Raw genomic sequence first — 57,671 nt, forward strand, 5'->3', positions numbered from 1 at the left:
CCCAGGCCGGTCGACTGGGGCGAGTACGCCGCCGCCGTGCACCGATGGGAACTCATCACCGGCCGCGCAGCGCCGTACCCAACCCAGCCTGGCCGGCACGGACGACCCGTGCTCGCGCCACCGTTCGTCGAGTGGCTCATGGGCCTTCCCCCAGGCTGGGTCACCGCCAGGCGCCTCGAGCTGCCCCGCACCGCGCAACTTCGCGCCCTGGGCAACGGGGTCATGCCCCAGCAAGCCGCGCGTGCACTACGTCACCTGCTGGACGACCTCACTCACCTGCACCTTCACCCTGTCAGCCGCCGGCCAGCCCGCCGCCGTGGGGCAGGCGGCTCCCGAGCGAGTCGACCGCCCCGGGCGGACAGTGGTGTGACGCATCCGGCGGGCACCGCCCAGGCGACACCCGCCGCGCACACCTGCCGCAGCAATCCCCGCAAACGGCGCTGAACCCGTGGCGCTCCGGGGCGAGGACACCACCGAGCCCGCCCCGGAGCGCCACGCTCCACCCGCTTCCACACCCCGACTTCTCGAAGGGTTTCTTCCTCATGCCCGTACACAGCTGGACACGCCACCCAGCGGCCCATCTGCGCCGCTGGGCCCGAACCGCCCGCCACTGCCTCCGGCGGCCACCAAACCGCTCACTCACCAGCCACACGCCTTCCGGCGTCCAGCCCGCGCGGCAGCCGGTGACACGACGTTCGGCCGAGGCGATCGCGGTCCTGATCCGCGCGGGCTGGAACGTTCACCACCCGCCCTACGGCTACGCCACGATGACCGTGATCGGAGCACGAAGTCGCCGCGGAACACCTCGCACTCGCCTGACACCGGACCCACGCCGCGCTCTCGTGGTGCAAGACGTCTTCTACTGGCGCGCGATCACCGGCTTGTCCGTGGAGGACATCACCGCGCGGCTCGACACTGACCACGACCGCTACCCGCCGCCTGGAACTCACTTCTCCTGGCCGCCCGACGCAGTCGCCGCGATCCTGACCGACATCAAGTACACCGGCTACCAAGCCGCCGGTACCCGCGACGAACACGGCGCCTTCTGCTCCGTCGAGCACTGGGTGCTCTCCGAGCAGCCCGCGCACCGCGCCCTGATCACCCCCGCATTGTTCTGGGCCGCTCAAGACCCGGCCACCAGCGTTCGGTGTCTCCCGCATCGCCTAGCGCCAACGAATCCCGGTTCCACATCGCGCGTAGAGCGGAGCACGCCATGACGACATTGCGCCCGAATACCACGGCATCGGCGACTCGCACGACGCCGGCAGCGCACCGGCCGCCCGGCCTGTCGGCAACCTCAGGACAAGTCGTCGTTGGCCACGTGACTTCCGAGGGCCACGCAGGAACTGAGGAGTCCGCCGTGCGTGGCTGTGGCCGCCACGCTGGTGACGCACCCGAAACTCACACCGCGACCGCCGCCGTTTCCTCCCAATTATGGAGCCTCGGCGTCACCACCGACTTGATGACAGCCGCCCGGGTACTCGGTGTCGGCCGCACAACCGCGTATCGGCTTGCCCGTGAGGGAACGTTTCCCGTTCCGCTGAAACGAGTCGGCCGTAACTACCGGGTCGTGGTCGCCCGGCTGGCGGAATTCCTCGGACTGGACGAAGAGCCTCATGGCTGACGCTTCCTCTCTGTCCTCACAGGAGCGTCGATAGGCGCTGTCCGAAACGCGCGCCAACTGACTGCGGCAGGAACGAATCCGATGGCACAGAACTTCTCAGGCAGCACCTACAAACGCTGCACCTGCAAACACCCAGACAACGGTAAACCACTCGGGTCGGCGTGCCGGAAACTCAAACGCCGCAACGGAGCCTGGAGCTCCGACCACGGCTCCTGGTACTACCAAGCCGAACTACCCGCCCGCGCCGACGGTAGCCGCCGTACTCGCAGGCGTGGCGGGCACGAGTCACAGACTGACGCCCAAGCTGAACTGGACAATATGGCGGCCTTGGTTGACGTCGCCGAACCCTATGGTGCCGCCGCCATCGTCGCGATCGGCGACCTCATCGACAAGCACCTCAAAACCGGGGAGCCACTCCCGTCATCGGGAATTATCGGCGCGCAGCTCGACGCCGGGATCGTCGATGCCAGCCAGGCCCCCACCGTCGGTGAGTGGCTGACCACGTGGTTCGCCGGGCGGAAAAAGAAACTCCGCGGTACCACCCAGCTCTCCTACGGCAGCCACATCCGACTCTGGCTCATTCCGTACCTGGGCCACTACCGGCTCGACGAACTCACTGTCGTGCACATCTCACGCATGTTTGACGCGATGGCCGAACGCAACGACACCATTCTTGCCGCGAAAGCCAGCGACGATCCCGACATCCGCAAGAGCGTGCACGGCATGCGGACATTGAGCGACGCCACCATGCAGCGCTACCGCGCCACCTTGCGCACCGCGCTCAACGCCGCCATCCGCGACCCACGGCTGCCCATCACCTTCAACCCCGCCTCCTACGTCGAACTGCCCTCCGGGCGGCGACCGAAAGCGTTGCTGTGGACGCCCGAGCGTGTCGAACGGTGGCAGCGCACCGGACAGAAACCCTCCCGGGTCATGGTGTGGACCCCAGACCAGACAGGACGGTTCCTCGACCACGCCATCGACCACCCCTACTACGTACTGCTGCACCTCATCGCCTACCGAGGACTGCGGCGCGGCGAAGCCTGCGGCCTGCCCTGGTGGGACGTCGACCTCGCCCGCCACAGCATCACGATCACCGCGGCCCTGGTCCAGATCGGCTGGCGGGCCGAGTTCGGCGAACCCAAGAGCGAAGCCAGCGGCCGGGTCATCGCCCTCGACAACGACAGCACCGACGTCCTCACCAGCCACAAACAGCGTCAGGAAAACCTGCGTGTGGCAGCGGGCGACGCGTGGATCGAGAACGGCCTGGTCTGCACCGAACCTGATGGCCGCCCGCTGCAACCCTCCCACCTCAGCGACGCCTTTCACGCCATCGCCGACGCCGCAGAACTCCCACCCGTGCGCCTGCACGACCTTCGCCATGGAGCCGCGACCCTCATGATCGCCGCCGGAGCCGACCTCAAACAGGTCCAGGAACTCCTCGGCCACTCCAGCATCGCCATCACCGCCGACACCTACACCCACGTCCTGCCGGAACTCGCCCGCGAAACCGCTGAAGCAGCCGCCTCGATCATCCCGCGCCGCAAAAATCGAAACCTCTTACCCGCCGCCTGATGGGAGCACGGTGCCCAAAACCTGGCAATCGCTTCATCGAAAGGCTTACTCGCGACTTGAAATTAATATGCCTGCCCAGGCTGAATGTCTGGGCAGGCCGAGGATCGACAAAGCCCCACGGAAAGCATAGCGGTTGTCGTGAGTGCTGGCGGCGGAACGCAACCGGCAGGAAGGCACTACCTGCCCTGGACCGCCCCTTGCCAATCTCGAGGCGGCGCGGGCGGTGCTCCGAGGCCCGAAGATCCATGCTGAGCGTGGCCTTTGGCGAACAATACGTACGTCCCTCCGGCGCGTGAGCTGGGCCGGCGGGACCAGATCGCTGCTGCTGGTTGAACAACGTCTTTGCCCTGTTACGTCGGCGACCGGCTGACGCTGACGTTCGGGATCGCGCCGAACGTCGCGATGACCGTGATCGACGGGACCGGGCTGCTCTCCGCAGAGATCACTCCCACGGACGTTGTCCGCGACAGCGATGTGTGCTCACGGGACCGTCGTAGCTTGCGGGGGCAGATCTACATGACATGGTCAGTTGTTAATTGATCACTGAGGTGAACCTCGCTAAAGGATCTTCGTTGGTTCACGGTGCGCGGCCGCCTGTAGATCTTTCTTTGTCGCTGGTTCTTGCGTTGAGTGTGGAAGTTGACCAGGTGCGGTCACTCCTTGGTTGCAGTCATAGCTCCATTTAGGTGGGACACCGTGGCTTGCTCGTAGGTTTCCATACACTGCAAGGTAGTTCGAATAACACTTCCGAGTGACTATGGTTGCCGGCGCTTGCGAAGCTATCCTGTCCGGGATCTGACGCGCCTCCTTGTAACGGGTGTACTTTGCATTGTGGTTGAAGTCAGTTCTTCGAACGACAAGCGGTTTATGCGGGCGATCCTTGGAGGGGTGAAGGTTGTTGCCGTCGTCGGGTTAACCGCGCTGCTGTTCCTGAGCCAGAGAGTCGTCACTGTCCGCCAGGTCGACATCACTCAGTCTGATCTTTTGTCGCGGTCGGTGCATGGGTTCTGCGCCATTCTATGGGCGCCGCTGCTGCATGTGAGCTGGGCGCACACGTCTGTGGCTGCGGTCTTCGTGCTGAGCGTCGGGTTCGCGGTGACTAGCGGCGGACTGTGGCGATGGATCTGGCTGACGGCGACTGTCTGGCTGGTCAGTGGGTTCGGGGCTTGGCTGGTCGGTAGTGTTGTGGCTGTTGGAATGTCTGGTGTGGTCCTCGGCTGGCTAGGTTTCCTGCTGGCATGGCTGATCTCTATCCGAAATTTCTGGTACTTCACCGTGGCTGTGGTGTTGTGTGTCTCAAGCTTCTTGGCTTTGCTGTTGCTGGCCGTCTTGGGGGGTTCCTTGCCGGGACCTCTGTTCGGGTTCGTCACCGGTGTGCTAGCAGCGCGGTGGCTGGCGAAGAAGAGGCGACCCGGCCGCAGTGGTCAGGATCCATCGAAAGTTCGTAAGGCCGCTGCACGACTAAAGAAGTTCTATGTGGCCGCAATGCGACTATTGAATCGCCCTGCCACGGCGTGTGCCAAGGCGTCATTCATTGCCATCGCAGTCTGGCCGGCCAGCTGGATTTGCGCATTGCTAATCCGCCTGGTCAGTCAGATTTTTTCATGGCCAATACACCTGGCCATTAATGTTGGACCGAGAGAGGCGGGAATAGGCTTGGCTGGTCTCTTGCTGGTCCAGTTGATCCTTAGTCGCCGTTCCCGGAACGTCGTTCTGGCGGTAGTGCTGTGGCTCTCTTGCTCGGTGGTCCTGATTTGGTTCGCCTCCGCCGGAGGCTCGGGAATCTTCTCGCAGGCGACCCTGTTCGCCGCGATAGGCATGATCGTCCTTCGGTGGCTGACGAAGAAGAACCGGACCGACCATGACGATCGGACGGCGCGTCAAGAGGATGTCACTGCTGACACCATGCCCCTGATATCTGCGCGGTTCGCAGCAGGGGCCAGGCGTGTGATGACCAGAAGGCAGGATGATACGTCGATCTCGTCAACGGCGGTGGAGCGGCAGAGAGTGCTGAGGGTGGTCGAAGTGATCACACGGTCCGACTGGACCGAGATCGTGGCTGATCTTGGTGAGGACATCGAGACGGTCGAGGAGATCAGGCGTCAGCTGGCGCAGCGGCACGGCTGGTGTGCCCTGATCTTGGGCCTTGCTCAGATGCTGGAGGGTTACGGACTGGTTGTCGACTGGGTCCCGGAAGAGATCACGCGCCAGGTGAAAAAAGTGGTTTGCGATTCGTCCGGGCACGGCGTGCGGTCTCTCGTGATGGGTGCTGTGGTGGACATGGTGGTGCCGAGGGTGTGTGGTGTGTTTACGGGTGAGCTGCTCAGCGATGTACCCGTGCTGAACTCTTTCAACGGCACGGAGGCCGCGCGAGCCCTGCGTATCCTGGCGGTGGGCGTCTGCCCGGCACCCGAGGAACACATGGAAGTGCGCGAACACGCTCTGAAATTGGGCAGCTATGCTCGAGAGATTCTGACAGATCAGGTTGCCAGCCTGATCGACGAATGGATGGGCTCGTATGTGACGAACTGATAATTCCCTGCGCCAGGAGAGAGCGGCGACATACCGGTTGGTCGTCCGATCAGCCGGGCGTCCAGGTCGTCGCGCTCTTGGGGTCGCTGCATTGTCACCGGACGACAGCAACGACGACGTGTCGTTCGGGGGCGTCTGTGCTCGATGGCCCACCGCCGGCTTCCGATGGTACTAGATGATTGATTCCGTGAAGTTGGTGTTAGTGATCGAAGGCGATCAGTGATCGTTTGCTGGTCACGTCGGTGTGCCAGTTGTGCCAGATGCCTGCGGCCATGGCCAGTAGGCGCTGGGTGACGCGGGTGAACACGCCGTGCGGGGTGCGTCCGCGGTGTGCTTCGAGGTCGAGTTGGCCTTTGAGGGTCTGGTTGACCGACTCGATCCGCTGGCGGACGCCACCGAGGTTGCCATTGCGATAGGTCTCGTCTTTGCGGTCCGGGCGCAGCAGCTTCAGCCCCATCGACTCGGTCAGCTGTTTGAAGTCCTTACCGGCGAAACCTTTATCCGCCAACAGGACTTGGCCTTCACGGATGAGGTGATGGTTGTGGTTGAGCAGGGCCGCCAGCACCTGCCGTTCGCCGAGTTTCGGGTTGGCCAGGCACCACATGATCGGCATCCCGTCGCCGGCGCAGACGAGGTAGAGCTTCAGGCCCCAGTAATAACGGGTGTGTGACGCGCAGTAGCCGTAGCCGGCGTGCCCGGCCAGGTCCGAGCGCTTCACTGTTTCCCGCGACATGCCGCAGGGCACCGGGGTGGCGTCGGTGATCCACAGGTCGTCGAACCAGGACGGGCAGCACGCGGCCACCGTGAGTATTGCTTTACACAGCAACGGTTGTGCCGTCTTCAGCCGCTTGTGGTATCCGGACTGGCCCAGCATGGCGGGGAACATCGACCGCCACTCGGAGTCGGCGTGGATGCGCCGGATCCAGCGCCGCTCGCTGTCGTAGCGCTGCAGAACCTGCGCAACAGCCATCGTGATCAGCTCACTGTCGGTCAACTCCGGTCGCCTCCCACGACCGGCCCGGGGCGGCACCACATGATCGTCTAGTGAAGCCTGCGGTCGACACGGACGCTGCTGCCTGGCTAGGCATGATGTGCGGACCCCGTCAGGCCGAATGGCGGCTTCAAGAAACGGGACCGTAGAGGTCGAGTTGCTTCGTCGTCGGGTTCCAGAGGGACCGGGATAAGCCCTGGAGCGCCGCAGGGAAGTAGGTGCCGGGCGGTCGGCCGTCCCGCGTACCGGTCGGGAGGTACCGCTCTGCTCTCCAGCCGAGATCCCCGACGATCAAGCCCATAAGCCCAAGCTCGGCCAGCGGAATGCTCGGTGCCGCGCTGAAAGGACCCGTCGGCCTGGGCACCCGCCACTCGCGTTCCTCAAGCCAGTCGGAGCCGGGGTCGAGCCGGACTGCCGGTGAAGTGCTCGGTTGGCGAGCAGGGGTACAAACCAGGCCGCGGTCACGACTCCGAACCCGAGTCCGGGCTTGATGAGCGAACGACAGCCGCACCGCGAGCGCGGCGGTGCCGCCGATGACCGTCTCGGAGACCTGAGCGTCGTGGTCGGGATTCTCACCGCCGACCTGACAGCTGAACCGGTGGTAACAGGACGCGGCCTGAGCGCGACTGGGGGAGGGGATCGCGTTGATGAGGGGTGGCTGTGTATGGGGCTGGCTGTTGGGGGTGTCGGCGGCTGGTTGGTCCAAGCGTTGCCTGATATCTCTAGCAATCTGATCGCGGCGGCCATCGGGGGTGTGCTGGTCTGGGTGACGACGAATGCGAGACGGCGCCTCAGATTGGTCCGCGCGCGCAGGTTCTGGCGGGCTCTGGGTGGCCGTCACCCGTTGGTCGTCCTGGGGGCTCATGACTTTGGGCAGCACCGGCGGTGGGCCAGAGCCGGTGTGGTGGGCATGGGTGACATCGGGGCACTGGTGGAAATCGAGGCCCAGCTTCGGAAGCTGGGGTTCGCCGGCAGGATCGCGGAGTCGAAGCAGTTGTCGCCGCGTGAGCTGAGTTCGGACCTGGTCCTGATCGGCGGGCCGGTGGCGAATGCGGTGACGAGGACGATGCTGGCGAAGCTGAGCGGCGTGGTCTCCTACGGTTTCGCCGAGGATCTGGATCATGGAGCGGCTGTGGTGCGCGATGTGAGCACCGGCCGCGTGTTGGCGCCGCAGTACGAGGAGTCGGGCTATCCGGTCAGTGACTACGCCTTGATCATCCGGACGCCGAACCCCCTGGCTCCGGACACGTCAGAGATCGTCATCGTGGCGGGATGCTGGGAACACGGCACCGCGGCCGCGGCGGAGAAACTCGGAGACCGGAAGTTCCTCCGCATGATGAAGAAGAGGGAACACTTCGAGGTTCTCCTCGAGACAACGGTCGTGAACGGTGCCCACTACAACGCCAGGGTCGTCGAAACTCGACGGATCTCACCAAGCTGACGCCCGGGTCTCTTGAGAAGTCCACAGGCTCCGTCGAGCACCTCCAGTGAAGGAAACGGGATGCCGACGTGGTGCGGCGGCTGAGGCGCCCTGGTAATGCGAGCGCGACCACTCCGCGATCGAACGTCTACTCATCGGCGACGTCCCGCACGGCACCGCAGTCCACGACATCGCTGAGAAACTTGGCGTTGACCCCAACCGGGTGCAGGCGCCGAGCTGGAAGCGCCTGCGGCCTGGGTGATCATGTCGAGCTGAAGCGCAGACCGCTTTCTGGGCAGTGAAATCGCTCCGCGCCCTCGGTAGCGCATTGGAACATGGCTGGAATCGGGCTTGCCGTTCTCCTGAATGGAAGGCGACGGTTATTTCGTTTCGTAGATCTCCGGGTCCAGGATGGTGCGTTTCGTTGTCTTGCGGTGCTTGTGCATCTTCTCCAGGACGTCGACGACACTTTCGGCAAGGCGGTGGGAGTCCTGGACGATGGTGGCTCGCAGGGGGCTCGTGCCGGCGTCGATCAGGGTCCTCGCCTCGGTGGTTCCATCCACGCCGATGACCACGGTGTCCGTCGTGACAGGGGAAGTGATGGTTCGGAGGGCGTCGACAGCGCCCAGTGCCATCTCGTCGTTGGTGCAGAACACGGCGTCCAGATGACCGTGTCGCGAGGCGAGCAGGCGGGTGTGGGACAGCACGGCGTCGTAGGCGCGTGCGCGGTGAAAGGCGCAGGTGTCGTCGTCGAGGGAGATCGACACGCCGGGCAACTCGGTCTGCAGGACAGTCGCGCAGTGGCTTTGCCGGCTCTGATGTTGCCTGCTGGCCACGATCAACACGTGTGGTCGTGGCCTGTCGTTCTTGCTTAGGTGGGTTACCAGCCAGCGGCCGGCGAGGGTCCCGAGGTCCGAGCTGAGGTAGCCGACGAAGGCGGCGTTGCCCGGGTAGTGGTCTTCATCGTCGAAGGGTTCGATGTCGGTGAAAATCACCGGCAAGGTCAGTTCGGAGCAGAACTCGACCAGGTCCGGCCGGAGCCGGTGTACTTCGGTTGCGACGATGATCCCGCCGATGTAGCGGTGGCGCGCGGCCAGGATCCTGCGCAGGTGGTGCGCTTGCGCGGCCGAGTCGTAGTCCCGGTCAGGCACCTTCAGCACCAGGTCGATGTTGTCGCGGTCCAGCGTGCAGTGCAGGCGTTGCACGAAGCCCGCGATCCAGTACTTCTGCCTGAATGCCGACGTCACGAGGAATGCCTGACGTGTGCGTCCGGTCCACGGCACTCGCCGCAGCAGCGAGGCCGCGGCCAGCGCTCCTGCGACCAGAACGGTCCACGCGGGCACCTTCGCGATCAGCACATCGCTACGGATCATCGCGAGAACCCCGGCGAGAACGAGACCACCGGTGACCGAGGCGAGGACGGCGAACCGTAGCGGAGTGCGATTGCGGTCCGGCATTTTCATCAATGAGGTCCTCCCGGGCGGATGAAACCGCGAGGAGCCGACGTGCCCCCACCGGCGGCGATTATGGGCCCGATGACCGACCGAGTGCCAGAGGCAGAGGCGTGACGTGCTGGCGGTAGCGCCGTATAGGCCGGCGGCGACTAGGGGTAGCGATCGAGGAATGTCTTGCGTGCATGGTCTTCGTTGGTGTTTCGTCCTTGCTCATGGTACCGGTCGGTCTCCGTGCCGAATCGGGCTTCAGAATTTTCCTGCTGTGGATGTGGCCGACGTTCGCGTTTTGACCGTCGTTTCGACGGCGGTGGAATACGGACGGATACGGGGCAGAGCGCCCGTGACGCGGGCGACTCACGCAGGACCGGACCAACTGCAACGCCGCCCGCAACGGCGACCGCTCCTGCACCACCAACCCTGCACTGGATCGACAACCCCAACTAACCCCAACGCTTGACAACGCGATTCGGGCCTTTCGGCCCTGTCGCTCAACGTTGCGTGACGCCTTTGCTTTCCGATTGGTTCGACTGAATGGCCGACTTCTGAGTACTTTGTGACGCTCGTGGCGGACTCGACGACACCAGAGGAGCGAACACGACAGCAAGGAGTCAGCTGATGAACGATAAGCCCGCTCGCACTCGAGCGCTCAGACGTTGGATTGCGATGATATTCGACGTTACCGCGGTATTCGGTCTTCAAGGTGTCGCCGCAGCCGGATCGGATGACTATCCCGCTCAATGGCGGTCCGCCGTCCAGGACTCACTTCTGGATTCCTGGGGCTATTACAACCGCGAGTGCACGAGTTGCGTGGCCTGGCGCCTGCACGCGCGCAATAGCTTTGAGATGCCGCGCGCGATCGGCAACGCCGGAGCGTGGGGTTCATGGTCCGGGCAGCGCGGCTACGCCGTGAACGGCATCCCTGCGGTCGGCGCGATCGCCGAATCCGCGGGTCACGTCGCCTGGGTGGAGGCCGTCAACGGAGACGGCACAGTCACACTCGAGGAGTACAACCAGAACTTCCAAGGCACCTACGGCAGGCGCACGGTCGCCGCGTCGTCCTACCACTCGAAGGACATCACTCCTTCGCCGGGCGGGGTAGTGTCGGCATCAGTGAGTACCTCGGTCGTGACCATCTCGCTCCGGATCAGCGGCTGTATCCGAACCAGTACCTCACCTCGACCGACGGCCGCTTCGTCTTGATCCTGCAGCGAGCAACCCAGGCGTGCCGCCCGCCGCGCTCCAAGCCCGACCATGGCGGTCAGGTCGGCGCGACGATGGCCGCGAGTACGGCTCGCCGGGCCGGTGGGTCTGCGCACGGATGGAGGCTTCATGCCAGGCACGGCAGCCGGCAGCTATATCTGGGGGAATCGCGCCGGGCCTGCGTCAGTGACGTCCCGGGGGAGGGATGTCACTGACGCGATCCTGCTGGTTCAGGACTTCTTACGGGGTGCACGCTTGCGCTTGGCAGGAGCCTCTTCGGCAACCGGCTCGGGGGCCGACTCGGCGTTGTCGAACGCTTCGTAGATCTCGTTGGGAATGCGGCCGCGTTCGGCGATGGCGTAGCCGTTGGCCGATGCCCAGGCGCGGACTTGCTGGTTGCGTTCGCGGTCGGTGGGCTTGGCCGTACCACCGGCCACGGTGGACTGTCCGGTTGCGACCTTCACCTTGCGTCCGCCGACTCGTCTGCTCGCGTCGATGAAGCGCTCGAGCTCTTCGCGCAGGGCGCCGGCGTTGTCGTCGGAGAGGTCGATCTCGTAGGTGACGCCGTCGAGCGCGAAGGGCACGGTCTGGGTGGCTTCGCCNNGTCATGCCACGCCACCTCAGATTGGCGCAGTGCCAATGAGCCTAACTGTCGTCTTCTGCGCTGGTGAAATGGTGGTCTCTTGCCGTGGGTGATCCGAACCTGCCCGGCGGATCAAGGCGGTCATCGTGAGGGAACCGGACTGCCTGTCGTGAGTACCGGGTCCTGCCCCGGCCGTCGGAAGACGGGTACTGCCAAGGCGAACGAGCAAGGGTGTAATGAGAAGGCGGATGCGGAGACAGTTGAGCGACCGCTGGTCGTCACCGGCTGACCCGCGACCCCGATGACCCCGATGAACCCGATGAACACCTTGTCCAGCGCCCACACCAGCCACCACCGGGCCGGGGCTCACGCTCACTCACCACGCCATCGTCACGGGCCAGCATCCACCTCGACCAGCAGAAACACCCGAACGAGGTGGGGCCAAATCAGAGTGCCGAACTCACGCCGACGACGGCAGGTGGGGCCACATCAAGATGCCGACCGATCCCACAACCCAGCCATTCCTCGCCGCCACCGCGCCCGCGGGTATCGCTACCAACGTGCCGCGTCGTAGCGATGGGGTGTCTCTGAAGACGCTCGATACGCACCTGGACGATGAATGGTGGAACGCCCCCAGCGCCGTAGCTGAGGAGGTTGCCCGGACACGGCGCGAGGTGCTCGCAACGCGCGCAAGCTCAATGACCTGCTCTCCGGTTCTTACTCTGCGCGATCATCCTCGAACTCATAGGGCTGCCTGCGTGGCGTGGTCCCTGGTGGCGCTTCTGGTCACGGTCTAGGTGCAGCTGGCGGCACGCGCGTGGGCGCGGGGTCGTCAGTAGTGATGAGGCTAGAATCCTTGGTGTTCTAGCGGTGGTCCCGGTGTCGCTGGACACGCAGGCGTTCGTCGTTGCTTGAAGAGACGCCGAGGCCGCATGTCTGTCCCTTGTTTGCGGCGGGCAGCCTGGACGTCGACTTTGATCGGGTGGCTAGTTCTCGCGGCGAAGGGGGTTTCGCCGAGTGGCGAAGCCCCCTTCTGCTATGCTGAAGCTCGCGAGCTGCCCACGTGTAACGCGATTGTCGCTAGCGGCTTTTGTGGTCGACAAATCCCACCGCCACTTTTCAATAATAGTGCGGGTTTATGCGTCTCGCAGAGAAGAATTACCTTCTTCGACGAAGAAGGGAAAGAAGGCGCCGATAGACGCAGTGCGAGATCTCTAAAAGACCTTCAACACCGTCGGCGTGGCCCCTTGGGCCTCCGTGACGACCACTTCGCCGCCGGCGGCCCACGCCTCTTCGAGGTAGGCATACAGCTGCAAAGCTCGGTTGACAACCACGGTCTTCGAGTCGGTGGACAACTCGACGCCGCGCTCCAGGGCGCGAGACGATCGAGGGATCAGGTTGACCGTGAGTCGCTCCAGGCCCCCCTTGGGGACCTTGTCGTCGTTGTCCTTTTTCAAGGTAGTCGGATCGCTCGGCGGAGGCTCTTCGACAACGGGATCCTTGGCACCGCGGTCGACTTTTTCGTCGATGGCGTCGTCTGTTTTCATCCCTGTCACGCCTACCCTTTCTATCGGAGCAGCAACTCACCCCAGCTAGCTGCTCTATTGCTTACGAGGAACGTTTCCATGGAACTTCTGGGCTAGCAGAGGTTCCACGTGATGGGCAACCTTGAGTCTTTTCGATCTGGCGATAACCAGAAAAGACTGGGCTAGCGCTGATACGAGCAGTGTAAGCACATAAGGTAGCCAATTGGACAATGTTCGACCCGGAAGAAGCGGTAAGGATTCCTGGCTCATGGGCCCCCTCAAGTTGGTCGCGGGTCTGGTCGTTCGCTGTGCTAAACCGACGATCACCGCTCGCGGTAAACGCCTACTTCTTTGATCAACTACATTTTGGGCACACTGAATAGACATCCGGCACGCCCCTTGCCAGCAGTGGACACGCATGTGGCGGTGAGACAGTCCACTGTCCGTACCCTAATCATCCGCTCATAAGCACCTCATGTCAACCAGGTTGTATGCTCAATCGCTGAACATGAGACGTATGTTACGCGTCCGCGATTGCTGTCGCAGTACTGCCTACCCTGCCATGGCCTGCGCCACAAGTCGCGTGGTCCAGCTATGCCCCCTAGGGGCATCAGTCGCACCCGTTCGGCTCATGCTACTCGCCGGTAGTCTCCCTTGCTGTTGCACACCGTCAGCTGAGGGGTGTTCTAGTACTCCTCAAGTGAGTAGTCTGCGTAGCGAGCAAACGGATCAAGAACAAGCAGGCAGGGGTCCATGTAGCGTGAACGACGTTCACTTTACTTGCCTGGCCTGGACTCAACTTTGATCACCGATATTTCGAACAGAGAGTAAACAAGTAGCGAGTTTGTCACTCCGGGCACTCGGAGTGGACCACGTGCGTTGACTGGTATGAGGTCCCTGTGAGGCTTGCCGGGGAGGTGTGACCATCGAGGCTTTACGGGTGATTGTCATATGTACAACGTGATCATCAAGTACATCACTCCGATGGGTCTTGCGCGTACGATGGTCATACTCCTGATAGCATCTGCGTTTAGGGCACGGTTGACCTCTCTCCCCGCGCCCTCGTGGATCGTTGGATCGAATTTGTGGGGCCCGGCACGAGCGGCCGGTTTACAAGATCACTGATCAAGAAAAGAGGCCTTTCCGTGTCGAGCGATATCGAGACGAACTGTCCCGAGGATGACCCGGATCCGCGGTACGACCCCAGGTCGACGCTCCGGCGGCTGGACGAGAACACCCAGGAGACGAAACCGGTCTTCGGGGGTGCGGACGCTGCAATCGCAGGGTGGGACAACAGGTTCATCGGGTCCGGCGGTGTGGCACTCCGGACGCCGTGGGGTCCGAAGATCGAGACGGCCTTCTCTTACGCGATCTACGTGGTCGTCGGCTCCGTCCCGATGACGATCTGTCTTTCGTTCGGTGTCCACCAGGTCCTCTCGATCCTGGTCGGGCTGATGTTCAGCGCGGTCATCGCGTACCTCATGACGAGGCCGCCGATGCCCCCGCCGAAGATCCCGGCGCAGAAGAAGGTGGTCGATGGTGTGATCCAGGGTGAGTCGAAGGTCGGCGCCGACGCGGAGGCCGTCGACACGACGGTGATCGAGGCACTGAAGACGAGCCCGAAGGTGAAGACTCCGGACGCCTCTTAGGAGCAGGCCCCAAACTTTTGATCACCGTCGCCTGTAGCTACGGTAGTACGGGCGGAACCGCTGGCGGCCGCCGCGAGATCTTCGCGGCCTCCGCTCGCGAGTTCGGGCACGTACTTGTAGATCGTGTCCGTCCGGTCAGGCTCGTCGGCTACCTGATGAGGTCGACGTGTTGTGGTTCATCGTCGGGAAGCTCAGTTCGCGATGGTGGGCGGTCGCTTTCGGGCATCGGGAAGTCGCGGTGCCGCGGCTGGTCGATCGCACCGGCTGGGCATCGAAGCCGACGTCGACGATTCCGTATTCCAGTCCCAGCACGTTTCGCCTCGGGTACGTCTTCCGCGGATGCGGCCACGCCGACTCCGGCGCCCGCCGCATCGTGAACCAGCCGACCCGTGCTTGCGCTCGATGGCCCGGCCCGACGTACCCGCCACGCGCGTCGCGCCGGATCGCGGCGTACAGGGCGACCTTCGGCATGCCCGGCATCGGATCTCGCATGAAGCACACCGATGCTGCCACTGACATCCGACCTCATCGGCGAGGCCCCTCACGGATCACGGACAAACGGAGTCGCGTCACACCGACCCTGTCAGAGTGATGCTGCTCCGAGCATGGTCGGCGTCGTGGTCTTGCCTGTACCTGCGCCGGCCCGTAGCACGAGATTCTCGTCGCGACGAAACTCGTCTACGGCGACTTCTTGCTCAGGCGCCGGACGGCGTGACGACATAAGGTTCCCTTCTCCGGAACCGTTGACGATCACACAATCGCGCACCGGTACGACATCTCGCGCCCTCCGCCTGTACGGTCGTCCGCCTCTGCACTCTGACACCCGCGAAATCGTCCCAGGCCCCAAGCTGCGTCAGCCCGTGACAAGAGTGGCGTGACCATGACCGGCGGGGCACCGGGACTACACTCTGTGTCCTTGAACGGCTGGCCGAACAGAGAGGTCCGAGGTGTCTGAGGAACCGCGTCCAGGACATGATGCTCGCCTGGTCGCGCTGATGCACCGGTTGATCGCGCTCCCGCAGGAAACCGAGTGGGTGGAGTTCAAGGAGAACTTCTTCAAGGCTGAGGACATCGGTCAGTACATTTCCGCGCTCGCCAACTCCGCCGCGCTCGGCAGCCAGGACAAGGGCTACATGCTGTGGGGCGTCAGCGACGCCGACCACACGGTCGTCGGCACGACCATGAACCCCCACCACAAGGTCGGCAACGAGGACTTCCAGAACTGGCTCACCCGGCTGCTGACACCTCAGATCCACTTCGAATTCGTCGAGCTCGAAGTGGAAGGCAAGCGAGTCGTGCTGCTCGAGGTCGCGCCGGCGACCTCGAGCCCGGTGCGGTTCCAGAACGACGAGTGGATCCGCGTCGGGTCGTACAAGAAGAAGCTGCGCGACCATCCGGACCACGCACGGCGGCTGTGGCAGACCTTCGACTCCCGCCCGTTCGAAACCCTCGCTGCCGCGTCCGGCCTGGACACCACCGAAGTTCTGCGGCGACTGGACTACCCCGGGTACTTCGACCTGATGGGGATGCCGCTGCCGGACAACCGGAAGGGCATCCTCGAAGCACTGGAAATGGAGGAGCTGGTCCGCCCGACGTCGCATGGTGACTGGGACATCACCAACCTCGGCGCTATCTTGTTCGCCAAGAACATCAACGACTTCAAAGCACTCAAGCGTAAGGCCGTCCGCGTGATCCGCTACCGCGGAGACAGTCGTGTGTCGACCATCCGTGAACAATCCGGCGTCCTCGGCTACGCACCCGCGTTCGCAGGCTTGGTCAACTTCGTCAACAACATGCTGCCCTCGGTTGAGGTGATCGGTGAAGCGATCCGCGGCGACGAGCGCGCCTACCCCGAGTTGGCCGTCCGGGAGCTCATCGCCAACGCGATCATCCATCAAGATTTCGCCCAGACCGGCAATGGCCCGATGATCGAGATCTTCGACTCCCGGCTGGAGATCACCAGCCCCGGTCGGCCGCTGGTCGACCCGCTACGGTTCGTCGACGCCCCACCCAAATCACGCAATGAGGCGATCGGCGCGCTGATGCGCCGTGCCGGGATGTGCGAGGAACGCGGCAGCGGCTGGGACAAGGTCGTGTCCGAGACAGAACTCCACCAGCTCCCCGCACCGCTGGTCGAGCTACCCGAGGACAACACGCGGGTCGTCCTGTTCGCGCCCAAGACCCTCAGCGGCATGAGCCGCGAGGAAAAGGTCCGCGCCGTCTACCTGCACGCCTGTCTCCGCCGCGTCAACCACGAGACACTCACCAACTCGTCCCTGCGGGAACGGTTCGGGATCAGTCAGCAGAACGCCGCGATCGCCAGCAGGCTCATCAGCGACGCCGTCGCCGCCAACCTGATCGTCCCCTTCGATACCGCGGCCGGACGCCGATTCATGCAGTACCTGCCGTATTGGGCGGCAGACACCGAGGCGTCCTTTTGACGGCCATTTGATCGACACCCATGGTCGATATCACCCGAACGGATGCCACGGTGCCCTGACCAGGGCAAACGCGGCGAACCGTCTTTGCGCCGGTCCGCATGGTCCCGCACCGTCCCGCATGCGCCGGTCCACGCTCCTTGGTTGCATGCCCTGCGGCCGCCCTCCACTGCACACCGTGATCCAGCCTGCATCAGGCTTCCAGCTTTGTGGACCTGGCCGTTCCGGCCTGCTTCTGGACTTCCCGATGAGACGGCACCGCGGCGCGTGACCGCAGCCTGATGCCGTCGACATGGAGCAAGGACCAGCAGCCGGCTAGACGCCAGTCGCGGTTCGCTCGCGACGAAGGGGGTTTCGCTCAGGCGGCGAAACCCCCTTCCTGCTGTGTCGAAGCTCGCCAACCGCTGCCCAGGTGGAGTGCGCCGATCGGCGTTAGAGATTTTGCATTCCACAAAATCCCACCGCCACCTTTCGAACGCAGGTGTGGTCTGCCGGCTTTCTGAGGAAAACATGGTTTAGATTCTTCGAAAAGGCAAAGAATGCCGATACGTATAGCGGAAGGTCTCTAAAAGACCTTGAGTACCGTCGGTGTGGCTCCACGAGCTTCCGTCACAACCACTTCGCCACCGGCTGCCCACGCCTCTTCGAGATAGGCGTACAGCTGCAAGGCGCGGTTCACGACCACAGTCTTCGAGTCGTCGGAAAGCTCGACGCCTCGTTCCAACGCGCGAGATGATCGCGGGATCAAGTTCACGGTCAACCGCTCCAGGCCCCCCTTGGGCGCCGGCGGCTTGTCGTTGTCGCCATTGCGTGGCTTCCTTATGGTGGCCGAAACGCCTGGTGACTCTTCCGTCTTGGGATCGGTGGCATCGTGGTCTGTGTTCTCATCGACTGCCCAATCGCTCTTCATCCCTGTCACGACAACCCTTCTCGATGGGAGCAGAGCACAACTCACCCCAGATGTTGCTCTGCGGCTTTTGGTGGGAATTCCCACGGGCCGACTTTGATAGAAGCAAGACCGTGGCGGGCGGCAGGGAGCCTCATCACTCCGGCCAAGAGATGACAAAGCTGGCTTGACACGCTGGCTAGCAGTGCAAGCAGGGCAGCCGCCCAATTGAGGAATGACCGACACGGACGACCGGGGAATGGATGTTGGCTCATGAGGGCCACCTCGGCTGAGTCGGTCTGGCGTTTACTGTGCCGCGTAGACGATCAACACTCTGTAAACCGTCCACTTCTGACAATTGCTTTTGGGCGCGCAGCAGCGCCCTTGGCGCGCTCGTTGCAGCCAGTGGACGCTTGGTTGCAGGAAGGACAGTCCACCGTCTGTAGCTTAATCATCCGCTCATAAGCACCCCGTTGTCAACCAGGTTGTACGTTCAATCGCTGAACATAGATCACATGTTACGCATCCGCGATCACGGTCATTGTACTGCCTACCCTTACCGTGGTCCGCGTTACAAGCCAGCTCGGGTAGCTATGCCCAGTAGTGCCATCGGTCATACCCGTTCGGCTTGCTCTACTTGCGAGTACTCCTCTCTGTGTTACACGCCGTTAGCTGAGAGATGTACTAGTACGCCAAGAGTCGGCAGGTCCCCTTGGGGGGAGGGTGTCAAATATGCAGGCAGCATGCATCTACGAGTGAGTGCTGTTCCCTCTTGGTTCAGCTTCCCTGCGTCGCGCGACCTCAAGATTTGACCATGGAAGATATGGCGAAGAGTGAGCGAGTAGCTAGTTCGTCGCCCCGGCACTCGAGTCGGCTGGCGAGTGTCGACTTGGCATGAAGTCCCCGCGATCTTGCCGGAGAGCACGGTCGTGGACTGACGCGTGCGACTGTTGTATGTATAGAAAGATCATTGAAGCGCGTCAGTCAGATGGGCCTTGCGCGCACGAAACTCGTACTCCTGATATTATCTGTGGCTAGGGCACGGCTGGGCTCTTCCCGCGCCCCGTGGATCGTCGGATCGAAGTTTGTGGGGTCTGGCCCGAGTGGCCGGTTAACAAGATCAAGAAAGGCGGCCTTGCCCGTGTATCGCGACATTGAGACGAACTTGCCCGAGGATGATCCGGATTCGGATCCTCGCGTCAACGACAGGGCCACGGTGCGCCAGCAGGTAGAAGGGGCCACCGAGACGGAACCGGTCTTCGGGGGGCCGGACGCCTCCATCGCAGGCTGGTGGCAGAGCAAAGTCGGCTCCGGCGGCGTGACGCTCCGGACGCCGTGGGGTCCGAAGATCGAGGCGGCCTTCGCCTTCCTAATCTACGTCGTCGGCGCGAGTCTCCCAATGCTGATCTGCCTCCTGGCTGGCGTGCACGACCTCCTGGCGGTTCTGGTCGGCGTCGCGTCATTCGGTGCGCTTGCCGTCTACATCACGAGGCCGACGAAGCTCGAGCACGCCATTCCAGCGCGGAAGACGGTCATCGACGGCCAGATCCAGGGCGAGCCGAAGGTGGCAAAGGTTGACGCCGGTGGCGAGCGCATCGAGTTACCGCTGGAAACGCCGAAGGCGAACTCGAAAGTGAAGACCCCGGACGCCTCCTAGGAGCATCCCCCAAACTTTTGATCATCGTCGCCTGCTACTTCGGTAGCACGGCGGACCGCCTGCGGCCGCCGCGAGTTTCTCGCGAGTTCGGACGCGTACCCGTAGATCGCCTGGCAGCTAACCCCGAGCAGCCGCGCGGCCGACGAGATCGTGTTCTCCGGCTCGGCGAGCACGAGCACCAGACGGCTGCCCTTCCGCGTGCTCAAACTGATCAGGGGCACCACGACCGACGGCCTCGCCCGTGATCTGACTCCACGACCCCGGGCTCGTCTAGTGCGTTGGTCTGCAACGTCTTCACCGGTTTCCGCGACGATGAAGGTCACGACCGACGACACGCGGCCTGTGGCCGCGACCATCTCATCAGCGCCGAGCCCGGTGGCGACTTCGGTGACGCTGTTGCCCGAGCTGACCCGGGTCGCGATGTGGGTGACCGCAGTTGTGATCGCGGTGTCGACCGCGGGCGCGGTGGTCACGTTGTGGTGGCCGGCCACCGCCGGGTTCACCGGTGCGGACCTGGTGAAGGCCAGGCTGGACGCGCTGAAGATCGGGTTGAGCATCGGCGTGGGCAGCGGCGGCGTGGTCGCGCTCTACCTCGCGTGGCGACGCCAGCACTCCACCGAAGCCGACCTCGACAACCGCGAACGCACCTTGGCCCATCAACAAGCGGTCGCCACCACTACCTAGGCGCACCAGGAGTGGGTCGCTGACGACGCCCGCGCTGACGCGGTCGAGCACCGGATCAACGAGCTCTACCTCCAGGCCGTGGAACAGCTCGGCTCTGATAAGGCCCCCGGTCCGTCTCGGAGGCCTCTACGCCCTGGAGCGCCTGGCCCGGAACAACGAGACCCTGCGCCCAACCGACATCGACGTCGTCTGCGCCTACCTGCGCATGCCTTACGACCTCCCGGACGAACAGGACCGCGAAGACTGCGCCAGCGCCGAGCAACACGAGCTCTACCGTGTGCGAGTGCAGGAACGCGAGGTCCGTCTTCGCCGGGTCGAACTTGCCCCTGCCCGTCGCCCTCGGACTTGTCCTCGTGCCTGGTCATGCCGCTCTGGTCCTCCCTGTCCTGTTCCGATGCCGCGTCGGTCTCCTCCACCCTGGGCGGGGCGGCCGGATCGGCGCAAGATGCGACCGAGCGAACCTGCCGTCAGGGCCGGACGTGCGCCAACGGTGAATCCTGATCACGTCTGGAGATCGCTTCCATCGAAGAGCCCCTCGACTGGGCAACGCGGAACGCTGACGACATTGCTTACCCACCGGATCGGCCCCGAAAGCTTTAGTGCTGGCGGTAGGTCGAGTGCATTTCGTGCAGGTCGAGCGATCCGGAATTCCGGGGAGCCGACCGCTGACGTAGATAATTCCGGGGCGCCGAACGCTGGTGGAGAAAGTGCCGAAAGGACGTTCTGATCGGCCCGGCCGAAGTCGGTCGACCGCATACCGTGGAACCCCGTCCGGTCACCGCTATGACGCGAGTTGGGGGTGCTCCCGTTGCAGCTCAGGGCCATAAAGTGTGGCGAGGCCACAACTGTGAAGAACGAAGATCGGGCGGCCTCCCCAAGCCAGGGGAGGCCGCCCGTCCGGTTCAGGACGCGCGAACGTCACCGCCCGGGTGTGCCGCCGATCCACGCGTACGAGGTCGATCGACGACGCCGTCCTTCACGTAGAGCCACAACGCCAACCGCGGCCGTACTCGGCCTGGAAGCTCGTTCGGCCGCGGTCCCGACACTCCCGTGCGGAAGGACTGCACATGACGATAAGCCCTGATCGTGGCGCCGTTCCAGGATTGGACGACGACCGTCCCCGTCCGCACGCCAGGCGGCGACCCAGCAGTAGAAACCGTGCAATCTGCCTAAATCGGGTGCAGTGTGATGGAAGAACCTCGCTTTCACGAGACCGACGAGCGGCAGACGAGCGGCACGGACCGACCCAGCTCGCTGGTCGGATCCCGACCAGCCCGGGTGAAGCTCTCCGGACGCCGACCTCCCGCGCGGAATCGCCCACCCCTTCAAACCGATGCTCGGGCTGAAGGGACCGCGGACGTCATGTGGCCCTGGTTCTTCGGCGGCTACGCCGTATTCATCGCCGCGCTGGTCGGCTACGCCACCCATGTCGCGCTGTCCCGGCCTGACAAGCAGCACCGGGCGGACGCCTTCCGCGTGCTCAAGCTGATCTGGGGTACCGCCACCGGAGCCGGCGGTCTCGCCGCGATCGCGATCCGGCTCCACGACCTCGGCCTCCTCTAACGCGATGACGAGGTTCGTGCGCTACGACTTCGAACCGTTCGGCTCGTCCATCATGGCCACCACGGCGGATTATCCGCCGCGGGCTCACCCTCGGCGGGGCGGAGAGGTGGCCACGCGGCCGCGTCCTCCAGCGCGCAGGAGGTGATCAGATACAGCGCCGCGGGTCCGTGCTGAGACTGGACGAAAGCATCCGCCGTTCCGGCAGAGGGCCGCAGCCCTTGCTCGCGTAGTTGTTTCTCCGTCCACAGAAACGCCGGTGCGGCACCGCTGGCGTAGCACGGCGCGCCGTTCGGTGACCAGCCCATCGGTTGTCCCATGCCTTCTCCTCAGACGGTGAGCCTGTAGTGGGCGGGCGCGCCCTGACGGTCAACGGCGTGATTCATCGCCGAGGTCACATCCGCGGTTGCGGTGCCGGTGGAGCTGGCGATCAGGGCTTGCAGTTGCGCTGGGCTGGTCACCACCGGGAAGCCGGCCCCGGGCGTGATCCACACGTCTGGCCCGTCGTCGTCGCTGTTGCCGTTGCGGGGCAGCTGTGCGAAGAAACTGCCGATACCCGAGTCGTAACCCCAGGTGCTCAAGCTCTCCCAGCCGGGCAGGACCAGCGCCCACATGCCATTGCCCGCACCCTCCATCGCGACCTTCTCCCTCATCTCACAGCTGGCTGGTTGTCACCAGATCCTGGCTCCGATCGTGGTGCGATGCCGCAGGGAAGCACAGTCGCGACGCACCCGGCATTCGAGTGGCGTCCGGCCCAGCCGCCCACTGCACCAACTGCTGGCCGACGGTGATCTCGCCGGACAGTGTTCGGGAATCGATCAGTTGCGAGGTAGTTCGGGCTCAGCTGAGGTCGCCGCTCCAGTTCAGGGTTGCTGTACAGGGCAAGTCGCCGTTACGGGCGGCGTAGTTGGCGTCGTCCTGTCGGCTGGCGATGAAGGTGAGGTGTTGGGCGTTGCCGACAAGGGATGCGGTGACGTCGTTGACGGTCGTGCCCTTGTCGAGGGTTCCGTGGGCGATGGTGACGCCGTCGGCCTGGAAGGTCCACGCCACGATGGCCTCAGAGCAGCCGGAGCCACGGGTGAGTTTTCCACCCAGGTACCGCTTGGCGGTGTCGTCGAGTGTGAAAGTGGTATTGGCGGGGTGGATGCCGATGTTGTCCCATTGCCAGCTCCCGTCAGGGTGCTGAGCGACGGCGCTGCCAGTGACCGGTTTCAGCCCGGAACCGGTCGTACCGGAAACCCACTCCGGGCCGACGTAGACGGCCGCTACGAATGCCCCCAGCGCGAGCGCTGACGCGATCAGAGACAGGTGCTGTCTCGACCTGGCAAAGAATGTTGTGCGACGGCGACTGCTGATAGGGGCGTCGGGCTTCGTATCGGCATCCGAGGTTGTGGAGCCGAAGGTTAGGTCGGCCTCCGGTGGCAGATGCTCGTTGAGCCAGCTGGCGCTGGGGAAGGCACGGTCGCCGACGTCGATGACTCCCTGGTCACTGATGACGGGGAAAGGCCCGAACTCGGAGGTCGGCTCCAAGGCGGTGTCGTCCTCGTCCTCCCGCTTGGCCTCGGCCGAGGTGGCGTGGGCGCGGGCACGCTGTTTGCGCACGCGCTCCTCGGCCTTGCGGTGGGCACGGTCGTGGATGAGCCGGACGCCGGGTTCGAGGTAGGCAGCGACGGTGCGTTCGACGGTGGGGGTGCGGTGTTCGTAGGCCTGCACGAACACGGTCAGCAGCTCTTTGAGCTGGGCGGCCTGCGACGGCAGCTTGTCTCCTCGCAGGAGGTTGTAGACCCACGTGCGGGAGCGGCTGGTCTTCGGGAAGGCCTTCTTCCACTTCAGGGAGGTCTCGTTGGTGCTGTAGCCGGTGTGGATCTGCAGTTTTCGCAGCGCGCGCATGTAGTCGGCTTCGGTGGTGGCGGCGGTGAAGTCGTCGCCGTCGGGGAATCCGGCCGTGGTGAGTTCGTCCATGGCGGGCCTCATCCGGCGATGCGGCGGCCGGCGGTGCCGAGCGCTACGGCGTAGCCGACGCTGGCGGCGCCGGGGTTGCCCAGGAGCATCATGACGAGCGCGAACGCCATCAGTAGCCCCAGCACACAGAGGAGCTGCACCGGCTGGGCCGGGGGACGGGTGGGAGGAGACAGGTCGGCGGGAGAACGCCGCGACGGGCACATCGGTCGTGACCTCTTTCGGGTTGGCCTAGGCGAATTCGGATCAACAGCACCGCCTCGAGCCCCTGGTCCCGGCGTGGTTGCAGCCACGAAACTCCGGCAAGGGGATGCGAAGCGGATGAGCCCAACACTAGGGCCGCCCGCCCGGCGAGCGCGCCCCTGACACTGTGCCGTTGTGTGCACACCAAGGCACTTCACGTCCGCCCCGGACACCTCCGGGATGTCCAGAAATGTGCACCACAGAGCCTGAACGGTGTACACGATCCCGCCCGTGAAACGCGAAGTATCTACTCCGAATCTTCGGAATAGAACTGCAGTTCCTGCACCGTAAGGCGTGCGCCACCCCCGGCAGGCATGGTCGGGTGATGTACACCCTATGTACAGAAACTTGCCGTGAGCTGCGGTTTTGGCGATAGTAAGGAAGGTTCCGCCATGGAACCGGTCTGAGAAGGCCGGTCTCGCCGCGGTGGGGCTCCCGGGAGAACGTCTGGCCTAGGCGAAGCACCGGACCTGCGGTACGAACCCGTCGTTGCAGCGACCGGGCCCGTACCGCAGCACTAACTCACCCGCTGTTGCACACTCTCGGTCCACGCCCGACCTTCGATCCCGGTCGAAGCACCTGAGGCGAACCAGCTTTTGTCCAACCCGCGGCGGCTGGGCGTCAGCTCACCCGGATTCGGCGTGCCCCGACGATGATCGTGGACAGCGTCGCCGAGATGATCGCCTCGGGTCTGCAACGTCTCACCCGGTTTCCGCGACGACTCAGGTCATGACCGACGACACGCGGCCCCCGAGCAGCAGCACCCCGGTATCCGTGACGGGGAGACGGCTGCGGGAGCTGACACCGGCCGCGATGTGGATGACCGCCGTGGCGATCACGATCCTCACCGCGGGCGCGGTGATCGTGCTGTGGTGGCGGGCCACCGCCGGGCTCACCGGCGCGGACCTGGTGAAGGCCCGACTGGACGCGCTGAAGATCGGTCTCAGCATCGGTGTCGGCAGCGGCGGCGTGGTCGCGCTCTACCTCGCCTGGCGCCGCCAGCACTCCACCGAGGCAAGCCTTGCCCACCAGGAGCGGACCGCCGACGACGCCCGTACGGACGCGGTTGAGCGCCGGATTACGGAGATGTATCTCAAGGCCGCCGAACTGCTCGGCTCCGAGAAGGCGCCGGTCCGTCTCAGTGGCCTCTACGCCCTGGAACGCCTCGCCCAGGACAACAAATCCCAGCGCCAGACCATCGTCAATGTTTTCTGCGCCTATCTGCGCATGTCGTACGACCTACCAGTCGAGAAGGATCGCGACGAGGGTGCCAGCGCCGAACAACGCGAGCTCTACCGCGAGCCGCGAGAGGGCGCAGGAACGCGAAGTCCGACTCGCCGCCCAACGCCTGCTCAGCGACCACCTCAACCCCAACTGCGGCACCGCCTATTGGGGTGAGCTTGACCTCGACCTCACCGGCGCCCTGCTCATCGAATTCACCTTGACCCAAGCCCGGGTCGGAACCGGCACTTTCCGCCATGCCACCTTTACCGGTAACTCCTGGTTCTTTGGGACAACCTTCACCGGCGACGTCCGGTTCTCTGGGGCGACCTTCACCGGTGACGTCTGGTCCGACAAGACGACCTTCACCGGCAGCACCAGGTTCGACGAGGTGACCTTCACTGGCGGCGCCACGTTCCGCGGGGCGACCTTCACCGGCGACGCCTGGTTCAACAGGACGACCTTCACCGGCAAAGCCTGGTTCGACAAGACAGCATTCACCGGCGACGCCAGGTTCGACGAGGCGACCTTCACCGGCGACGCCAGGTTCCGTGGAGCAACGTTGGGCAGTGAGCCTTTCCAGCCCACATTTGCCTCCGACGACAAGCGCGATGACTCGGGCCAGTCTGGCTGACTTAGTGTGTTCGGAAAACGATCGGTTTCCGAACACATAACCACGTCGGGGAGCCGGATGTCGATGTCCGTACTAGCGTGCACGGACGAGCTGGGCTTTCGTCCCCGTGTGCAGAGGACTGCGGGCTGCACCGCTACCTGGAAACCGCCACATCGGGGCCGCGCGATGAGCCAGCGCGTGGCTGAGAGGAGCCCCATGTTCCGCCGCAAGCCACCCCTGCGCTACTACCTTTACGTCTCCGACGCCAAGCTGGAGATGCTCTTCGAACAGATCAATCCGGCGCTGCGCAGGCGTATCAGCGCCGAGGCCAAGGTGGACCTCAAACTCGCCAGCCTGACCCTGCGCCGCGCCGACCACCCGCACGCAGCGCGAATGGCGAAGCTGCAACTGGTCGAGCGGTACATCGACAAGCGCCATCACGTGGGCACCATCCAGGAGCCTGGCCGAGAGTACTTCCGCGGCTCGATGCCCATGCAGTGGCGCTGCGACTGGCATGACACGGCGCTCTTCCGTGGTCGTGACAGCTCGCACGTGGTCGTGCTCGCCGGTTCGAGTCGACATGTTCTCGGAGAACGACCCGCCGAAGAAGACAGGGAAGTGCGCAGGCGCTCAGTGACCCCCAACATTCTCCCGGTGATTGCAGAACATATCTTCGGCAGCCCGGGACACGGCCAACGATGGCGCTGGATACAGAGCCTCGCCCCCCGCGCAGCAGGAAGCAAGGACGTCGCCGCCGCGCACGACCCGCCCGAAGTAGGACTTCGCGAGGTGGCCAGAACCAGGCTCGGCGGACCGACGCAACATCTCGAATTTCTGGCCGTGCCCATCATCCACGGGCCCGCCACCGTCGAACGAGAAGGAGGCGATTGGTTCGGCGAAGAAGAAGACGTCCACGCAGTCCTCGCCACACCCCTCTATGTCGCGATGGCAAGAAACCACGCTGACGAAGGATGAGTTCGCCCCTCGACACTCCAGGTGTCGAGGGCGGCAATAGTCACAGGTCGGGCACGCCGAGTCACTCGGCGAGCACCATGTTCGGATCGATATCTACGCCGTCGGGATCATCGACGCAGATCTTGGGTAGAGCTTGATGATGCATCCGTTCCTCATCGACGGTGATCCCGCCGTCGACCACGTTCATCTCCTGTGGACACCGAAACTGGCGAACCGCCCGCGCCTGAGCGCAGAAACCTCCTGGCACCTCGCCGCCGCCGCAGCGCTCGCCCACACTTTGGGCACACTCGCGTCACCAACCTCATGAGACGCCCGTCAGCGGAGCGCAAGGCGCGTCAGATCTACGCAGCGCGGCTGGTGATTACGCGCTGCACGGCGCTTCTCGCTCGTCGCTGAACAGCGGACACCAGCGGTAGTAACTGGTGTCGAGGTTGGAGCTGGGAACAGCTCGTCCATGCTGCGGCTGCCATCCGCCCCAATGACGGGTGTTGCAGGTGTTGCACAGCGGCGCCCGCACGAATCCGTGCGTGTGGCAGTGGTCCCAGACGCGGGCCCGCACGCTCATGCAGGAGGCGCACATGAATCGCGAGGCCGCCGGCCAACCGCGGCGGCCTGCGGGGTCGGGCCGATAGTGCCGCCTGCTCAGCTCGCCACTGTAGATCACCGGTTCGGAGTCATCGGTCTTCGCGCTGTAGACGATGGTGGTGCGTTTGGCCTCGCCGAGATCGGCGACCATCGCGTCTCCGACGCGTTCGAACCAACTGCTGGAGTCAGCCCCGTGATGGGCACCCAGGCACGAGCAGTCGCAGTCGACCCCGGTCGCCTCCAAGCACGACCTGGTACACCGCGACAGCGTGGACATGTCCCGGCAGACCACGATGTAGCCGTACTGGTCGATCGCCGCTGTCACCAGCCTGACCAAGCAGCTACGGGGCAAGGTCCACCGATCCCCGTCAAGGCGAGGGGAACGGATACGAACGGTTTGGTGTAGCCACCGCCGGTTGCCCTTCCTGGCCGGGATCTTCGCGATGACCTGCCCATCCTGCGGAAGCCACACCATCGGCACGCCGGGCGGCGTGACCAGACGCCCATTGACGATGCGAACCTCAGGAACATCGCCCTGCATTCACTCACGATGGCACACAAGTCCGACAATTCTCGTGGAAAGAAAGCCGCCAGCGACTAGGCAGCCTCAACGCCACAGAGCGGTCAAGCCGTAGCGCGGGAGAGCCGCATCACCCAGGGCGTGCGCAGGACTTCAGGACATCCGTGCAGACGACTCCGGACATCGACAGCCCCGGCGTCGCGCCAAGTGACAGTGTTCGGAAACCCGTTCATCTACTGGTGGGCTCGGTACAGGTTCCGAACACGTTTTATGAACGAATTGGGGTGGAGATGAGCACCGAAGACCACATCCGCGACGTCGTGGCCGCCGACACGGCCCGGTTCGACGCCACGATGGCGGGCAAGGGCATGACGCCCGATCAGGTCGCGACGATCATGCGCGATCAGGTACGCCCGTCCTGGCCGAAGCCATGCGGCTGGCCGAGGACGGCGTGCCGCTCGACGAGATCGAGTTCGGCCTCCAGCAGCCCGGCCGGTCCTGATGGCGCTCGTCGGTCCTCGTGTGGGTCAGCACGAGCAAGCAGGAGACCCAGCAGCAGCACGACGCGCTCAGCCCGATCTGCGTGAAGGTGTTCGAGGAGAAGCTCTCCGGCAAGCTCGCCGTCGACGACCGGTCCGGCCTGCAGGTCGCGCTCGACTACTCCGCCCCGGCGACATGTTCACCGCCGCGGCCGAGTAGGCGGCCGAGGCCAGTCCCTCGGCCAGCACGATGGTGTCTCTATGCGTCTGTCCGGGATATCCGCCATGTAGTGCGTGGCGGTGTGCTGTCGGACAGGTAATGACTGAGGATTTCCGGTCCGGTGTCGGCCAGCACGACCGGTTTGATGTCGGTCTCGGCGTTGGCTTTCTTCTCTGTAGCTTCGGCTTCGTCGGGCGGCACGTGGTATCCGGTCCATTGGACCGTCACAGCCCAGCCGATCATGGGCAGCGTGTGGGTCTTCTCGTCGTCCGGCTCGGTGAATTGCACTTCCCAGCCCGGATCAGGGCTGAACTGCAGTACGGACCCCTGGCTCAGGCGCATCGGTTGGGTACGCATCTCGAATTCGGTCGCCATGACATCGCTTTCGTCGGTGTTGTCAGCGGGGACGCTGGGTCGGGCGGGTGTGGCTGGTGGCGTCGAGCAGGCGCGCGACCAGGGCTGGGGCTGGCGCGTACTGGCCGTAGCGCTCGAACAGCAGGGTGCGCAGGTAGTGGCGGCGCGCGGTCTTGTCGGAGATGAGCAGGTACTGGGAATCGGCGTTGAGCTCGTCGGTCAGGTCCTGCAGGTCGTCTTCGACGTTGGCGTAGGCGGCGCGGGCGCCTTGGTCGACGCGGCCGGCGGCGGCCTGCAGCGCCCGGTAGACGAACTTCGGCGGCAGCACCGGATGCTCACCGCGGGCGGCTTCGGCGAGCTCGCCGTTCTCGGTGCGGCCGTAGTTCTCCCGATCAGACTTGCGGGTCAAGGCCCGGTAGGCGGGGTCGGCGGCGAGCCGGTCGACGATGGTGTCGATGACCTCCTGCTGCTCCGCGTTCGGATACGAGGTTGTCGTTTCGGCGGTTTCCGGGTCGTCTAGCTGCGCTCCGGCCCAGATGTGCAGGATCCCGCCGTACACGAACTGGACGATCAACCCGTCCTGCAACGTGGCCGGTTCCCTGGCGGGCGGGCGCAGGTAACGGGCGTAGACGTTCGCGACGTCGAGTTCCTGCGCGGCGCGCAGGAAGTGACCCAGTGACATGTCGGTGTCACCGAACGGGCCCAGGACGACGCGGCTGACCGTTTTTGGCGTCACCAGCAGCGTCGGCCACAACTCGATCCGCGGCTTGCGCTCGCGGAGAAGCCCGTGCAGGAACGTCATCCGATCAGCGCTGCGAAAAGAGGGCTCCTCCAGTGGCATCTCGCCGCCGCCGGGCCTGGACAGCATCAGCGCGGTGGGAGTGATCGTGTTGCTGACGACAGGTTCTGGCCGCTCAATCACGTGCGCGAGTTCTTCGTCCACGATCCTGAGCATGGACTCGACCTCGTCGTAGACGAGGTAGACCATGCCGGACACCGAGCAGGTCCCACCGATCAGCGCAGCCCTTCCCTGCCACGGGTGCGTCCGGCGGCGCCCAAAGGACGACAGGTCAAGCGCTCCAGTTTCCATCCATGGTCACCCTGCGAACTCGGCCCGATACATGCCGTTTATCGAGCGGGAACTGACGGTACGTGTCCGCCGTTGTTGGATGCCGTGGCTGTTGCCCTACCGTGTCCGGATGCCATCTCAGCCTCAGGATCGGGCGCCCGTGTTCAAGCAGCCCCGGTTCGTCTGCCCGCACCCGGAGTGCGGCGCGTTCGCACAACAGACGTGGGTCACCCCTTTGCGCAGCCGTGAGCAACACGATGTTCTGCAGCTAGCTGACATACCTCATGCCGACTTCCAGGACAGAATTCGCTGGCACGCGGCCAAATGTGGCTCGTGTGACGAGATGTCCCTGTGGCTAGACGGGAACATGGTGTACCCGCATCGGAGTCGGCTCGGTGAGCCTCCGCATCCGGCCCTTCCCGCTGAGGTCCTGGAGCTGTACAACGAGGCAGCCGAGGTCGCGCCGCGATCGCGCCGGGCAGGGGCGGCCCTTGCGCGTGCGGCCCTGGACAAGCTGCTGCGTCACGTCGACCCCGGCGCGTCAGGGTCGATGAACTTGAAGGACCGGATCGACAGGCTTCATGGCAAGGTCAGCTCCGAGCTGGGGCGGCTGTTGCATGTCGTCCGGCTGACCGCCAACGGCGTCGTACATGTCGATGACCAGCCCCTTGAGCTGGTCGTGCTCTTCCTCGACGACGAGGAAGGACCCGCCCTCTTCGAGCTCATGCTCGACACGGTGAACCAGCTCGCCGACGAACGCATCGCTCGCCCCGAGATGCTTCGGGACGTCTTCGCGAAGCTTCCTGCGCCATTGCGCGAAAAGTACGCGCTGGAGCAATAGCAGAACGTGATCGTTTGCGACGTCGGAACGAACGACGACAGCGTCATCGCTTCCGTCATCGTGAATCAGCGCGCATCCGTATGCGTTTATATGCGTTCTTGCGTTACGCTCATCGTGCCGCTCCATCGGCATCGGATGTCCCTCGGATGTCCATTGGATGCCGATAGATGGAGCGGTACGCGCGGAGGAGAGGACGAATCCGCACGTTGAGAGCGTGACGCCGTGGGCGTCAGGCGAGTCGCAAGGCCAGGTGACCTGGGGCATGACCGGGAGCCTGGCCTTACGCATGTCCAGAGCCCGTTCAGGTCGTCGTGTCCACCTGAACCTCGTGCACGCAGCTGCTCAGCGGCTGGAAGAACGCGTCGTTGCCGTTGATCCGGGCCCGCACCGCCCCTGCCACGATGTCGGCGATCCACAGCAGTGGCTCGTCAACGCCGAACCGGTGCTCGATCTGGAACGAGGTTCCTTTCGGCAGTAGGTGCCGGGCGTGCCGGACGCTGGCGATGTCGCGCTTGTTCAGCTCGTCCTGCCGGGCCTCGGCGATCAGGGTGTCGACGCCGGCGCCGTGCAGCTCGGCGACCAGACGCTGTAGGCACAGCGCGCGGCCGCGCTCCTGCCGCCGCGGACGCACCGGCGAGCCGATCGTGACCAGCTGCAGCTCGTCGAAGTCGGCGACGCGTTTGGTGACGTCGAGCTTCTCCTGGTGGTCCATCGGGTACCAGTGCAGCTTGCTGCTGCGGCGGTTGCCGCGAACCTCCAGCATCACCTCGCGCAGCTCGTCGTGCCGGGCGACCGGCAGCACCGCGGCCGCGAGCACGTAGAAGCCCCCAGTCGTGTCCTCATGGAACGACTCGTCGACGAAGGCCTGCGGCGGGGACATCCGTTAAGCGTAAGGGGCGAAGCTGACATACATCGCCGTGTCCGCATCCACGCCGCGCTGTGTTCGGGCTGGTGTGCCGACTTCGATCATGACACCAGTAGCGAAGCGGACGTCATTGCGGAGCGTCTTCCGGTGACCCGTGACGCAAAATCCTTGGTCGTGCGGGACTTTCGCGGTTCCCAATCGCCGACAGCCATCGGTTCGTCCTGCGCAGCCGCGCTTCGTTACCAGCATTACGTACATGTCCGACACGGCGGACCGCCGGGTAAAACATCGCGCCGCGCGAGACGAACTTCGGCGACGATATCGAGTTCCTCAGTGACAGAGGTGCGTGAACGAGAGCCGCGCAGCGGAGCAAGCCTTAAGCCTCGTCGCCAACGGGGCGGGGGCCTTTGTGGCTGCGGCCGGGCCCGGCGCGGCGTCCGGGACGCTGGATGCCGAGCGCGACGTCGCGCGGGTAGCCGCGGACGACGGGGATCTTGGCGTCGGACATGAGGCGGCGGGCGGCGGCCTCGGTGATGCCGTAGTGCGTGGCGGGCTGACAGCCGATGCCCGCTCCCTATTGGGTGGGGACACGGCGGGCTCAGGCGGCTGGGCTGCTCCAGCGCCAGGCGGTGCGCAGCGCGGTGATCAGGGCCTCGTCGTCGGCGACAAGTGGTCGTCTTCGACGTTTGGCGTAGGCGGGCGGTCGGCGATCGAGCTGAGCACCTTCCTCGAGGCCGACGGCCCCCGAGCACGGCCACGACGCCCGCCTGCTGCGCAAGGAGCACGCTCAGCGGTTCGTCGCCGACCAACTGCACCGCGAACGGCACGGTCTGCCGTCGTTGGGCCTGTCGCGTAACGACGGCAAACCATCGCTGGTCAGCCCGCAAGCCCGGCGAGCGGTGTTCCACCACTCCCGCCAGGTCCTCTACAGCGCACTCGAATCCGGCCAGGCTGCAGCCATCGGCTTGGACCGCGGCTTCATCACCGCGATCCCGCACGCGGGAGACAACCACAGGCGCTCACGCAACCCGTTCACCGACGAGGTCGCCCGCGCCCTCGGTGACGAGGGCAACCTTCAGAAATTCGACGACGAGTTCGACGAATCCGATCGAGGACTCCGCGACATCTGGGAAGCCATCGTCTACACAGGACGGCGATGCCGCGAGGTGGTTCAGCTCAGGCTCGACTGCATCGGCCGCTACCGGGGCCTGCCGATGCTCTGGCACGACCAGACCAAAGTCGGCAACTTCAACGAGGGCATCCGGATACCCGAAGTGCTCTATGAACGGCTGGATCGTCGTCGCGACAAGACCTTGCAGCGGTTCGAACGACGGCACGGCCGCCGACCCACCGGGCAGGAGCGGGCGGTCATCGCCTTGTTTCCCACCGACGTGCGCAACCCCCGCGAGGATCACTCGATCTCCTACGCCCACTTCAACCGCAGCTTCCGGGCCTGGGTGGACACTCTGGAACTCGACGGCACCGTCGCGCACCAGGCCCGGCACACTCTCGCGACGAATCTGCTCCGGGCAGGCGCGACGCTCGCACACATCCGCCGTTACCTCGGGCAGGTCAGCGACCGGATGGCGGAGCACTACACCAAGATCTCGAACTCGGACCTCGAGGACGTCTTGCACGCGGTCTGGGTGGCAGGTCCCGGCGCACCCAATCCCGGTGAACTGATCTCCGGGGACTCCACACCCCTGACTCGCGAACAGGCGATGGCCCTGGCACTGGACCTCTCGCGCCGCAGCACCCCGGCCGACGGCGGGTTCTGCACCTTCCAGCCCGTGGTCCAGGGCGAGGCCTGCCCCTGGAAGCTGGACTGCGAGAACTGCGACAAGTTCGTGCTCTCCGGCGCCGACCTGCTCTACTGGCGCCGCAAGCAAGAGCAATGGCGCTCGATCGCCGAACGCGCACCCGACGACGCCACCGCCGACTACCTGCACCAGGTCTTCGAACCCACCGCCCGCGCCATCGCCGGACTGGAGAAAGCCCTGGCCGGGCTCGGCCTGCTCGATGAAGCCCTGGCGATGGCCCTGCGCCGCCCGCAGGACTACTTCCACCGCATCTGGAGCACCAACTTCCGTGCCATCGACCTGGCCGACGTCGCCGACAACAGCGGGGACCACAACGTCACCGAGGAGCAACCCGCGTGACGACCACGCCCACCGCCACTCGCACCGCAGCCGCGCTCAACGCCCGCCGCAGCGGCATCGAGAAGATGCTCGACCGCATCCGCGAGGCACTACGCCAGATGCGCCGCGAACGCGCGAAGATCACCGTCGCCGCCGTCGCCCGACGCGCCGACGTCTCCCGCACCTTCCTCTATCAGAACCCGACAGCTCGCCAGCTCGTCGAGGACGCCGCCACCGCGACCAGCGGCCAGCGCGTCCGGGACCAAGCCGAATAAGCCACGAAGATCGAGGCGACCTGGCGCGAGCGAGCACTCAACGCCGAGGACGCCCTCAGCCGCACAAACGAGAAAATTTCCTTGCAGCGCAACGGCATCGGGCAACTGTTGGGCAAGATCCGCGACCTGGAACAGGACCTGCCCGAGGACGGCATACAGCGGATCGTCACCGAAAACACCACCCTCAAACAGACAGCCCGCCAGCTGACTCAGGAGAACCGGCGCCTGCACGAACGCCTGCAAGGCGCCCGAGACAACACCCGATTCCTCGACAAACGCGTCGCCGACCTTGAAGCGCAGCTCCTCGCCGGACCCGATCTACCCTGCAGCCCGCCGCCCGCCGATTAACTCTTTCCGGTCAACCATCGAGTCATCGAGGCAACTGTGACGCCAACCGATGCATAGTTGGAGTGTTGACAGTGGAGCACTGTCCCAGTTATCAACTGATCGGTCGCGGTGGCGTTGCCGCGATCGGCGAGGCGCCGGAGTTCGTCCATGTCGCCGCGCTCGGTCGCGAGCTCGATGAGTTGGTCGGCTGCGCCGGAGTTGCCGCCGTCGGCAAGGCGTCGGAGTTCGTTCATGTCTCCCTGCTCGGTCGCGAGCTCGATCAGCTCGTCGAGGGCCTCGTCGTCTCCGTTTTCGGCCCGTGCCCGCAGGGCGGGCAAGTCAGATTCCGTCATGATGCTCACCCTTCCGGTGATGTCGGGTCTGCCCGGTCAGATCTTCGTTACGCGGACGCGGCTGAGCAGGTCGCGTGCGGCATCGGCCACGGCGTCTGGTCTCACCATCGGGATGGTGATGTGTGAGGCGTCGCTGAGGACGCGGTGTTCGCCGTGAGGAGTTGCGGAGGTGATCGCCTCGAACAAGCGTTGGCTGCCGGCGATCTGTTCGCGAAGGTTGTCCTCGGATTGGAACATGGTCTGTTCGGCGCCGATAGCGGTGCCGGACAGGACGATCAAGGGCACATCGGGCAACGGGCTGCCGGCCCGGAGCTCGTCGAACAGGGCCTGGACGTTCGCGCCTTCGCGTACCCCGGTGAGCAGCCTCTCGGGGCTGGCATGCTTGTCGATCAGTTGCCCGCGGATGCCGTCGGGGAACGCGTCGAGCATGCCGCTCTCGAACTGGACGCGGGCCAGGGCGACGAGGTCGTCGGTCAGCTCCGGCAGCGCCATGTCCGCGGTGTTGTTGGCGGACAGCTTCAGGTGTTCGGGCATGTAGTCGTCGTAGTCGGGGTGCAGCGGTTCGAGTTGGAGCAACGCGGCAACCTCGTCCGGGAACCGCTGGGTGTAGCGCTGGGCGTAGGCGCCGCCCAGTGAATGGCCCACGAGCACGTAGGGCGGCGGCACGTCCACGGCGCGCAACAGGGCGCGCAACTCGTCGTTGACCTCATCGAGTGAGCGCGGCAGGACAGCGTCCTCGCTCCAGCCGGTCCCGGCGCGGTCGTAGATGATCGACGTGGTGAACTCGGCGATCCGGTCGTGCGCAAGCAGGTAATCCAACCCGATCGCGCCCGCGCCGGCCAGGAATACGACGGCGGGGCTACCGGTGCCGGAGCGATGGAACCACAGCTGGTGTCCGTCGACATCGACGTGCTGCCCCAGGGACGGGAGTCCATCTCCAGCTAGTCTCATGTTTGGGAACGGTATCAATCATGGGACTATGTGGCAATGGAGATCACTCAGCTGATGCTGCACCCCATCCGGTTGCGGATCGTGAACGCCGTGTTCGACGGCCGGCCGTTCACGACCTCGCAGTTGCGTGAGCGACTGCCGGACGTGCCGAAGGCGACGATGTATCGGCACGTCGGGCTGCTGGTCGAGGGTGGGCTGATCGAGGTCGAGAGCGAGGAGCGCAAGGCTGGCGCGGTCGAGCGCACCTACCGGCTGCAGCGGTCGCGAACGGTGATCGACGGCGCCGCGGCGGCGGCGATGAGCAACGAGGACCATCGCCGTGGCTTCGCAGCAGGGATCGCGTCGCTCCTGGGCGAGTTTGAGGTGTATCTGAGCGGAAAGGGTGCCGACCCGACGGCGGACATGGTGACCTACCGGCAGGTCTCGCTCTGGCTGGACGATGCCGAGAAGGAGGCCCTCTATGACGACTTCATAGTGGCAGTTCGGAAGCGCCTCGACCACAACCCGTCCCGTGACCGCAGGCGGCACCTTTTGGCCACGATTATGTTTCCAACCGAAGTCGAGCCATGACCCGTCAGGGTGGGACCCCGCGTGCGTCGACGCATCGTTGCAGCCCATCTCGGCTGCGCCGGTGGCCTCGACGGTGGGAAACACCGGATCGGCGGGCAGGCCGGCGCGTTCGGCCAGCCAGCCGCGCAGCAGAGTCACGGTACTGCCGGTCAGCGGGGTGATGCGCTGTTTGCCGCCCTTGCCGTGGCAGCTGATGTGCTCACCCGAACAGGTGGTTTCCCGCAGGCGAGCCAACGTCACGTCACACACATGCTGGTCACGTGAAGCCCCAGGTCACGAACCGAATATCAGTCGCCATGGTCGGTTAAGTCGATTTCGAGAACCTGGTGCTCGGGGCGATCGCCAGCCTGCCCGGCCGGGTGGACCCGGTCCCGCCGAAAGCGCTGACCTGGCTGTGCCGGGCCTACGGGGCAACCACGATCCGCCGCGCCTACGGCGATTGGGCCGACCCGCGCTTCGGCCGCTACCAGCCCGCCCTGGAACGCAACGGGATCGACCTCGTGCAACTCGCGCACGAACCCGACCGCAAGAACGGCGCCGACATCCGCATGGCCGTCGACGCGATGGAAACCCTGCTCATCCATCCCGGCGTCGACGCGTTCGTTCTCGTCTCCGGCGACAGCGACTTCTCTCCGCTGGTGGCGAAGCTGCGCGAGCACGGCAAGCACGTCATCGGTGTCGGCGCCGAAAGCGCAGCCAGCGCCCGGCTGGTATCGGTGTGCTCGGAATACAAGCTGTTCGGCTCCATCGTCGCCCGCGTCGACCCGCAACCCGACACCGCCGACGCAAACGACGTCACCGGGGCGCCGGCGGCCGCACCCGGGCACAAGCTCGCCGACGCCGAGGCGCTGCTGGTCACGGCGATGGAGCAGATCACCACCGCAACCCCGACCGCGGCGCAGGTCAAAGCGAAGATGGTCGCCCTCGACCCCGCCTTCGACACCATCCACTACGGCTGCCGCAGCTTCCGCGACTTCCTTGCCCGCCTCAAGCACCGCGTCCGCACCGCTGGTACCTCCGGACATGACATCACTCTCGCGCTCATCACCTCAGCCGATGAAAGGTGATGCGGCGCCGCCGGCTTCGGAAGGAAGGGGCTGCGCGGCGAACATCCGCCCGTGCAGCCCCTTTTCCGTGTACTGGCTTGTCAGCCTTCGCGGTTCGCCATCCGGATCAACCTCCCTCGAATGCTGCTGGACCTCCAGTGTTGGTCACGACGTCGACGGTGGCACAGGCCCCGAACGAGGGAAGACCTGCCGCAGCGCCGAATCAGACAGCGATGAACAACTGCGGCAGTTGAGCCAGTTCGTCCCGAACAGCAACGTGCCGAAGCCGACGTCGATGCTCGTGCTCAACCGTGGCGCGGTAGCGCGTGTACAGCTCGTCGGTGGTCGCGCGCAGTTCCGTGATCTCGTCGGCGAGGATGGACATGGCCGCTTCGTGTCTCGCTTTCGCCTCGCTCACCTGGTTGGCGGCAAAATCCGAGGTCGAGCCGCTGTACAGGCTTTCGGCGTGCGCGAGCTTCTCGCCGGCGCGAACGACAGCGCGGGCCTGGTCCGGCAAGGCCATGTAGACAGAGAAGTCATGACCTGTCGTTACCGGGATCCCGTCCCAAGCGGCCGTCATCAGCTTCTGCACGGGCGGCTTGCCCTCGAAATACGGCGTGGTCCCGGTGGACAACAGGTCGTAGACACAGGACGCGATGAAGTCGTCCGCCTCGTCGGGCCGGAAGAGATCGAAGGAAGGCTTGATCTGCACCCGGCTGCGGCGCAAGTCGCTGCCGTCCTGCCAGACGATGTGCCAGTGTTCAGCGGCATTCCCGCACTTGTCGGGGTGGTAGTTGACGACACCCCAGGGCTGGCCAGCCAGCGTGCCGTCGTCCAGGACGAGAGGCTGCTCGAGCAGTTGCCGGAACACCGCGAGCGTAACCTGCTTTCCAGACACCGTCAGAGTCTTGATCTCCACACTTGCCGTGGCGATCGCGGCGTTCTGCACCGTCAACGTCGGCTTCGGCATCGCTCCCCCTTCAGATCATCAAGTCGAGATCGAATGATCTCGCCCGGCTGAATACCCTGAGGGGAGCGCCAACGCGTGCCTTCGCCACGCCACCCGAACGCCGTAACGGCATTGTCCCGAGATATTCGGAAAACGATCGATGGCCGAACACCACCGCCTCCCGACTTCGCCATGGTGATTTCCCAGGCGACGGTGTTCGGCAACGCGTTCGGCTACGCGCCGTTCGCCCCCTGTCGTGCCAGCCTCCACGCTGGCGGCGGGCAGAGGTGCAGGGTTGATCGCGGAGAACCCGGACGGAACATGCCACCAACCGGCATTCCAACCTGCCTCGGTGACGCGGGCGAACGCCGGTGGCTGCGCCCGGAACACCCGCCGGTTCACAGCAGTCCAGCCTGCTGGAGCTTGATGACCGCGGTGGCCAGGCCGCCGAGCAGGTTGACGCCCCAGATGAGCCGGAACATCTTGTAGGCCATGTCCCGCCGGGGTTTGGTCGAGTGCTTGCTCAGTGCGACGCGAAGGCAGCAGGCGGCCAGTGCGGCGACGAAGACGGCGTAGCCGCCGACGAAGACCCAGAGCCACATCGCACAGTCCTCTCCTTAAAGATCAGGAGAGAACCTTCGGGGCCCGCTTCGCTTTATATTCACGCGCACGTCTCCGGTCAAGCTGGCCTTTGTGGATTGTCAACGGCTGTCAACAGTCGTCAGCCGAGTTTTCCCAGGTCAACGGCTCTTGTCTGGCGTTCCCCCGGTGGGGCCTAATCCACCTCCCGCAGCCTCGTCGGAGCCGATGCTTGGGGCCTCGAGCAGGTTCGGACGGATGATCTCCGCAGGTACCCGCCGCGCGGGGCCACGCGGCGTAGGGGTTCTAGTCAGGTAGCCGCTGACCGGCTGGTCGGTGTCGTCGGCGACGTCGCTGGGTTCGAGATGCCGGAGGTACCAGGCGTCGAGGTCCTCCGCCAGCTTCCGGCTCGTGGCGGCTTTCCGGCTGCGCAGGGCGTCGGCGCCGATCCCGTCGGCCAGCGCGTCGACGGTCGCGGCCGCGTCGGCCCACCGGCGCTGGGCCGACTGCTTGGTGATGCCGCCGGCGGCCGCGCCGATCTCGGGCCAAGTGGCGCCGCGGGTTCGTTCGACGACGACGGCGAGCTCCGCCAGTCGCTCGGCCTGCTTCAGCAGAAGAAGCGCCTCGTGGACGTAGTCGCCGGGGGCGTGGTCTCGCTCGGTCGCGACGAGCCTGCGCGCGAAGTCGGACAGCCGACGCGCGTCGTCGGCGTAGAGCAGCCGCGCCGCGTCCGCGCCGACCGGTTCCTCGTCCATCGTCTGCTCGACCACGTTCTCGTCCATCGTCACCATGTCAGCATAAGGCTGACAGTGCGTCAGCATAAAGCTGACAACACTCGTTCGGCGGCAGCCTGACCGGGCCACTACCGATATCTTGGGTTATCGGTAGTGATCTCGAGGCTCTCGGGAGGGGCGTCATGTGGATCTTGAATCCGAGCCCGGTCGCGATCGGCGACTGGCTGCGCACCCATGCCGGAATCCCGGCAGGCCGGGCGCACGACGCCTGGCGAGGACCTCGCCATTATGCAGGCCTGAGCTGACATTTCCTCGCGCAGACAGTAACGTCTTTATGCGCATGTTTTACAAGGCGAACCTGGCGGCTTTATTGGCATTTCCCGGCCGTCGACCATTCGTGCAACAAGGGTCGTCTATGCTATCCTGAAGTCATCAGGAATGACGAGTTGAGCCCCGAATTCCACTCGTGAAATTCGGGGATTTCGCCGCTGCTTTCAGGGTAGTTGCACGACATGTAGAATCTCTATAGCGGACTTCTTCTGCCACGTGGAGCACGGGAGTAGGGGGCGTCTGTCAGGCGTTTAACGCCTTGCGCGCCAGCGCATCTGGCTTCAGATAAGCCACTAGCAAGTATATAGATCGCCCGATATCGGGCACGTACGGTAAGGAATCAATTTATGGATATCTCTATGCGCTCAACTGGGCGCCACGTTAGGAAAAATTGTAACACATCGCTTGGCTGGAATGTGCTGGCGCTGGTGGCGACACTGTTTTTCGTTGCCGTTTTGACCACCTCCGGATTTCCGATTGCCGCAGTGGCAATAACCGGCGGAGCGCTGTTATCGATCAGTCTGGGCCAACCTCTTACACGACTAGTCGGCCTCGGAGCTGGATTGGGGGTGGTATGACCTCGACAACCTGCTCTTGAACTTCCCGGCGCCGCCATCCAGTGCGTCGGGGAGTTCCCCGTTCCAGCTGATCCTGCGCGCCGAAGGGCGGTGGCAGGGTCCGCCAGTACAGTCCGTGCCCATGGGCCATCACCGCGATCTCCGCTAAGGAGCCGCCCGGCCCTGACGGCATCGTCGAGGTCGTCTCGCCGCACGTGAAGCTCGGTCCGTTCGGGGACACAGAGCTGCAGGGTGGCTGCCCGGTTTGCGGCTCCCGTGCGTTCAGAGTGTGTCGACCCGCGCTGGCCGGGGGCGGCGACCGGAGCTGACTGACAGTGCTTAAGCATGAAGACCGCGAGGCAAGAAGAACCTGGCGAGCATCTGTCGCTCAACTGGTGCGCGGCATCGCGAGCGGGCTGGTCGCGGAGTCGAGGTCGAGAGGCATTTCCAACACCTCAGAGCGCCGCTTGCCGGGAGCCCCGGCAAGCGTGTCGCGGTCCACCTGCGCGCTTAGCTGACCGCGACGTCGGAACGAATGAAAAGTCCTGCGAGAGGGCGTGCTGCGGTGATCCAGGCGCATTAGCACCGTCGCTGGAATCCGCGACTGCGAGCCCAGGTTTCCGGTGCTCGAGCTGCGCGCCGTCGCTAGACGCCTATCCCCGGTGGATTCAGTGGAATATCTCCACGAGGAACTCGCTCGTCGCGGGCGGGTAGGTGACGAGTTGATCGGTGTCGGCCACGCCGGGCCGGCTGGTGTGCGCGCGTTTGCTGATCTCGGTTTCCGGAGACACGTGGATTGCATGGTTTCCGCCGATGAGCGCATCGGGGTAGTCCATCGGGACCGCAGCACTGGTCCTGGGCGTGGTGATGTTGTCATCGTCGGCGATGTCGGGGTTGCCGAGCATGGTCTCGACGACGTCTTCGTGGTAGTAGGCCGCCTGCAGCCAACGGTGCTGCTGGGCGGCGTCGAATTGGCGGCTGGTGATGTTCACAGGCAGTTCCAGACGAACAGCAGGTTTCCTGCGGGCACGGTGTCGCGGCACAGCTTGCGGACCTGCTGGAGCCAGGTATGCAGGGCGGTCGGGTCGCGGTTGATCAGTTCCGGGTTCTGGCGCCAGTCCGTCGCCAACCGGCCGAGCGAATCGTCTCCGACCGCAGGCAGCATGCTGACGACCCGTTCGCTGAGGGTGGTGATGACTGGCGCTGCATACAGGTCAGGGTTGTCCACAGGAGTCGCGTTGGCGGTTTCCAGGGCGGTCTTGAAGGGGACGTCGGACAGCAGCACGTCCAGTGCCGCAAGGCTCACCGGGTCCAAGCCCTTGGCGCGCACGGTGGCGTAGCCGAACGTCGTCGGGTCGGGGAAGCCGGCGGCGCGGTAGCCGGGCAGCGAGCCGGGTCCGGCGCTGAACACGTCTGTGAACATCACGTTCCTGCCTGGTACGTCGCGGACATGGCCCAATCCTACGGGAGGGCTGGCTCGCGGGTCATTCGGCGATCCCCAGGTCTCGCAGCGTCCGCAACGCGTCGAGTGCCTCTTCGAAACTCTTGGAGCGGATCGGCGCGGCGAGGACGCTGGTGTCGTACGGGGCCTCGGCGGCACGTTCGACCAACACGCGTGCGTAAGGGGGCAGTGCGTCAATGTCCGCCGCGGCTGCCGTGGCCCGGCGCACGAGGAACTGGGTTTCCGGGTCACGCTTCACGAGATGCCCAGGGACGTCCCAGATCTCGATGTCGCTGAACTCGGCTTCCGTGATGTCCAAGGCCCAGTCGATTTCTTCGTAGAGTTTCGCCGCCCCGGGCGCAAAAGATTTCCGTGGTTCCTCGTCGATGGCGGGAGAAAAACGGACGGCACCAAGACTTCCGCGAAAGGTGACGCGATCGAAGACGCATGCTTCGAACTCGATGGGCTTGCCGTGGCTGAGGGTGTCGACGACGACGTTGTCGCATCGGAGACCGTAGAGCACGACGTTGCCCACCTTGCACTTGTGCAGCGATATGTTGCTGAGGGCAAGCGGGTAGGTGGGGTCGTCGTGTTCCTGCATGATGACCCCGCCGACGAAGGCGCACTGCTCGAAGGCGAGATCCGTGAAAGTCGCCGCCGACTCGATGATCTTGCGGTACTCGAATTTCTCTTTGACGTAGGTCTGGGTCATCCGTGCTTCCTACCGGAAAATGTCTTCGAGCTTGGTTTTAGGGATGGTGGGATAGGACAGTATCTGATCAGGGTGATGATAGTAGGGCCTGTTCATGTGCGTTCTCGTCGAGGACGCACTGCCGCCGGTGATGTCGACGTTGTGCTTGCCACCGATCTGGAAGTCGGGGACCGCCTTGCCGGGGTTGCTCGCTCCCAGATGCGAGATATTCGTGTCCCGGGCCACGCGGCGCGCCGTGTCTTTCTCGATCTCCGTGCCCACGTACATGCTCCGCAGCCAGGGGTGCTTCTGGCCGTTTTGTATCTGAGTGTTGGACAAGCCGCTGCGAATTTGGCTGGCCGACCGGCCAGCCGAAGCGTTCATGGCGTTCTGGAGCTTGTCGTAGCTGGCACGGTCCTTCGCGTTGAGCTTGTTGCGCCATGCCCCTGGCGTCTTACCGACACCACCCGGCTTCCCGCGGGCACCGGCTGGACGCTGGCCCTTGCGGAGTTTCGACAAGGCGGGCTTGAGCACTCCGGCGCCGGCCGCCGCTGCCTTAGCCGCTCCTTTGCCCTTAGCCATTGAGCACCGAGGAGATCGCGAGGTTGAGAGCTTGATCCAGCAGCAGCTTGGTGATCTCCCGGAAAACCGGGATCTCCAGCAGCGAAGCGCCCAAGGTCGGCACCGCAGTGGCGATGGCCTGGGCGATCTCGACCGCGAGCATCGCCAGCTGCACCACGACGGCGGTCTTGAGCGCCACCACTACGCCAGCGCACACGTAAAGGCCGGTGCCGATCAGCGCGGCCCCGGTGGCTCCGTCGTCGAGATTCTGCTTCGGCGCCTCGCCGCCAGACCAGAAGCTCCCGAACCGGTCCACACCCTCGCCGGAGTTGTTGCCCAGCACCTGCTGCGCATGCCCGTCGGCCTCGGCTGCGGCAGGCCCCAGACGGTCGCCGAACGACGACCACTGACCAGCGAGGTCGAACAGCTTCCCTTCGTTGCTCAGCGGCCAGTTGAAGCCCAGGGTGTTGAGCAACCCGGACAGCTCAGCGGGCAGTATGACCCCGTTCGTCATACCAGGCCCCCCAGCTGATGCAGCGAATCCCTCGCCGTCGACTCGTAGTCCGCGTAGCTGCCGGCCATGATCTGCAGCGTCTGGCCGACGTCGCCGATGCCCTCGGCGTTGTCGTGGAAGGACTCGAAAGCGGCTTCGGACGCGATCTGGTAGATCGTCCCGAGCGCTGAACCCAGATCGTCGTCGCCGAAGGCGTCGCCAAGCGCGGCGGTCTGCGACTGAAACGCCGCGACCTCGCCGGCCAACGACTTCCCGGTGCCCGCCAGCGCGCTGCCCGCCCCGCGTATCTGCTCCGGGAATACCTGAAATCCCCCGCTCACCGTAGCCTCCCCTGTTACTCGGCGTTGCGCATGATCGCCGTCATCTCGTCGGTGTAGGCGCGCATGTGTTCGATGCTCTGCCGACGCACCGCGCCGGCTCGCTCGGCCAGCCGCCGCAGTGCTTCCGGATCCGATGCCTGCCGTGCCGCCGTCGCGTTCCGGTTCTCCCAGTCCGCCAGTGCGGCGTTCACCGCCTCCTGCACTGCCTGCCCGAGGACCTTCGGCGGCATCTGCGGCGAGAAACCTGGCAGGATCAGCTGGCTCACGCTGCCGTCGGACACCGTGGCCGCCGCCGTGTTCGACTCGTCCCGGCCCTCACCGGTGACCGGAGCCGATGCGTCTTTGCCGAGCGCGTCCTGCACGGACCGCACGACCTCCACCGCGTCTTCGAACAGGAAGTCAACGTGCTGCGGCGACGCGTCGCCCTGGAGCCGGACTTTCCCCGCCAGCTTGCCCATCATCTGCTCCGCCGCTTCCTGAATCCGGCGCAGCGACTGAGCACTGTCGTGCGCGAACCCCGTGAGCTGTTCGCCTAGCGCCACGAGGTCCGGCCCCGGATCGCCCGCCCGAGGGTCCTGAGACAAGGACTGGGGCACGGCGTTGTTGACCGCTTCCCGCAACAACTGCGCCACCTCACGACGAGGCCGCCCCGTGACGCCTGCGCCAACAGCGACGAGCGCGACCCGGCGTTCGCGCATCGTCACCCGCACGGCAGCGTCAGCGGAAGATCCCACTGCCTCGCGGTCGCCGGTGTCCTGAATTGAGTCCGGCGTGGCGCCTGTCCGGATCCGGCTCAGCCTGTCCATTTGTTCGGCAAGAAGCGTGTCATAGTCCTCGCCGTTATCCACGCGCCCCCCAGTCCGGCTCGGCCAGCACCAACTCATCACTCGCAGGTAAAGAGTAGTCGCCAAAGAGACAAGCTCCAACCCTTGATGGCGTTGCGGCGAGTCGCGGTACACGACAAACGGTCTTTCCTGAATTTCCAACGACTGGCGCCTGTGGGTCCAGCGCGTGTACTGCGGCCCTGCCATGGCAACGATTGCGCTCGCACGTTCGCGTGCAGGTGCCCTGGTTCGGTACGAATCGCTTCCCCGCAGGAAAGGGGCAATGGGGATCGGGTACGCGAGGTCCCGCCAGAGAGCCCGCCGCAACAAGCGCGATAAGCAAAGATGGGTTTATCTAAGAAATTCCTTTCCTGGATACGATTCGAATAGTGAAACCGTCGTACCGTTGTCTTTTTGATGCGCATTTCGCAGTGGCCTCCCGGACCCGGCGACCGGAATCCAGAGAGACAGGCTGGAGCACCGCTCAGGTGCCGAGTCCTTTCGTCGTCCATGACACGTCGCCCGCGGAAACCCTGGCCACTACGGTGAAGGCTTCTTCTCCGCTGTCGGCGGCCCGTCTCTGCGAGGAACGGGCCGGCCCGGGGTCCAGTAGGAGCCCGTGCGGCTGCTGGGCGAGGACTGAGTGTTCGATTCCCGTGCCGTGCTGGTCGGCACCTGCACCTGCATCCAGGGCCTGCCCCAGCTGGACCAGGCCGCCGCCAACCTCACCGACCTGTCCGACGCCCTCACCGAGATCGTCGACCCCAGCGGCATGCACACGGTCACCTACCCGACCGCCGCCCACCTCGCGCTCGACCCGCTCGACCGGTGCGCGTCGTCCCGGCGGACCTGCTGCTGTTCTACTACGCCCGACACGGCCTGCGCGACCAGGATGACCGCCTGCGCCTGGCCCTGCCCGGTTCGATGGACACCCCACGGGACGCCCGCCGCAGCTCCCTGCCCGTGGACTTTGTACTGGAGATCATGAAGCGCGCAGCTGCCCAGCACCGGATCGTCATCCTGGACTGCTGCTACTCCGGTCTTGCCATGGCCTCCCCCGCCGCAGCCGACCTGCACCTGGTGACCGCCACCAACCGCACGGCCAAAGCCGCCTACCGCGTGGACGCCCGCAACACCGAGTTCACCGGCGAACTCGTGCGGGTCCTCGTCGACGGCCCAGGCCCGGTCGACCTCGGGGGCCTACACCGCCACCTCGACCGAGCGCTACTCGCCCGCGGTCTGCCCCGTCCCCTGCAGCGCTGCGTGGACCACAGCTCCGACCTGGTGCTTCGACCGTAGGCCGGTCGCTAACGCCATCCGAACTCGACGCGATCAACCGCTCCCGAGACGACCCGGTCGAGGAGAGCGGTCAGCTAAGAGGGGCCCCAAGGGAATGTGGATTTCTGGGTCAGGGGTCGGTCACGCTGCGGATGCCCCCGCGCTCCCGTTGGCTCTGCTCACTTCGAAACGCGCGAGAGCAGGAGGCGAACCGGCCAGCAGTCGCGACACAGAGTGGCCAGGAAGCGTGTTGCTGCGCAGACACACGCTCGATCGCAAGCCGTCGAGGACATAGCGAACCCGACTTTCGAGGCGGTTGTGGCCGCGCTCGACGCAACGACCTGAAAGCGCTCCATGCAAGCGCCCGTCGTGCCGGTGTGATTGTGTGACAGTCAACGGTTCCGGGAAGGGAACTTTATGTCGTCACGCCGTCCGACGCCTGAGCAGGAAGCCGCCGTGGACGCGTTTCGTCGCGGTGAGGGTCTCGTGCTGCAGGCCGGCGCAGGAAGTGGCAAGACCACGCCGCCGACCATTACCCAAGGATCGCGAAGGAGCGGAAGTCCGGAGGGCTGACCGGCGTGTGGCGGCACACCACTTCGTTGCAGACCACTCGCCGAGCGTCACGATTGAGCGACCTTCTGCGGTGGACTCGCGCGGATGACCGAGTCCGGGTCGAGCTCGAATGAGGCGGTAGAGTTTCTGTCCGAGAAAGCGGGTGTAGCAAAGTCTTCCCGAAGCCCGATGAGGTTACGCGACGTGCGCCAGGGCCGTGGTTTGTGGTCCGGACATGATGGGGGACTCGTGGGCATCTTGCGGAGGCGATTGCGCCGGTCGTGGCCCCCGGCACTCTTGTTCATCGTGGTTATCGCTGCGGCGGCCGCGACCACCGTGGTGGCGATCGCGGTGAATCTGGCCACCTCCGCCGATCTCCCTTGGTTGGCCGTTTTCAAGAAGAACCTGTTGTGGTGGGTGGTCGGGTCGACAGCGGCGGTCGCCGTCACTGCGTTCGTGGTGGTGCAGGTGCAACGGTTCGCGGACAGACGGATCGACGAGCTGCTACCTGCCGAACAGCGGCTGGAACCATGGATCGTCGACCGGCCCGATGAAGTCCGGCAGGTGGTGAACGCCCTGCTGAGACGACCTCGAGCCACCGTTGGCATCACGACAGCCGTCCACGGTGCCGGCGGGTTCGGCAAGACGACCGTGGCGAAACTGGTCCGCGCCGACCGACGGGTCCTGCGCCAGTTCGGCGGGAGGGTGTACTGGGTGACACTGGGCCGCGATGTGCGCGCCCGGTCGGCTATTGCGGACAAGGTCAATGACCTCATCGCTCGTCTGGATCCGCAGAGCCCGATGTCGTTCACCGATCCGCAGCAAGCGGGCCAGTACCTTGCCTCACTGCTGTCTACCGGACCGCCACGCCTGATCATTCTCGATGACGTATGGCACGTTGAACAAGAGTTGGCGTTCCCGGTCGGCGGGCGGTGCGTCCGGTTGATAACCACCAGGATCCCCTCACTGGTCGGCGGTGAGTCGATCCCGGTCCCGGTCGACCAGGTCACACAGGACCAGGCCCGACTGCTGCTGACCGCAGGGATGCCGGCTCTGCCCTCGGCGGTTGTCCGGGACCTCGTTGCCGAGACAGGCCGGTGGCCGCTGTTGTTGCGTCTGGTGAATAAGGTTCTGTCAGACCAGGTGACCATGCATGCCGACGCCGCCGCGGCGGCGCGGAGCTTGGTCGACCGCCTTCGCCGCTCTGGCGCCCTGCAGGTCGATGGCTTGTCCGGCGCGTCGGTGCAGCGGTTGGACGTCAACGATCCAGACCAGCGCCGGCATGCGATCGCGGCGACGATCGAGGCCAGCGCCGGGTTACTGGCGCCAGTCGAGCGCGCGCGGTTCGCCGAACTCGCCGTGTTCGCTGAGGATGAGACGGTGCCGGTAGCGCTGGTGCAGAAGCTGTGGCAAGAGACCGGAGGGCTCGACATCGTGCGCACCAGGGCGTTGTGCGCACGCCTCGCCCAACTGGCCTTACTGACGGTCACGGGCGTCGATGACGACGGCGCTGTGAGTCTGCACGACGTGGTTCGCGACTATCTGCAGGAAGAACTCGGCAGCGAGCGACTCGTCGAACTCCATCGCAGTCTGCTGCGAGCAGTCGCCGACGGGATCCCGGTCGCCATACCCTTCGCCCATCGAGCCTCTGACAGCTCGTGTGGTGGACGGATCGCGTGGTGGCAGATGGCCGAGTCGGCCCGGTACCTGTGGGACCACCTGGTCGAACATCTCGTCGCCGGGCAGTACCCCACCAGCGCTGAGGCCCTGGTAGTCGACCTGCGCTGGGTACTCGCCCGGGTAGAGCAGTCAGGCCCCATCGCGCCCTATATAGACCTCTCCCTGGTCGACACCCGGCGATGCGCTCGACTGCATCGGTTGCTGGGACAGACGGCCCACCTCCTGGCTCCGACGAGCCCCGCCCGGTTCCGGGCGGACATCCTCTTCAGCCGCGTCGCACATGATCCCGAGTGGGGCCCGCAGGCGTCCGAACTCGCTCAGGGCCGGACCGCTCCGGCTCTGGTCAACCGATGGCCACTGCCTGACCTGCCGGACCCGGCTCTACTCAGAACACTGACCGCCCATACCAAGATGGTGCGCGCGCTGGCGGTCTCACCAGACGGATCTCGCATCGCGTCAGCCAGCGACGACAACACCATGCGCATTTGGGATACCGCCAGCGAGAAGGAACTCGCGGCGGCACACCACCAGAGCTCATCGATCTCGATCCTCGTCGCAGGGCCCGACGGCTCCTGGTTCGCGTCCGCCAACGATGCGCACGTCGTGCAGATCTGGGACGCGATCACCGCAGAAGAACGCAGCTCCTTCACCGGCCACGAGCTGCCGGTACGCGCACTCGTGGCCGCTCCGGATGGCTCATGGCTCGCCTCAGCTGGAGATGATCGTCAGATCCGGATTTGGGACACGATCACGACAACCGCGCGGTGTGTGCTTGACGGACATCGAGATGCCATCCAGTGCCTCGCCGTGGCGCCCGATGGGTCTTGGCTGGCCTCTGCTAGCGCAGATCAAACTGTACGTGTTTGGGATACCTCCACCGGCAGAGACCGCTTCACCCTCGCAGAGCACACGGGCACCGTACACGCGCTCGCCGTGGCACCTGATGGGTCTTGGCTGGCCTCTGCGAGCGCAGATCACACCGTACGTGTTTGGGACACTTCCACTGGCAGAAACCGTCGCATCCTCGCCGGGCACACACGCGCGGTGCGCCTGCTCATGGCAGCACCGGACGGCAGTTGGCTCGCATCCGCGGCGGACGATCACAGTGTCCGGGTTTGGACCATGGAAACCGGGGAGGAACGAGCCACCCATACCCCGAGAGGCCCTCTCGCCGCCGGTTTCGCGGTCTCCCCCGACGGACGATGGCTTGCCTCAAGCAGTTATAGCGGCACCATCGTTGTCTGGGACACAGCCAGTGGGAAGCCTTTGGCGACGCTGACTGCGCACACGGATGTGGTGCGGGCACTCGTCGCGCCGAGCAGGACGGGACTGGTGTCGGCCGGTGACGACAACACCGTGCGGACGTGGGACCTGTCCAGTCTCGAACGGCGATCCAGGAATAACGCTAGAACGAGGTCCGTCAACCTCTTGGCGGTCTCACCAGACGGTAAATGGCTTGCCTCCGCTGGTGACGACAACATGATCCGAACGTGGGACACCGCCACCAGCGAACGGCGGTTCACATACACCGACTCCGTGTACTCGTTGATGAACGAGGAGACGTACTCTTTGATGCGCGAGGAGGCGTACCCCTGGATGCGAGAGGAGGAGTACCCCTGGATGAGAGAGGGGGAGTACCCGTGGATGTACGAGGAAGCAAAGGCGCTGACCATCGCACCGAACGGCAGATGGCTCGCACTCGCGTTGGACGACCGAAACATCCGGTTGTGGCGAACGCTCGCCGATAACGTGCCCGCGAGGTGGTTTACGGGTCCGTCCACGATGGACACTGGCTTCACTACGTTCCTTTCCAACGCCGAAGCACTCGCAGTTACCCCTGACGGCCGAACTCTGGTGTGCGCAGGGGATGGCGACTACAAGATTCGCCTTTGGAACGTCAACGTCAAGCGAGGTCCATACAACCCCCTCGATGACGATGGACCGCCGCCTGAGATTGCCAGGAGGGAGTTCGGGCCATACAGATTCATGGGGCATACCGACACGGTGCGGGCTCTGGCTATCGCACCGGACGGCACATGGATCGCATCGGCTGGCGACGATATGACTATCCTGTTCTGGGACATGCAAGACGGGCGCAATCTAGCTGCTGTAAAGGGACACGCGCGGCCGGTCCGAACATTGGCGGTCGCGCCTGACGGGACCTGGCTGGTGTCGGCGGGCGATGATCAGGACATTCGGTTGTGGGATGTGGGTACCCGGCGTCAAATCAGCACACTCGTGGGGCATACGCAGCCCGTACGGGCGCTGGCTGTAGCACCTGACGGGCATTGGCTGGCATCAGTAAGCGACGACCAGACAGTTCGAATCTGGGACATAGCCAACCGGGAGGTGGCGGCTCTACTCCGAATCGAGGAGCCGGCGAGCGCGTGTGCGTGGACACCAGACGGACAGTCGATCGCAGTTGCTGGGCGAGCAGGCCTGTATTTGTTTGACTTCGTAACAGGTACAACGTTCTGAACTACGCCCCTTCGGATAGGCGGCTATCACCGCAGTAACGCCGCTCGAAGACATGATCAAAGACAGCAACCATCAGCGCCGTAACGTTCCAGTGCTCGACTTCGCCCGCCACTTACGCAAGGGACTGCCCAGGGGGCCGGTGGCACTTCATCAACGGCAGCCCAAAGAGCCGATTGTCTGTCGTGAGCTAAGTCTCACTGCAGACCTCCAAGACGAGAAGGTCACGTGGACCGCAGGCCGTCCACGGCTGTTGTCGAGTACCTGGGCGACCTCAGCAGCTTCTTCATGCTCGGCTCGGTCTCGGCGCCCATCGATTGCTGACGCGTTCGGCGCCCCATCAGGGGGCTGGGTAGGCGACTGCTGAGGACCTCCACATGTATGCCGCCACGTCTCCGATTGGGCTCCGTTGCCGAAGTAGAGCACGGCACGGCATGGCACGGTGCGACACTCGCCGCAGACAGATACCTGCGTTGACCTGCATGAATAGGCGAGATTCGACACTTCGCGACACTGGCTGACATGGCGACGGAGGGGACTTGTAAACAGAAGGTCAGGGGTTCGAGCCCCCTTGGCGGCTCAAGATCAATGTAGTCCCTGAACTGCGAATATAGCGGTCGACACGAACGTGATCGCCTCGGTGACACCGCGGCCGCTTTCAGTAAGGGTAGTCAAGGCGCCTCGGGACGGCCTCGGTGCACGATTCGGGTGGTTCGAGGCCCTTCGTCGGCACGCGCTTGCGCTCAGCAGGGCCCCTTCGGCGATCGCGGTCCGGTCGAGCGCGATCAACGGCTCGAAGGACTCGAACCAAGTAACCGGAGGGTTCTGGTTCGAGTCCAAGCGGGGGAGCACAAGCCCAGACCACGCGGCCTGGGCGTTTGCTGCCTCTCACCTTGCCGCTGAAAAACCCCGTCCCCGACTTCAGGCCCGCACTGGCGTCACCAACCTCATGACCCGCAACAACCAGGTGTGCCCGGACCAGGGCCTCGAGCAGCCTGCCCGCGGTGTCCGGAGCGAGGTCGCCGAGCGCGGTGGCGCGGTGAGTGCCGAAGTCCCGGCCGGGGTGGCGGCCAGCTCGCGGAAGAGTCGCGCGGCATCGGCCGGGAGGTGTTTGTAGGACCAGAAGAGCATTTCTCGCACGGCCGCTTGGTCGTCCCCATCACCGTCGAGCAACCGTAACCGCCGCTGCCGGTCGCCGGGCTCCCGGACCAACTCTGCCAGCGTGTCCCGATGCAGCTGACGGCGAGTGCCCGCTCACCCGATCAGCGTGTGCAGCAGTGCGATCGCGACGTCCTTTCGCAGGGGCTTGAGGTTCAGCCGCTGAGCGCCGTGCACCGCGACCAGACCCGCGAGGCTGTCGCGGCTGGTTACCACGACGACGCAGGACGGCGTCCCTGGCAGCAGCAGGCGCACCTGCTTGACCGCCGACGCGTTGTCCAACAGGACCGGCAGCCGCCGGTCGGCGATCTCGGTCCGGTACCGGGCGCGGCACCGTCCGGCCACCGAACAGGCCGAGGAGACCGAGCATGGCGCGTCTGCCTGCCGCGGAGACCTCACCGGTGGTCGGCAACGGTCAGGACCCCAGTCCGGATTCCAGTCGCGGTTCAACCTGCGTCCAGTTCTCCAGACGACTGTGTGTTCTGCTCACATCCAACCCATCGGAGGTATTCCACATGAGGGTTCGACACCGGCGACTGGTGGCAACACTGGCGACAGCGCTGACAACGGCCGCTGTCGCCGCGCTCACGATGACCCCGACCGCGACCGCGGATACCTCGGCGCCCGCTGCCGTGGTATCCGCCGCCCAGGCACGCGCCGCGCTGTCCCACGCCAGCCTGATCAGGTCCGGCAACGACCCGATCGTCTTCACCAAGGCCAACGGTTTGGGCACCATGGACGTGATCACCTGCACCGCAGCCACGGACTACCCACACAACTCTGCCGGTACCCCGAGCGCTGTCACAGGAAAGTCGCGCAGCTCCTGCACCGCGCCGGTCGCCCAGATTCGCGCACAAGCCGAACTGTGGCGGTACCTGGAGGGCTACGGCTTCAGCCAGACCGGTATCGGCTCGCTCGCCGTCGACTTCAAGGTCGCGGGCCCCCTGACATCAACCGCCTATGATATCTGCCAGGGTCGTCTCGCGTACTGGAAGACCATTGGGCGGCACACCTTCTACGCGCCGCCAGGGTACTCGCCGCCCTCGCTCTCGTTCAAGACCGAGACGCCCCCGGTCGGCGTGAACTGCTGAACCAGTGACGCACAGGACCCGCGGTCGCGGATGAATTCCGCGGCGATTAGGTCGGCAGGATCAAGAACGTGGTGGCCACGTGGACCGACGTGCTGGAACGCGGGGCGGGATCCAGCGATCCCGTGGAGGGCCAGACGTGCCGCGTGAGTCCTGGATGAATTGACCAGGAACGACGTGCCGCAAGCTCGGTTCGGGGTCCGTGTAATCGTGTCCGACCCGAGTTTGGTCGGCTTCCCACGGGTGGAGGCAAGGATCGGCCTTCGAGGTGGGGCCCTCCCGCTGTTCGGGAGGGCCCCACCTCGACGGTGAAGGGCCTGGCCGCGACAGGCAGATCGTGCGGTCGGCCGAGGCGGTGGTGTGGTCAGCGCCGGAGCCCCTTGGCGGGTCGGTGGACGGCGGCCTCCAGCCTTGATGTGCCTCCTGCACGCGGTCGCGGAGTCCTTTGTGGAGGCATGGTGAGTTGTCAGGTGGACCCGGTTTGGCCAGCCTGCTCCAGTCCGCGGCCAGACGTACTGCGGCTCGTCGTTCGCCGCAGCGGCCGCCTCGGCGCCAGGCGGCGCAGCCGGTCCCGGTCGGTCTGCGTGCCCGTCGTCGCGGCGCGTGCGAGTTCGGTCGCGTCCAGCAAAATCGTGACCCCGGTCGTGAGCAGCCGGCCGAGCCGGTCCATGTCGAGCGTCGGGATCGCCTGTCCCCGCCGGGTGCGGGTGGTCGCGATGTATTCGCGCGGGTGCAGCCCATGCCCGCCTGCAGACACCTGCGGCGGACACAGGCGGCGCCGCCTCACGCGCTCTGGCCAGGCACTTTAGGGGACCGCGGCAGAGAAATCGGCGGTCTTCGTCAAGATCGGCTTGGCGGTTGATTATTCGTGTCAGTCGTTGACGGGTTGTCCCCGTTGTTGCCGTCCGCCGTCGATGTCGGTGGTGGTGTGGCCGTTTCGCAGGCGTTGGCCTTGTCAGGCGCGCCCTTGTCGTTTGGCGGCCGCGTGTGCGGCGTCAACGTCCCCGATACTCGAAGTAGCCCCATCAGGCAAACGATGAAAATCAGTCCGAGCGCGACACCAAGACCGCGAACAACGTCACCCCACTCGATAACCTCCAACCCCGCACATCAGGAACTGCGCTCGGATTTCGCCGTATCATCCAGCCGTGACAACAGACCACGGAGCGCCCGCTCATCGCTTTTGAGCTCCGCAAGATCGGCTTTGAACTCCTCGAGCGGCTCGCCGCGCCGATCCCGCTCCTCCAGCTTGATCGAGATCTCCAACCCATAGCGGGAATTCGCCAACTCTCGCAGGTACTCAGAGATCGCGCGGCGCACAGCCGTAGCCTCGGCTGGAGTCAGCGTGACGGACGCGTCCATACAAAAGTGGACGGCGAGAGCGGTCTTGCCTACCCCGGCTGTGCCGCACACAGCGATGACGGCCGTCGCGACAGGGTCGCGCTCGGCGAGCGACCCGTCGAGGGCGGCCAGTTCCGTGGTACGACCGGCAAAACCGGGTGCGTTCGCGGGAAGCTGAGCCGGCGCGGGGCCAGCGCGGCGGGGTCTGCGGCTGATCGGCTGCTCCCTGAGCAACGCCGCGTGCACGGCGGCCAGTTCAGCTCCCGGCCCGACCGCCAGTTCGTCCCGAAGCGCCCGCCGGGCGTTCTCGTACACGGCGAACGCGTCAGCCCGTCGACCAACAGCCGCGTACGCCCCAACGAGACGAGCCTGCACCGCCTCGTCCAACGGGTGATCGGCCGCACTCTCGACGAGCAGCGGCAGCAGGTCCACCGCCCTGCCCGTCCCGATCATGACTTCGGCGTACGCCAACAGCGCGTTCCGCCGCTCGCCGAGCAGCGCGACGACCTTGGCGTGGACGGCGAGCTCAGGGTAGTCGGCGAACGGCCGCCCCTGCCAAAGTCCGAGCGCCTCGCCAAGAAGTCCGGCGGCTTCCTCCTCCGCACTTGTCGCCCTGGCAGCCGACACCAGGGCGCGAAACCGCTCTACGTCGACCTGGCAGTCCGGAATCCGCAACGCGTAACCGTCACCGACGGTGGGGATGTCGGTGCTGCGCGCGTAGCGGTCCCGCCCAGGTTCGAACAGCCGCCGCAGGTGCTTGATGTGGGTCTGGATAACGTTGGCCGCGCTCGGCGGTGGCCGCTCGTTCCACAGCGCGTCGACCATGTCCGCCCGCGGCACCGCCCGGCCACCGAACAGGACGAGCAGACCGAGCACCGCGCGCCGGCCTGCCGGACCGAGGTCGAGTTCCTGGCCGTCACGCCACGCCCGGACCGGACCGAGAACTTGGATGCGCAACCACCACCTCCATTCAAGGGGTCTGTGGACAGCGTGGGCGCCCGGTTTCGTCCGTTCACACGGCGTTTTGCGAATCGGCTGTTCAGCGACCACCGCCATTCAGCCGGCGGCCCGGCTATCGGCCGGTGTGGCACGCGTCTCGTGTGCCGAGTATGTGTGTCGGCTGGTGCCTGGGGTTGGCTGATCTGGATACGTCGCTGGGATCGGCGGCACGGCGGAACCAGGTAAGACGCGGCCCGGTCGCAGAAGTGTGGCAGGAGGCCCTGGGCCGATCTGTTGTACGTGGCCAGTTCGCATACGACGACCTGGTCTACGGCTTCAGCCCAACGAGCACCTGATCGACCGCCGCGGGGTGCGGGATGACGACTGCTTTCTTTCGTTCACAAGCGACCGCGAGCGTTGATTGGCAGCGACCACACGGTCTCCCGGAGGAAGTGAGTGGGTGAGTCGGAGTCGAAAGACGGTGTGTCCATACGGTTCGGTTGACCGTGGGGGCGTCGGCGCGATCAGTCCGCTTGTCCGGCGCCTCGCCCGTTCTCGGTCGTGCCCGGTGTCCGGACCGAGTCCGGCGCCGGGGTGGGATTGTCGAGTTGTCGTTGTACCCGATCTGCGTCGATGTCGCGGCCTTGCTCGTGGTAGAGCTCGAGGGCTTCCCGCCAGGCGCTGCGAGCATGGTGGTGTTGACCCAGGGCGGCGTGCGGGTGGCCGAGGTTGTCGAGGGTGTCGGCGGCTTCGGTGGTGTTACCGACGGCGCGGTACAGGGTGAGGGCTTGCTGGTAGTGGTCGATGGCTCGTTGGTGGTGTCCGGTGTGATGGTCGATAAAGCCGAGGCTGTCCAGGATGTCCGCCTTGTAGTCGGGGTCGTTGTGGTGGCGTTGCAGGGTGAGGGCGGCCTGGCAGTGTTCGCGAGCGATGTCGTAGTGACCCAGGTGTGCGGCGCACCAGCCGACCATGTTCAGTGCGGTGGCTTCCCACGCTGGCGAATCGAGGGTGCGGAAGAATTCGAGGGCGCGCCGCGCGTGTTCCAGTGCCTTGCGGTGGTCGCCCTGCTGTTCCCACGCCCACGCGAGGGCATGGTGGGTATGGGCTTGTTGGATGGGGTCGCGATGGTGTTCGGCCAGGATGCGGGCTTGGTGCAAGTGGGCGACGGCGCGCTCGTGTTGCCACAGCTCGGCGTGGGCGTGGCCGAGGAGGCGGTGGGCCAGGATGCGGGTGGTGGGGTCGGGCAGATGCTCAGCGGCGTCGGCGGCGGCCTGCCACACGGCCAGGTCGTCATGGTGGTGCCCCCTGCGGCGGTGGAAGGTGCCCAGCGTCCAGGCGATCTGCCACACGGCGTGGTGGCGGTGCTGGGCGGCGGCGGTGTGTTGTGCCGCGAGCAGATGAGGGTGGTGGGTGTCCAGCCAGGCCAACGCGTCCTGGACGCCGGACAGCGGATGAGGGCGGGTGCCGGGGGCAGACGGGTTGAGCCGGATCGAGGGGCGTTGGGGGTTGAGGAGACGTTCACCGGTGTAGGCGGTGTGCAGGTAGCAATCGACCACGCGCTCCGGTGCCGCCTGCCGCACGGGCTCTGGGAGGTGGTCGCGGGCAGTGGTGGCGGCATAGGCGCGGATTAGGTCGTGCATGGCGAAGCGTCCGTGCGGATGCCGATCGAGCAGCGAGTGGTCCTCCAGGACGCGCAGGGCTTTGCGCGTCTGTGCCTCGGGCAGGCCGGTGAGGGACGTGGCGGCGGGCAGGTCGATGTCCGGACCGGGGGCGATCCCGAGCAGCGCGAACACCGTGCGTTGCTGTTCGGTGAGGTGGTGCAGGGACCAGGACAGCACCGCGGGCAGGCTGGCGGTGGGATCGGTGTGGTGGTCCAGCATTTCCGGGCCCAGCTCGCGCAGCTCGGCGGCGAACTCCGCCAGCGGGATCGCGGGCCGGGTGGCGGCGTGCCGGGCGATGATCGCCAGTGCCAGCGGGTGGCGTCCGCATAGTTCGATCAGCTCGTTGGTCACCTCGGGTTCGGTATCGACGCGCTGGTCGCCCAGGCGGGTGGCCAGCAGGGCACGGGCCTCGGCCCGGGTGAGGACGTCCAGGGGCAGATGACGGGCGCTGTATCGGTCGATCAGGGAAGCCAGCCTGGCGCGGCTGGTGACCAGCACGGTGCAGGTCGGACTGTCCGGCAGCAGCGGCACGACCTGCTCGGCGGTGGCGGCGTTGTCCAGCACGACCAGAATCCGCCGCCCGGCCACCAAGCCACGGTACTGCGCAGCCAGTGCG

The 57,671-nt window shown here is 65.1% G+C and carries 57 protein-coding genes and 1 pseudogene (1 of these 58 running past the window's edge); 26 read left to right on the top strand and 32 right to left on the bottom strand.

Annotation, left to right across the window (positions count from 1 at the left end; translation table 11 throughout):
• The 5 genes and pseudogenes from BS329_RS44440 to BS329_RS09560 form a co-directional block, all read left to right on the top strand.
• Positions 1–444, top strand: a pseudogene (locus tag BS329_RS44440) (hypothetical protein); the annotation flags it as partial.
• Positions 445–683: 239 nt separating this feature from the next.
• Positions 684–1,217 (top strand): recombinase family protein, encoded by a 534-nt coding sequence (locus BS329_RS09545; protein WP_076158263.1) that lies wholly within the window; start codon positions 684–686, stop codon positions 1,215–1,217.
• A gap of 245 nt (positions 1,218–1,462) precedes the next feature.
• Positions 1,463–1,624 (top strand): helix-turn-helix transcriptional regulator, encoded by a 162-nt coding sequence (locus tag BS329_RS41800; RefSeq protein WP_084749617.1) that lies wholly within the window; start codon positions 1,463–1,465, stop codon positions 1,622–1,624.
• A 318-nt stretch (positions 1,625–1,942) separates the two neighbouring features.
• Positions 1,943–3,199, top strand: a complete 1,257-nt coding sequence (locus tag BS329_RS09555) for a tyrosine-type recombinase/integrase (protein WP_244197085.1) — start codon at positions 1,943–1,945, stop codon at positions 3,197–3,199.
• Positions 3,200–4,030: 831 nt separating this feature from the next.
• Positions 4,031–5,731, top strand: coding sequence for a rhomboid family intramembrane serine protease (locus BS329_RS09560; protein WP_143252945.1), 1,701 nt, complete (start codon positions 4,031–4,033; stop codon positions 5,729–5,731).
• Positions 5,732–5,930: 199 nt separating this feature from the next.
• Here the strand turns inward: BS329_RS09560 and BS329_RS09565 are convergent, their stop codons facing one another.
• Positions 5,931–6,764, bottom strand: a complete 834-nt coding sequence (locus BS329_RS09565; RefSeq protein WP_076158273.1) for an IS982 family transposase — start codon at positions 6,762–6,764, stop codon at positions 5,931–5,933.
• Between the two features lie 448 nt (positions 6,765–7,212).
• On the opposite strand from BS329_RS09565, the gene BS329_RS09570 reads away from it, so the two are divergent.
• The gene (locus BS329_RS09570) at positions 7,213–8,163 is read left to right on the top strand and encodes a hypothetical protein (RefSeq protein WP_244197087.1); all 951 of its coding nucleotides are present in this window, start codon (positions 7,213–7,215) and stop codon (positions 8,161–8,163) included.
• 359 nt (positions 8,164–8,522) lie between these two features.
• Here BS329_RS09570 and BS329_RS09575 read toward each other — a convergent pair whose 3' ends face one another.
• On the bottom strand, positions 8,523–9,599 hold the full coding sequence (locus tag BS329_RS09575; protein ID WP_244197088.1) for a sugar ABC transporter substrate-binding protein: 1,077 nt from the start codon (positions 9,597–9,599) through the stop codon (positions 8,523–8,525).
• A gap of 612 nt (positions 9,600–10,211) precedes the next feature.
• Between BS329_RS09575 and BS329_RS09580 the strand changes: the two genes are divergently transcribed.
• Positions 10,212–10,796 (top strand): CHAP domain-containing protein, encoded by a 585-nt coding sequence (locus BS329_RS09580; RefSeq protein ID WP_084749543.1) that lies wholly within the window; start codon positions 10,212–10,214, stop codon positions 10,794–10,796.
• Between the two features lie 230 nt (positions 10,797–11,026).
• Here the strand turns inward: BS329_RS09580 and BS329_RS09585 are convergent, their stop codons facing one another.
• Together BS329_RS09585 and BS329_RS09590 are read right to left on the bottom strand one after the other, a co-directional pair.
• A complete protein-coding gene (locus BS329_RS09585) occupies positions 11,027–11,380 on the bottom strand; it encodes a histone-like nucleoid-structuring protein Lsr2 (RefSeq protein WP_076158284.1) in 354 nt (117 codons plus the stop codon).
• Between the two features lie 1,213 nt (positions 11,381–12,593).
• A complete protein-coding gene (locus tag BS329_RS09590; protein ID WP_244197089.1) occupies positions 12,594–12,926 on the bottom strand; it encodes a hypothetical protein in 333 nt (110 codons plus the stop codon).
• A 1,064-nt stretch (positions 12,927–13,990) separates the two neighbouring features.
• Here BS329_RS09590 and BS329_RS09595 point away from each other — a divergent pair.
• Complete coding sequence (locus BS329_RS09595) at positions 13,991–14,554, top strand: hypothetical protein (protein WP_143252946.1); 564 nt, start codon at positions 13,991–13,993, stop codon at positions 14,552–14,554.
• 135 nt (positions 14,555–14,689) lie between these two features.
• Here the strand turns inward: BS329_RS09595 and BS329_RS09600 are convergent, their stop codons facing one another.
• Positions 14,690–15,073: a hypothetical protein gene (locus tag BS329_RS09600; protein ID WP_143252947.1), complete on the bottom strand. Its 384-nt coding sequence runs from the start codon at positions 15,071–15,073 to the stop codon at positions 14,690–14,692.
• A gap of 428 nt (positions 15,074–15,501) precedes the next feature.
• On the opposite strand from BS329_RS09600, the gene BS329_RS09605 reads away from it, so the two are divergent.
• On the top strand, positions 15,502–16,995 hold the full coding sequence (locus BS329_RS09605) for an RNA-binding domain-containing protein (protein WP_244197090.1): 1,494 nt from the start codon (positions 15,502–15,504) through the stop codon (positions 16,993–16,995).
• Positions 16,996–17,557: 562 nt separating this feature from the next.
• Here BS329_RS09605 and BS329_RS44445 read toward each other — a convergent pair.
• Entirely contained in the window at positions 17,558–17,911 is a 354-nt protein-coding gene (locus tag BS329_RS44445) for a ribbon-helix-helix domain-containing protein (protein WP_244197091.1), read from the bottom strand.
• Between the two features lie 1,108 nt (positions 17,912–19,019).
• Here BS329_RS44445 and BS329_RS09615 point away from each other — a divergent pair.
• The 3 genes from BS329_RS09615 (at position 19,020) to BS329_RS09630 (ending at position 21,782) form a co-directional block, all read left to right on the top strand.
• Positions 19,020–19,535: a hypothetical protein gene (locus BS329_RS09615; RefSeq protein ID WP_076158295.1), complete on the top strand. Its 516-nt coding sequence runs from the start codon at positions 19,020–19,022 to the stop codon at positions 19,533–19,535.
• A 312-nt stretch (positions 19,536–19,847) separates the two neighbouring features.
• Positions 19,848–20,219 (top strand): hypothetical protein, encoded by a 372-nt coding sequence (locus BS329_RS09625; RefSeq protein WP_076158300.1) that lies wholly within the window; start codon positions 19,848–19,850, stop codon positions 20,217–20,219.
• A 1,362-nt stretch (positions 20,220–21,581) separates the two neighbouring features.
• Positions 21,582–21,782, top strand: a complete 201-nt coding sequence (locus BS329_RS09630; RefSeq protein WP_076158303.1) for a hypothetical protein — start codon at positions 21,582–21,584, stop codon at positions 21,780–21,782.
• Positions 21,783–21,832: 50 nt separating this feature from the next.
• Here BS329_RS09630 and BS329_RS42425 read toward each other — a convergent pair whose 3' ends face one another.
• From BS329_RS42425 to BS329_RS09640, 3 genes are all read right to left on the bottom strand, one after another.
• A complete protein-coding gene (locus BS329_RS42425; protein ID WP_143252949.1) occupies positions 21,833–22,099 on the bottom strand; it encodes a hypothetical protein in 267 nt (88 codons plus the stop codon).
• Positions 22,100–22,108: 9 nt separating this feature from the next.
• On the bottom strand, positions 22,109–22,432 hold the full coding sequence (locus BS329_RS09635) for a hypothetical protein (RefSeq protein WP_076158305.1): 324 nt from the start codon (positions 22,430–22,432) through the stop codon (positions 22,109–22,111).
• A gap of 187 nt (positions 22,433–22,619) precedes the next feature.
• Complete coding sequence (locus tag BS329_RS09640; protein WP_076158308.1) at positions 22,620–23,741, bottom strand: hypothetical protein; 1,122 nt, start codon at positions 23,739–23,741, stop codon at positions 22,620–22,622.
• Between the two features lie 1,068 nt (positions 23,742–24,809).
• Here BS329_RS09640 and BS329_RS44450 point away from each other — a divergent pair.
• The 3 genes from BS329_RS44450 (at position 24,810) to BS329_RS09655 (ending at position 26,790) form a co-directional block, all read left to right on the top strand.
• A complete protein-coding gene (locus BS329_RS44450; RefSeq protein ID WP_244197092.1) occupies positions 24,810–25,379 on the top strand; it encodes a hypothetical protein in 570 nt (189 codons plus the stop codon).
• A 43-nt stretch (positions 25,380–25,422) separates the two neighbouring features.
• Entirely contained in the window at positions 25,423–25,836 is a 414-nt protein-coding gene (locus BS329_RS42430; protein ID WP_076158313.1) for a pentapeptide repeat-containing protein, read from the top strand.
• Positions 25,837–26,031: 195 nt separating this feature from the next.
• The gene (locus BS329_RS09655) at positions 26,032–26,790 is read left to right on the top strand and encodes a DUF7019 family protein (RefSeq protein ID WP_076158316.1); all 759 of its coding nucleotides are present in this window, start codon (positions 26,032–26,034) and stop codon (positions 26,788–26,790) included.
• Positions 26,791–26,851: 61 nt separating this feature from the next.
• On the opposite strand, the gene BS329_RS45125 is transcribed toward BS329_RS09655, so the two are convergent.
• From BS329_RS45125 to BS329_RS09670, 5 genes are all read right to left on the bottom strand, one after another.
• Complete coding sequence (locus BS329_RS45125; RefSeq protein ID WP_279628138.1) at positions 26,852–26,977, bottom strand: hypothetical protein; 126 nt, start codon at positions 26,975–26,977, stop codon at positions 26,852–26,854.
• Positions 26,978–27,151: 174 nt separating this feature from the next.
• Complete coding sequence (locus tag BS329_RS09660) at positions 27,152–27,916, bottom strand: endonuclease domain-containing protein (RefSeq protein WP_076158319.1); 765 nt, start codon at positions 27,914–27,916, stop codon at positions 27,152–27,154.
• Positions 27,917–28,298: 382 nt separating this feature from the next.
• On the bottom strand, positions 28,299–28,457 hold the full coding sequence (locus tag BS329_RS43300) for a hypothetical protein (protein ID WP_158075765.1): 159 nt from the start codon (positions 28,455–28,457) through the stop codon (positions 28,299–28,301).
• Between the two features lie 176 nt (positions 28,458–28,633).
• Positions 28,634–28,969: a hypothetical protein gene (locus BS329_RS42435; protein ID WP_143252951.1), complete on the bottom strand. Its 336-nt coding sequence runs from the start codon at positions 28,967–28,969 to the stop codon at positions 28,634–28,636.
• Positions 28,970–28,991: 22 nt separating this feature from the next.
• Positions 28,992–30,038 (bottom strand): hypothetical protein, encoded by a 1,047-nt coding sequence (locus BS329_RS09670; RefSeq protein WP_158075766.1) that lies wholly within the window; start codon positions 30,036–30,038, stop codon positions 28,992–28,994.
• 139 nt (positions 30,039–30,177) lie between these two features.
• Here BS329_RS09670 and BS329_RS09675 point away from each other — a divergent pair, with 139 nt between their 5' ends.
• The gene (locus tag BS329_RS09675) at positions 30,178–30,858 is read left to right on the top strand and encodes a DUF4145 domain-containing protein (protein WP_076158324.1); all 681 of its coding nucleotides are present in this window, start codon (positions 30,178–30,180) and stop codon (positions 30,856–30,858) included.
• Between the two features lie 301 nt (positions 30,859–31,159).
• Here the strand turns inward: BS329_RS09675 and BS329_RS09680 are convergent, their stop codons facing one another.
• The gene (locus tag BS329_RS09680; RefSeq protein ID WP_076158326.1) at positions 31,160–31,738 is read right to left on the bottom strand and encodes a DUF3800 domain-containing protein; all 579 of its coding nucleotides are present in this window, start codon (positions 31,736–31,738) and stop codon (positions 31,160–31,162) included.
• Positions 31,739–32,562: 824 nt separating this feature from the next.
• Between BS329_RS09680 and BS329_RS09685 the strand changes: the two genes are divergently transcribed.
• The 3 genes from BS329_RS09685 (at position 32,563) to BS329_RS44120 (ending at position 34,484) form a co-directional block, all read left to right on the top strand.
• Positions 32,563–33,882, top strand: coding sequence for a tyrosine-type recombinase/integrase (locus BS329_RS09685; RefSeq protein WP_244197093.1), 1,320 nt, complete (start codon positions 32,563–32,565; stop codon positions 33,880–33,882).
• The gene (locus BS329_RS44115; protein WP_208619192.1) at positions 33,879–34,136 is read left to right on the top strand and encodes a DUF6262 family protein; all 258 of its coding nucleotides are present in this window, start codon (positions 33,879–33,881) and stop codon (positions 34,134–34,136) included. Before BS329_RS09685 ends, BS329_RS44115 begins: the two co-directional genes overlap by 4 nt.
• Positions 34,137–34,217: 81 nt before the next feature.
• On the top strand, positions 34,218–34,484 hold the full coding sequence (locus BS329_RS44120) for a hypothetical protein (RefSeq protein ID WP_208619193.1): 267 nt from the start codon (positions 34,218–34,220) through the stop codon (positions 34,482–34,484).
• Here the strand turns inward: BS329_RS44120 and BS329_RS09695 are convergent.
• Both BS329_RS09695 and BS329_RS09700 read right to left on the bottom strand, forming a co-directional pair.
• The gene (locus BS329_RS09695; protein WP_244197094.1) at positions 34,481–34,816 is read right to left on the bottom strand and encodes an alpha-amylase family protein; all 336 of its coding nucleotides are present in this window, start codon (positions 34,814–34,816) and stop codon (positions 34,481–34,483) included. The two genes, BS329_RS44120 and BS329_RS09695, sit on opposite strands and share 4 nt — an antisense overlap.
• A gap of 36 nt (positions 34,817–34,852) precedes the next feature.
• A complete protein-coding gene (locus BS329_RS09700; protein ID WP_076158329.1) occupies positions 34,853–35,767 on the bottom strand; it encodes an alpha/beta fold hydrolase in 915 nt (304 codons plus the stop codon).
• Between the two features lie 36 nt (positions 35,768–35,803).
• Here BS329_RS09700 and BS329_RS09705 point away from each other — a divergent pair, with 36 nt between their 5' ends.
• The 3 genes from BS329_RS09705 to BS329_RS09710 all read left to right on the top strand — a co-directional run bounded on the left by BS329_RS09705 (position 35,804) and on the right by BS329_RS09710 (position 37,404).
• Positions 35,804–36,337 (top strand): helix-turn-helix domain-containing protein, encoded by a 534-nt coding sequence (locus BS329_RS09705; protein WP_076158332.1) that lies wholly within the window; start codon positions 35,804–35,806, stop codon positions 36,335–36,337.
• Between the two features lie 21 nt (positions 36,338–36,358).
• Positions 36,359–36,601 (top strand): hypothetical protein, encoded by a 243-nt coding sequence (locus BS329_RS42440; protein ID WP_143252954.1) that lies wholly within the window; start codon positions 36,359–36,361, stop codon positions 36,599–36,601.
• A 62-nt stretch (positions 36,602–36,663) separates the two neighbouring features.
• Positions 36,664–37,404: an NYN domain-containing protein gene (locus BS329_RS09710; RefSeq protein ID WP_076158334.1), complete on the top strand. Its 741-nt coding sequence runs from the start codon at positions 36,664–36,666 to the stop codon at positions 37,402–37,404.
• Between the two features lie 202 nt (positions 37,405–37,606).
• Here the strand turns inward: BS329_RS09710 and BS329_RS09715 are convergent, their stop codons facing one another.
• From BS329_RS09715 to BS329_RS09760, 10 genes are all read right to left on the bottom strand, one after another.
• Positions 37,607–38,353, bottom strand: coding sequence for a hypothetical protein (locus BS329_RS09715; RefSeq protein WP_076158337.1), 747 nt, complete (start codon positions 38,351–38,353; stop codon positions 37,607–37,609).
• Positions 38,354–38,730: 377 nt separating this feature from the next.
• A complete protein-coding gene (locus BS329_RS09720) occupies positions 38,731–38,934 on the bottom strand; it encodes a hypothetical protein (protein WP_076158340.1) in 204 nt (67 codons plus the stop codon).
• A 138-nt stretch (positions 38,935–39,072) separates the two neighbouring features.
• Entirely contained in the window at positions 39,073–39,699 is a 627-nt protein-coding gene (locus BS329_RS09725; RefSeq protein WP_143252955.1) for a hypothetical protein, read from the bottom strand.
• Positions 39,700–41,200: 1,501 nt separating this feature from the next.
• Positions 41,201–41,524 (bottom strand): hypothetical protein, encoded by a 324-nt coding sequence (locus BS329_RS09730; protein ID WP_076158346.1) that lies wholly within the window; start codon positions 41,522–41,524, stop codon positions 41,201–41,203.
• Positions 41,521–41,955, bottom strand: coding sequence for a hypothetical protein (locus BS329_RS09735; RefSeq protein WP_076158349.1), 435 nt, complete (start codon positions 41,953–41,955; stop codon positions 41,521–41,523). Before BS329_RS09735 ends, BS329_RS09730 begins: the two co-directional genes overlap by 4 nt.
• 61 nt (positions 41,956–42,016) lie before the next feature.
• On the bottom strand, positions 42,017–42,685 hold the full coding sequence (locus BS329_RS09740; RefSeq protein ID WP_076158352.1) for a hypothetical protein: 669 nt from the start codon (positions 42,683–42,685) through the stop codon (positions 42,017–42,019).
• A gap of 9 nt (positions 42,686–42,694) precedes the next feature.
• The gene (locus BS329_RS09745; protein WP_143252956.1) at positions 42,695–43,246 is read right to left on the bottom strand and encodes a hypothetical protein; all 552 of its coding nucleotides are present in this window, start codon (positions 43,244–43,246) and stop codon (positions 42,695–42,697) included.
• Positions 43,239–43,739 carry a WXG100-like domain-containing protein gene (locus BS329_RS09750; RefSeq protein WP_076158358.1) on the bottom strand — a complete coding sequence of 167 codons (501 nt, stop codon included), beginning with the start codon at positions 43,737–43,739 and terminating at the stop codon, positions 43,239–43,241. The genes BS329_RS09745 and BS329_RS09750 overlap by 8 nt, the downstream gene beginning before the upstream one ends.
• Complete coding sequence (locus BS329_RS09755; RefSeq protein ID WP_076158360.1) at positions 43,736–44,059, bottom strand: hypothetical protein; 324 nt, start codon at positions 44,057–44,059, stop codon at positions 43,736–43,738. Before BS329_RS09755 ends, BS329_RS09750 begins: the two co-directional genes overlap by 4 nt.
• A 14-nt stretch (positions 44,060–44,073) precedes the next feature.
• A complete protein-coding gene (locus BS329_RS09760; protein WP_143252957.1) occupies positions 44,074–45,090 on the bottom strand; it encodes a hypothetical protein in 1,017 nt (338 codons plus the stop codon).
• A 436-nt stretch (positions 45,091–45,526) separates the two neighbouring features.
• On the opposite strand from BS329_RS09760, the gene BS329_RS42445 reads away from it, so the two are divergent.
• From BS329_RS42445 to BS329_RS09775, 3 genes are all read left to right on the top strand, one after another.
• Positions 45,527–45,871 carry a hypothetical protein gene (locus BS329_RS42445; protein WP_143252958.1) on the top strand — a complete coding sequence of 115 codons (345 nt, stop codon included), beginning with the start codon at positions 45,527–45,529 and terminating at the stop codon, positions 45,869–45,871.
• Positions 45,868–46,182: a hypothetical protein gene (locus BS329_RS09770; RefSeq protein ID WP_143252959.1), complete on the top strand. Its 315-nt coding sequence runs from the start codon at positions 45,868–45,870 to the stop codon at positions 46,180–46,182. Before BS329_RS42445 ends, BS329_RS09770 begins: the two co-directional genes overlap by 4 nt.
• An 837-nt stretch (positions 46,183–47,019) precedes the next feature.
• On the top strand, positions 47,020–50,871 hold the full coding sequence (locus BS329_RS09775; protein WP_158075767.1) for an NB-ARC domain-containing protein: 3,852 nt from the start codon (positions 47,020–47,022) through the stop codon (positions 50,869–50,871).
• A 918-nt stretch (positions 50,872–51,789) separates the two neighbouring features.
• Here the strand turns inward: BS329_RS09775 and BS329_RS42450 are convergent.
• On the bottom strand, positions 51,790–52,080 hold the full coding sequence (locus tag BS329_RS42450) for a hypothetical protein (protein ID WP_143252960.1): 291 nt from the start codon (positions 52,078–52,080) through the stop codon (positions 51,790–51,792).
• A 42-nt stretch (positions 52,081–52,122) separates the two neighbouring features.
• Complete coding sequence (locus BS329_RS09780) at positions 52,123–52,425, bottom strand: hypothetical protein (RefSeq protein ID WP_143252961.1); 303 nt, start codon at positions 52,423–52,425, stop codon at positions 52,123–52,125.
• Positions 52,426–52,565: 140 nt separating this feature from the next.
• On the opposite strand from BS329_RS09780, the gene BS329_RS09785 reads away from it, so the two are divergent.
• Positions 52,566–53,117: a hypothetical protein gene (locus tag BS329_RS09785; protein ID WP_143252962.1), complete on the top strand. Its 552-nt coding sequence runs from the start codon at positions 52,566–52,568 to the stop codon at positions 53,115–53,117.
• Between the two features lie 463 nt (positions 53,118–53,580).
• Here BS329_RS09785 and BS329_RS09790 read toward each other — a convergent pair whose 3' ends face one another.
• The 3 genes from BS329_RS09790 to BS329_RS09800 form a co-directional block, all read right to left on the bottom strand.
• Positions 53,581–53,871, bottom strand: a complete 291-nt coding sequence (locus tag BS329_RS09790) for a hypothetical protein (protein WP_076158381.1) — start codon at positions 53,869–53,871, stop codon at positions 53,581–53,583.
• A gap of 353 nt (positions 53,872–54,224) precedes the next feature.
• Positions 54,225–55,511 carry a BTAD domain-containing putative transcriptional regulator gene (locus tag BS329_RS09795; protein WP_084749547.1) on the bottom strand — a complete coding sequence of 429 codons (1,287 nt, stop codon included), beginning with the start codon at positions 55,509–55,511 and terminating at the stop codon, positions 54,225–54,227.
• 407 nt (positions 55,512–55,918) lie between these two features.
• Positions 55,919–57,671: the 3' portion of an AfsR/SARP family transcriptional regulator gene (locus BS329_RS09800; protein ID WP_084749549.1), read on the bottom strand. The gene runs 1,169 nt beyond the window's last position; the window shows 1,753 of its 2,922 coding nt (coding positions 1,170–2,922); its start codon lies beyond the right edge, outside the window; it ends in the stop codon at positions 55,919–55,921.

Source organism: Amycolatopsis coloradensis (assembly GCF_001953865.1).
Lineage (GTDB): Bacteria > Actinomycetota > Actinomycetes > Mycobacteriales > Pseudonocardiaceae > Amycolatopsis > Amycolatopsis coloradensis.

Coding starts and splice junctions, on each gene's coding strand:
- BS329_RS41800 (WP_084749617.1), top strand. CDS start 1,463: ATGACAGCCGCCCGGGTACTCGGTGTCGGCCGCACAACCGCGTATCGG.
- BS329_RS09555 (WP_244197085.1), top strand. CDS start 1,943: ATGGCGGCCTTGGTTGACGTCGCCGAACCCTATGGTGCCGCCGCCATC.
- BS329_RS09570 (WP_244197087.1), top strand. CDS start 7,213: ATGAGCGAACGACAGCCGCACCGCGAGCGCGGCGGTGCCGCCGATGAC.
- BS329_RS09575 (WP_244197088.1), bottom strand. CDS start 9,599: ATGCCGGACCGCAATCGCACTCCGCTACGGTTCGCCGTCCTCGCCTCG.
- BS329_RS09580 (WP_084749543.1), top strand. CDS start 10,212: ATGAACGATAAGCCCGCTCGCACTCGAGCGCTCAGACGTTGGATTGCG.
- BS329_RS09590 (WP_244197089.1), bottom strand. CDS start 12,926: ATGAAAACAGACGACGCCATCGACGAAAAAGTCGACCGCGGTGCCAAG.
- BS329_RS09600 (WP_143252947.1), bottom strand. CDS start 15,073: ATGTCAGTGGCAGCATCGGTGTGCTTCATGCGAGATCCGATGCCGGGC.
- BS329_RS09625 (WP_076158300.1), top strand. CDS start 19,848: ATGAAGGTCACGACCGACGACACGCGGCCTGTGGCCGCGACCATCTCA.
- BS329_RS09630 (WP_076158303.1), top strand. CDS start 21,582: ATGTGGCCCTGGTTCTTCGGCGGCTACGCCGTATTCATCGCCGCGCTG.
- BS329_RS42425 (WP_143252949.1), bottom strand. CDS start 22,099: ATGGGACAACCGATGGGCTGGTCACCGAACGGCGCGCCGTGCTACGCC.
- BS329_RS09635 (WP_076158305.1), bottom strand. CDS start 22,432: ATGAGGGAGAAGGTCGCGATGGAGGGTGCGGGCAATGGCATGTGGGCG.
- BS329_RS09640 (WP_076158308.1), bottom strand. CDS start 23,741: ATGGACGAACTCACCACGGCCGGATTCCCCGACGGCGACGACTTCACC.
- BS329_RS09655 (WP_076158316.1), top strand. CDS start 26,032: ATGTTCCGCCGCAAGCCACCCCTGCGCTACTACCTTTACGTCTCCGAC.
- BS329_RS45125 (WP_279628138.1), bottom strand. CDS start 26,977: ATGAACGTGGTCGACGGCGGGATCACCGTCGATGAGGAACGGATGCAT.
- BS329_RS09660 (WP_076158319.1), bottom strand. CDS start 27,916: ATGCAGGGCGATGTTCCTGAGGTTCGCATCGTCAATGGGCGTCTGGTC.
- BS329_RS42435 (WP_143252951.1), bottom strand. CDS start 28,969: ATGGCGACCGAATTCGAGATGCGTACCCAACCGATGCGCCTGAGCCAG.
- BS329_RS09670 (WP_158075766.1), bottom strand. CDS start 30,038: ATGGAAACTGGAGCGCTTGACCTGTCGTCCTTTGGGCGCCGCCGGACG.
- BS329_RS09680 (WP_076158326.1), bottom strand. CDS start 31,738: ATGTCCCCGCCGCAGGCCTTCGTCGACGAGTCGTTCCATGAGGACACG.
- BS329_RS09695 (WP_244197094.1), bottom strand. CDS start 34,816: ATGACGGAATCTGACTTGCCCGCCCTGCGGGCACGGGCCGAAAACGGA.
- BS329_RS09700 (WP_076158329.1), bottom strand. CDS start 35,767: ATGAGACTAGCTGGAGATGGACTCCCGTCCCTGGGGCAGCACGTCGAT.
- BS329_RS09705 (WP_076158332.1), top strand. CDS start 35,804: ATGGAGATCACTCAGCTGATGCTGCACCCCATCCGGTTGCGGATCGTG.
- BS329_RS09715 (WP_076158337.1), bottom strand. CDS start 38,353: ATGCCGAAGCCGACGTTGACGGTGCAGAACGCCGCGATCGCCACGGCA.
- BS329_RS09720 (WP_076158340.1), bottom strand. CDS start 38,934: ATGTGGCTCTGGGTCTTCGTCGGCGGCTACGCCGTCTTCGTCGCCGCA.
- BS329_RS09735 (WP_076158349.1), bottom strand. CDS start 41,955: ATGTTCACAGACGTGTTCAGCGCCGGACCCGGCTCGCTGCCCGGCTAC.
- BS329_RS09740 (WP_076158352.1), bottom strand. CDS start 42,685: ATGACCCAGACCTACGTCAAAGAGAAATTCGAGTACCGCAAGATCATC.
- BS329_RS09745 (WP_143252956.1), bottom strand. CDS start 43,246: ATGGCTAAGGGCAAAGGAGCGGCTAAGGCAGCGGCGGCCGGCGCCGGA.
- BS329_RS09750 (WP_076158358.1), bottom strand. CDS start 43,739: ATGACGAACGGGGTCATACTGCCCGCTGAGCTGTCCGGGTTGCTCAAC.
- BS329_RS09760 (WP_143252957.1), bottom strand. CDS start 45,090: ATGGCAGGGCCGCAGTACACGCGCTGGACCCACAGGCGCCAGTCGTTG.
- BS329_RS09770 (WP_143252959.1), top strand. CDS start 45,868: ATGAAGCGCGCAGCTGCCCAGCACCGGATCGTCATCCTGGACTGCTGC.
- BS329_RS09795 (WP_084749547.1), bottom strand. CDS start 55,511: ATGGCGGTGGTCGCTGAACAGCCGATTCGCAAAACGCCGTGTGAACGG.